Source organism: Acinetobacter bereziniae LMG 1003 = CIP 70.12 (genome assembly GCF_000368925.1).
Taxonomy (GTDB): domain Bacteria; phylum Pseudomonadota; class Gammaproteobacteria; order Pseudomonadales; family Moraxellaceae; genus Acinetobacter; species Acinetobacter bereziniae.
Window position 1 is genome coordinate 1,405,433 of record NZ_KB849756.1, and the last position, 57,671, is coordinate 1,463,103.

49 protein-coding genes (1 of these 49 cut by a window edge) are annotated in these 57,671 nt (G+C 39.2%); 22 read left to right on the plus strand and 27 right to left on the minus strand.

Annotated elements, in window-relative coordinates; genetic code table 11:
- The 3 genes from F938_RS16360 to F938_RS16370 all read left to right on the plus strand — a co-directional run.
- Positions 1-1,154, plus strand: a 1,154-nt coding sequence (locus tag F938_RS16360) for a TolC family protein (protein ID WP_005033556.1), incomplete at its 5' end; no start/stop codon positions are given.
- Complete coding sequence (locus tag F938_RS16365; RefSeq protein WP_005033558.1) at positions 1,151-3,286, plus strand: type I secretion system permease/ATPase; 2,136 nt, start codon at positions 1,151-1,153, stop codon at positions 3,284-3,286. The genes F938_RS16360 and F938_RS16365, both read left to right, overlap by 4 nt.
- A complete protein-coding gene (locus F938_RS16370; protein ID WP_005033560.1) occupies positions 3,283-4,545 on the plus strand; it encodes an HlyD family type I secretion periplasmic adaptor subunit in 1,263 nt (420 codons plus the stop codon). The genes F938_RS16365 and F938_RS16370 overlap by 4 nt, the downstream gene beginning before the upstream one ends.
- Positions 4,546-4,860: 315 nt before the next feature.
- On the opposite strand, the gene F938_RS16375 is transcribed toward F938_RS16370, so the two are convergent.
- From F938_RS16375 to F938_RS16390, 4 genes are all read right to left on the minus strand, one after another.
- Positions 4,861-6,186, minus strand: a complete 1,326-nt coding sequence (locus F938_RS16375; protein WP_005033562.1) for an alginate export family protein — start codon at positions 6,184-6,186, stop codon at positions 4,861-4,863.
- Positions 6,187-6,211: 25 nt separating this feature from the next.
- On the minus strand, positions 6,212-7,603 hold the full coding sequence (locus F938_RS16380; RefSeq protein WP_005033564.1) for a purine-cytosine permease family protein: 1,392 nt from the start codon (positions 7,601-7,603) through the stop codon (positions 6,212-6,214).
- A gap of 138 nt (positions 7,604-7,741) precedes the next feature.
- Positions 7,742-8,746 carry a CobW family GTP-binding protein gene (locus F938_RS16385; protein WP_005033566.1) on the minus strand — a complete coding sequence of 335 codons (1,005 nt, stop codon included), beginning with the start codon at positions 8,744-8,746 and terminating at the stop codon, positions 7,742-7,744.
- Between the two features lie 43 nt (positions 8,747-8,789).
- Positions 8,790-10,364, minus strand: coding sequence for an amidohydrolase (locus tag F938_RS16390; protein ID WP_005033568.1), 1,575 nt, complete (start codon positions 10,362-10,364; stop codon positions 8,790-8,792).
- A gap of 468 nt (positions 10,365-10,832) precedes the next feature.
- On the opposite strand from F938_RS16390, the gene F938_RS16395 reads away from it, so the two are divergent.
- Positions 10,833-11,159 carry a hypothetical protein gene (locus F938_RS16395; RefSeq protein ID WP_005033570.1) on the plus strand — a complete coding sequence of 109 codons (327 nt, stop codon included), beginning with the start codon at positions 10,833-10,835 and terminating at the stop codon, positions 11,157-11,159.
- 97 nt (positions 11,160-11,256) lie between these two features.
- On the opposite strand, the gene F938_RS16400 is transcribed toward F938_RS16395, so the two are convergent.
- Positions 11,257-11,895, minus strand: a complete 639-nt coding sequence (locus F938_RS16400; protein WP_005033572.1) for a 1-acyl-sn-glycerol-3-phosphate acyltransferase — start codon at positions 11,893-11,895, stop codon at positions 11,257-11,259.
- A gap of 129 nt (positions 11,896-12,024) precedes the next feature.
- Positions 12,025-12,516, minus strand: coding sequence for a hypothetical protein (locus F938_RS16405; protein WP_227567290.1), 492 nt, complete (start codon positions 12,514-12,516; stop codon positions 12,025-12,027).
- A 78-nt stretch (positions 12,517-12,594) separates the two neighbouring features.
- Between F938_RS16405 and F938_RS16410 the strand changes: the two genes are divergently transcribed.
- A complete protein-coding gene (locus F938_RS16410; RefSeq protein ID WP_005033576.1) occupies positions 12,595-13,086 on the plus strand; it encodes a copper resistance protein NlpE in 492 nt (163 codons plus the stop codon).
- 82 nt (positions 13,087-13,168) lie between these two features.
- Here the strand turns inward: F938_RS16410 and F938_RS16415 are convergent, their stop codons facing one another.
- The 4 genes from F938_RS16415 to F938_RS16430 form a co-directional block, all read right to left on the minus strand.
- Positions 13,169-14,014, minus strand: a complete 846-nt coding sequence (locus F938_RS16415) for an IS3 family transposase (protein ID WP_010591792.1) — start codon at positions 14,012-14,014, stop codon at positions 13,169-13,171.
- Positions 14,011-14,523: a helix-turn-helix domain-containing protein gene (locus tag F938_RS16420; RefSeq protein ID WP_005029281.1), complete on the minus strand. Its 513-nt coding sequence runs from the start codon at positions 14,521-14,523 to the stop codon at positions 14,011-14,013. Before F938_RS16420 ends, F938_RS16415 begins: the two co-directional genes overlap by 4 nt.
- 76 nt (positions 14,524-14,599) lie before the next feature.
- Complete coding sequence (gene rhtC, locus F938_RS16425; RefSeq protein ID WP_005033578.1) at positions 14,600-15,220, minus strand: threonine export protein RhtC; 621 nt, start codon at positions 15,218-15,220, stop codon at positions 14,600-14,602.
- A 155-nt stretch (positions 15,221-15,375) separates the two neighbouring features.
- Positions 15,376-18,498 carry a DNA translocase FtsK gene (locus F938_RS16430; RefSeq protein ID WP_005033581.1) on the minus strand — a complete coding sequence of 1,041 codons (3,123 nt, stop codon included), beginning with the start codon at positions 18,496-18,498 and terminating at the stop codon, positions 15,376-15,378.
- 311 nt (positions 18,499-18,809) lie between these two features.
- Between F938_RS16430 and trxB the strand changes: the two genes are divergently transcribed.
- The 4 genes from trxB to F938_RS16450 all read left to right on the plus strand — a co-directional run bounded on the left by trxB (position 18,810) and on the right by F938_RS16450 (position 23,062).
- Positions 18,810-19,763 carry a thioredoxin-disulfide reductase gene (trxB, locus tag F938_RS16435; RefSeq protein ID WP_005033583.1) on the plus strand — a complete coding sequence of 318 codons (954 nt, stop codon included), beginning with the start codon at positions 18,810-18,812 and terminating at the stop codon, positions 19,761-19,763.
- Positions 19,764-19,872: 109 nt separating this feature from the next.
- On the plus strand, positions 19,873-21,423 hold the full coding sequence (locus tag F938_RS16440) for a class I SAM-dependent methyltransferase (protein ID WP_005033585.1): 1,551 nt from the start codon (positions 19,873-19,875) through the stop codon (positions 21,421-21,423).
- 69 nt (positions 21,424-21,492) lie between these two features.
- Positions 21,493-22,224 (plus strand): leucyl/phenylalanyl-tRNA--protein transferase, encoded by a 732-nt coding sequence (aat, locus tag F938_RS16445; protein WP_005033587.1) that lies wholly within the window; start codon positions 21,493-21,495, stop codon positions 22,222-22,224.
- Between the two features lie 22 nt (positions 22,225-22,246).
- The gene (locus F938_RS16450; RefSeq protein ID WP_005033589.1) at positions 22,247-23,062 is read left to right on the plus strand and encodes an arginyltransferase; all 816 of its coding nucleotides are present in this window, start codon (positions 22,247-22,249) and stop codon (positions 23,060-23,062) included.
- 41 nt (positions 23,063-23,103) lie between these two features.
- On the opposite strand, the gene rimI is transcribed toward F938_RS16450, so the two are convergent.
- The 7 genes from rimI to F938_RS16485 form a co-directional block, all read right to left on the minus strand.
- Positions 23,104-23,562, minus strand: a complete 459-nt coding sequence (gene rimI / locus F938_RS16455) for a ribosomal protein S18-alanine N-acetyltransferase (RefSeq protein ID WP_005033592.1) — start codon at positions 23,560-23,562, stop codon at positions 23,104-23,106.
- Between the two features lie 108 nt (positions 23,563-23,670).
- Complete coding sequence (locus tag F938_RS16460) at positions 23,671-24,552, minus strand: metal-dependent hydrolase (protein WP_005033594.1); 882 nt, start codon at positions 24,550-24,552, stop codon at positions 23,671-23,673.
- 220 nt (positions 24,553-24,772) lie between these two features.
- A complete protein-coding gene (tuf, locus tag F938_RS16465) occupies positions 24,773-25,963 on the minus strand; it encodes an elongation factor Tu (protein ID WP_004718491.1) in 1,191 nt (396 codons plus the stop codon).
- A gap of 93 nt (positions 25,964-26,056) precedes the next feature.
- Complete coding sequence (fusA, locus tag F938_RS16470; RefSeq protein WP_005033597.1) at positions 26,057-28,192, minus strand: elongation factor G; 2,136 nt, start codon at positions 28,190-28,192, stop codon at positions 26,057-26,059.
- A 187-nt stretch (positions 28,193-28,379) separates the two neighbouring features.
- Positions 28,380-28,850 (minus strand): 30S ribosomal protein S7, encoded by a 471-nt coding sequence (rpsG, locus tag F938_RS16475; protein WP_004655203.1) that lies wholly within the window; start codon positions 28,848-28,850, stop codon positions 28,380-28,382.
- Between the two features lie 178 nt (positions 28,851-29,028).
- Positions 29,029-29,403, minus strand: coding sequence for a 30S ribosomal protein S12 (rpsL, locus tag F938_RS16480; RefSeq protein ID WP_002050319.1), 375 nt, complete (start codon positions 29,401-29,403; stop codon positions 29,029-29,031).
- 147 nt (positions 29,404-29,550) lie between these two features.
- On the minus strand, positions 29,551-31,017 hold the full coding sequence (locus F938_RS16485; protein WP_005033599.1) for an EcsC family protein: 1,467 nt from the start codon (positions 31,015-31,017) through the stop codon (positions 29,551-29,553).
- Positions 31,018-31,365: 348 nt separating this feature from the next.
- Here F938_RS16485 and F938_RS16490 point away from each other — a divergent pair, with 348 nt between their 5' ends.
- The 7 genes from F938_RS16490 (at position 31,366) to F938_RS16520 (ending at position 44,343) form a co-directional block, all read left to right on the plus strand.
- Entirely contained in the window at positions 31,366-32,457 is a 1,092-nt protein-coding gene (locus F938_RS16490; RefSeq protein WP_005033601.1) for an ATP-binding protein, read from the plus strand.
- Positions 32,457-35,027: a DUF5682 family protein gene (locus F938_RS16495; protein ID WP_005033603.1), complete on the plus strand. Its 2,571-nt coding sequence runs from the start codon at positions 32,457-32,459 to the stop codon at positions 35,025-35,027. Before F938_RS16490 ends, F938_RS16495 begins: the two co-directional genes overlap by 1 nt.
- Positions 35,024-36,208: a VWA domain-containing protein gene (locus F938_RS16500; RefSeq protein WP_005033606.1), complete on the plus strand. Its 1,185-nt coding sequence runs from the start codon at positions 35,024-35,026 to the stop codon at positions 36,206-36,208. The genes F938_RS16495 and F938_RS16500 overlap by 4 nt, the downstream gene beginning before the upstream one ends.
- On the plus strand, positions 36,205-38,337 hold the full coding sequence (locus F938_RS16505; RefSeq protein WP_005033608.1) for a hypothetical protein: 2,133 nt from the start codon (positions 36,205-36,207) through the stop codon (positions 38,335-38,337). The genes F938_RS16500 and F938_RS16505 overlap by 4 nt, the downstream gene beginning before the upstream one ends.
- Before the next feature lie 114 nt (positions 38,338-38,451).
- Positions 38,452-42,291 carry a DUF4132 domain-containing protein gene (locus F938_RS16510; RefSeq protein WP_005033610.1) on the plus strand — a complete coding sequence of 1,280 codons (3,840 nt, stop codon included), beginning with the start codon at positions 38,452-38,454 and terminating at the stop codon, positions 42,289-42,291.
- A gap of 284 nt (positions 42,292-42,575) precedes the next feature.
- Entirely contained in the window at positions 42,576-43,808 is a 1,233-nt protein-coding gene (locus F938_RS16515; protein ID WP_005033612.1) for a beta-ketoacyl synthase N-terminal-like domain-containing protein, read from the plus strand.
- An 82-nt stretch (positions 43,809-43,890) separates the two neighbouring features.
- Positions 43,891-44,343, plus strand: a complete 453-nt coding sequence (locus F938_RS16520; protein ID WP_004830008.1) for a CopD family protein — start codon at positions 43,891-43,893, stop codon at positions 44,341-44,343.
- A gap of 481 nt (positions 44,344-44,824) precedes the next feature.
- Here F938_RS16520 and F938_RS16525 read toward each other — a convergent pair whose 3' ends face one another.
- The 5 genes from F938_RS16525 to F938_RS16545 form a co-directional block, all read right to left on the minus strand.
- Positions 44,825-45,928 (minus strand): acyltransferase family protein, encoded by a 1,104-nt coding sequence (locus F938_RS16525; RefSeq protein WP_005033614.1) that lies wholly within the window; start codon positions 45,926-45,928, stop codon positions 44,825-44,827.
- A gap of 243 nt (positions 45,929-46,171) precedes the next feature.
- Positions 46,172-47,605, minus strand: coding sequence for an amino acid permease (locus F938_RS16530; protein WP_005033615.1), 1,434 nt, complete (start codon positions 47,603-47,605; stop codon positions 46,172-46,174).
- Positions 47,606-47,786: 181 nt separating this feature from the next.
- Entirely contained in the window at positions 47,787-48,158 is a 372-nt protein-coding gene (locus F938_RS16535) for a RidA family protein (protein WP_004830021.1), read from the minus strand.
- 10 nt (positions 48,159-48,168) lie between these two features.
- On the minus strand, positions 48,169-49,284 hold the full coding sequence (gene alr, locus F938_RS16540) for an alanine racemase (protein WP_005033617.1): 1,116 nt from the start codon (positions 49,282-49,284) through the stop codon (positions 48,169-48,171).
- A gap of 89 nt (positions 49,285-49,373) precedes the next feature.
- On the minus strand, positions 49,374-50,633 hold the full coding sequence (locus F938_RS16545) for a D-amino acid dehydrogenase (RefSeq protein WP_004830025.1): 1,260 nt from the start codon (positions 50,631-50,633) through the stop codon (positions 49,374-49,376).
- Between the two features lie 138 nt (positions 50,634-50,771).
- Between F938_RS16545 and F938_RS16550 the strand changes: the two genes are divergently transcribed.
- Positions 50,772-51,236 (plus strand): Lrp/AsnC ligand binding domain-containing protein, encoded by a 465-nt coding sequence (locus F938_RS16550; protein WP_004830027.1) that lies wholly within the window; start codon positions 50,772-50,774, stop codon positions 51,234-51,236.
- Between the two features lie 60 nt (positions 51,237-51,296).
- On the opposite strand, the gene F938_RS16555 is transcribed toward F938_RS16550, so the two are convergent.
- Positions 51,297-51,941, minus strand: a complete 645-nt coding sequence (locus F938_RS16555) for an HAD-IA family hydrolase (protein ID WP_004830031.1) — start codon at positions 51,939-51,941, stop codon at positions 51,297-51,299.
- Between the two features lie 105 nt (positions 51,942-52,046).
- On the opposite strand from F938_RS16555, the gene F938_RS16560 reads away from it, so the two are divergent.
- The 4 genes from F938_RS16560 to F938_RS16575 all read left to right on the plus strand — a co-directional run bounded on the left by F938_RS16560 (position 52,047) and on the right by F938_RS16575 (position 55,125).
- Positions 52,047-52,814 (plus strand): hydroxymethylpyrimidine/phosphomethylpyrimidine kinase, encoded by a 768-nt coding sequence (locus F938_RS16560; RefSeq protein ID WP_005033620.1) that lies wholly within the window; start codon positions 52,047-52,049, stop codon positions 52,812-52,814.
- Between the two features lie 95 nt (positions 52,815-52,909).
- Positions 52,910-53,455, plus strand: a complete 546-nt coding sequence (locus F938_RS16565) for an FG-GAP repeat protein (RefSeq protein WP_005033622.1) — start codon at positions 52,910-52,912, stop codon at positions 53,453-53,455.
- Between the two features lie 162 nt (positions 53,456-53,617).
- Positions 53,618-54,424: a helix-turn-helix transcriptional regulator gene (locus tag F938_RS16570; RefSeq protein ID WP_005033624.1), complete on the plus strand. Its 807-nt coding sequence runs from the start codon at positions 53,618-53,620 to the stop codon at positions 54,422-54,424.
- A gap of 86 nt (positions 54,425-54,510) precedes the next feature.
- On the plus strand, positions 54,511-55,125 hold the full coding sequence (locus F938_RS16575; protein ID WP_026040317.1) for a LysE family translocator: 615 nt from the start codon (positions 54,511-54,513) through the stop codon (positions 55,123-55,125).
- A gap of 139 nt (positions 55,126-55,264) precedes the next feature.
- On the opposite strand, the gene F938_RS16580 is transcribed toward F938_RS16575, so the two are convergent.
- The 3 genes from F938_RS16580 to sugE (F938_RS16590) form a co-directional block, all read right to left on the minus strand.
- Complete coding sequence (locus tag F938_RS16580; protein WP_005033628.1) at positions 55,265-55,744, minus strand: methylated-DNA--[protein]-cysteine S-methyltransferase; 480 nt, start codon at positions 55,742-55,744, stop codon at positions 55,265-55,267.
- A 42-nt stretch (positions 55,745-55,786) separates the two neighbouring features.
- Complete coding sequence (gene sugE / locus F938_RS16585; RefSeq protein WP_004830040.1) at positions 55,787-56,104, minus strand: quaternary ammonium compound efflux SMR transporter SugE; 318 nt, start codon at positions 56,102-56,104, stop codon at positions 55,787-55,789.
- A gap of 90 nt (positions 56,105-56,194) precedes the next feature.
- Positions 56,195-56,512 carry a quaternary ammonium compound efflux SMR transporter SugE gene (sugE, locus tag F938_RS16590; protein ID WP_005033630.1) on the minus strand — a complete coding sequence of 106 codons (318 nt, stop codon included), beginning with the start codon at positions 56,510-56,512 and terminating at the stop codon, positions 56,195-56,197.
- 217 nt (positions 56,513-56,729) lie between these two features.
- On the opposite strand from sugE (F938_RS16590), the gene F938_RS16595 reads away from it, so the two are divergent.
- Positions 56,730-57,221: a DUF6985 domain-containing protein gene (locus F938_RS16595; RefSeq protein ID WP_005033632.1), complete on the plus strand. Its 492-nt coding sequence runs from the start codon at positions 56,730-56,732 to the stop codon at positions 57,219-57,221.
- A 50-nt stretch (positions 57,222-57,271) separates the two neighbouring features.
- On the opposite strand, the gene F938_RS16600 is transcribed toward F938_RS16595, so the two are convergent.
- Positions 57,272-57,671, minus strand: partial view of a copper resistance protein B gene (locus F938_RS16600; RefSeq protein WP_005033635.1) — the 3' end only. The gene runs 533 nt beyond the window's last position; 400 of the gene's 933 nt are visible here — the last part of the coding sequence; the start codon falls outside the window, past its right edge — the gene reads right to left on this strand; the stop codon is at positions 57,272-57,274.

Below are 57,671 nucleotides of genomic sequence, written 5' to 3' on the forward strand. Positions count from 1 at the left end.
TGGCTTCCCAAAACGCCAATATTGATGTCGCCAAGGCACAATACTATCCACAATTAAAAGCTGGCATGAATACTGGTGACTTCACCTCAAATGATAAAGGGCGGCAGTTATATTCTGTTGAAGCCAATCAATTGCTCTATGATTTTGGCAAAGTCAAAAGCAGTGTCACCACACAACAAAATAAATTGGCGGTTGAACAAGCCAATGTCTTGATCAGTATTGATGAAATCTCTACCCAGACGGCTCGAGATATTTTAGGTTTATTGAGATATCGTAATATTATAAAAATCGCCCAAGATCAATTTAATGGGGTCAGTCGCTTACATGAGATTGCACGTTTAAGAGCAGAAGCGGGCATCAGCAGTCATGCAGACCCTGTGCAAGCGCAAAGTTATGTTGAATATTCTCGTTCCTACCTGATTACCCAGCAGAATTTTCTTAAACAGCAAGAACAAAAGTTACGCACCTTATTGGGTTTTGATGTCAGTCAAATTGAGTTCAATATTCCTGATGAATTCGTCAAGCAATCAGGGCTATATGACGACCCCGAAGTCAATACCATCCCCAGTATGATTGCCGCAAAGGCTGAAATTGATGTGGCACAAAGCCAAAAGAAACAAACTCAACTCAGTGTCTATCCGACCATTTCTTTGGTGGGTGCGGTGACCAAAGCATTGAATGGTCAAAATCCCAATACTGGAATTGAGAATGATACCGACAGTTCGATTGGGGTACAGATGTCGAGTAATTTCTATCAAGGCGGTGCAGTGGGTTCACAGGTTAAAGCAGCAAATTATGCTGAACAAGCGGCACGTGCCAAGCTGAATGCCACCTATCTCAATATTATGGATCAAGCCCAAATTGCCCGTGAAAGTATTGAAAACACCGATAAACAAATTTGGGTATTGATGGACCGAGAACGCTCAACCGCCAAAACCCGAGAGCTGTATGAAGAACAATACAAACTCGGCAAACGTTCGATTTTAGATTTACTCAGTTCAGAACAATCGTACCAAAGTTCAAGGATTGAAAGAGAAGCAGCACGATTTGATATCTATGACACGATTGCATTATTTATCAATGTAACCGGAAAGAGTAGACATGCTTATCATTTAAATAATATTCAAATTCAGGGGTTTGAAGTTCAGCCATGAATAATAATAGATTAAATTATCAACCCTGGTTACAAGCCATTATCGCGGTTGCACAACATTATCGTATTCAACCCTCAGAAGAACAAATTCGTCTGCAACTGGATTGGAATAAATATCACAATCTTGATGACATGCTGGCACTGATTACCCGTCAAGTTGGCTTAAATATACGTCAAGCTGACTTTAGCACGGATGTTCTCAATCCATGGCGCTTGCCGGTGGTGGTTGAGCTGAATGATGGTCAGGTGGCGGTGATTGAGAAAGTAGATGCTGCTGGAAATGTCAGCCTACAACTCAGTGGTGATCAAGGGCTGTCACAAAGCTTCAGTGTGCAGCAACTACAAGCCCATGCCAAGCGCGTCTATATATTTAGACCTGAAACCTCTGTACCGGATGCGCGTGTTGATGAATACATTAAGCCTTATGAAAAAAGCTGGTTCTGGGACATTGTTTTAAAAGACTGGAAACGCTATACCGACATCATGGTAGCTTCAATGATTGCCAATATTTTGGCATTGGCGACCATTATCTTCTCCATGCAAGTTTACGACCGTGTGGTGCCGTCTCAATCCATTCCGACCTTGTGGGTGCTTGCAGGTGGCGTACTGATCGCTGCAATCTTTGAATTTGTTCTGCGAATTGCACGGGTCTATTTATCCGATATTATCGGTAAACGTGCCGACTTAAAGATTTCAGATCGGGTATTTGGTCATGCACTGCGCATTCGCAATAAAGACCGAGCACGTTCAACAGGCTCTTTTATTTCGCAGATTCGCGAACTAGAAGGGGTCCGTGAATTGGTCACCTCAACCACCATCAGTGCAATTGCCGACCTTCCTTTTTTCTTCCTGTTCTTGGTGATTTTTTGGATGATTGGAGGCAACATTTTCTGGGTGATGTTGCTGGTGGTGCCGCTGATGATTGTTCCGGGCTTTTTGGTACAAAAGAAATTGGCACAATTGGCAACTGAAGGTATGCGTGAATCGGCAATTCGTAATGCGATTTTGGTTGAAGCGGTGCAAGGCATCGAAGATATCAAACTACTGCGTGCTGAAGCCCGATTCCAAAATCAATGGAATCACATGAATGAAGTCTCAGCAGATGTCAGCATGCGTCAACGAAAAATTGTCGGTTGGTTAAATGCATGGACACAGAAGATCCAGGGCTTGACCTATGCCATTGTGGTGTTGGTCGGTTGTTTTGCAGTGATGAAAGGTGACATGACCACGGGTGCATTGGTGGCGTGTTCGATTCTCTCTTCACGGATGCTGGCACCCATTTCTCAAGTGACGGGTGTGCTTGGGCGTTGGCAACAAGCCAAAGTAGCAAAGAATGGTTTAGATGAGTTGATGCAAAAACCGGTTGACCGCCCTGAGCGTGCTCAATTGATTCAGCGTAAAGTGCTGTTAGGGGATTATGATTTTAAAGGGGTGGTGTTTAAATACACTGAAGATGACCCACGTCCGACCTTGGTCATACCGCAACTCAAAATTGCGGTCGGAGAAAAGGTGGCGATTCTGGGACGCAATGGTGCAGGAAAATCGAGCCTTTTACAATTACTTGCTGGGATGCAACTGCCTGTACAGGGCAAAATTAGTCTGGATGGTGTCGATCAATCCTTGCTTGATCCTGATGATATTCGCCGAGATATGGCACTGCTCAATCAAAATGCCCATTTATTCTTTGGGACCATCCGAGAAAACTTAACCTTGGGTGCGCCCTTGGCAACCGATGAAGAAATCGTGCGTGCTTTGCAAATCACCAATGCACTGGAAATCGTAGAGCAGAAAAAAGAAGGCTTGGACCATACCATTCTTGAGGGAGGTGTGGGCTTTTCAGGTGGACAAAAACAAGCGCTATTGCTGACCCGGTTGCTGTTGAGAAACCCGAATATTGTGTTGTTGGATGAACCCACTGCCTCGATTGATGATGTCTCTGAAAAAGTCTTGATTCAACATCTTAAACAATGGCTGGGTCATCGCACTTTGGTGGTGGCCACCCATCGCCCTGCAGTATTACAACTGGTGGATCGGATTATTGTGGTACATGAAGGAAAGATCATTAAAGATGGACCAAGAGATGCCATTTTAAATCCTCAACATCAACCGAATGCGGGAGGTGCTTCAGCATGAGCCAAGAACAAAATCCGCAAAAGATTGAACTGCAAAGCACGACAGCTGTTGACTCCGATGATCGTGAGACGAGCGATCTACTCAAGCGTCCTAGTAATCCCTCAGCACTCAAGTTTTCAGAACCACCCTTGCCTAAATCCAGTTTTATTATTTGGATCGTGGCAGTGGGCTTATTGGCATTCTTGATTTGGGCATGCGTTTTTAAATTGGAAGAAGTTTCAACGGGCACAGGTAAAGTAATTCCTTCGTCCAAAGAGCAAATTATTCAATCCTTAGATGGTGGGGTGCTCACCAGTTTGGATGTCAAAGAAGGTGATATTGTACAAAAAGGACAAACTCTTGCTCAGATTGACCCCACTCGATTTGAGTCACAAGTCGGAGAAAGCCAGACTAAATTACTGGCAACCCAAGCCACCGCTGCACGTTTAGAGGCGGAAGTGAACGGTACACCGCTACGCTTCCCTAAAGATGTATTGGCAGTACCAGCCTTGGTTCGAGAGGAAACGGCACTGTATACCTCTCGTCGTGCCAATTTGGATGAGTCCATCACGGGGTTAAAACATGCCTTGGCTTTGGTGCAAAATGAATTGCAAATGACTCAACCATTGGTCGCCAAAGGTGCGGCATCCGAGGTTGAAGTATTACGTCTAAAACGAGATATCAATAACTTTGAAAATCAGATCAATGACAAGCGTAATGACTACTATGTAAAGTCACGCGAAGAGTTGGCGAAAGCCAATGCAGATATTCAATCGTTACAGCAAATCGTGGCAGGTCGAAATGACTCAGTCAAACGTTCCACCTTTAAAGCGCCTGTCCGTGGTGTGGTCAAAGAAATTGCCGTGACCACGATTGGTGGGGTGGTACCGCAAAATGGCAAGTTGATGACCATTGTTCCGATTGATGAGCAGTTATTGATTGAAGCACGAATTTCCCCACGAGATATTGCATTTATTCATCCGGGGCAGCCGGCTTTAGTGAAAATCACGGCCTATGACTACTCTATTTATGGTGGTTTGGAAGGTAAAGTGACGGTGATTTCACCGGATACTATCCGTGATGAGGTAAAACAAGATCAGTTTTACTATCGCGTCTATATTCGAACCAATAAAGATAAACTGGTGAATAAGGCAGGTAAATCTTTTTCGATTACGCCGGGTATGGTGGCTACTGTTGATATTCGCACAGGTCAGAAAACCATTATTGAATACTTGTTGAAACCATTCAATAAAGCCAAAGAAGCATTAAGAGAGCGTTGAGTTTTAGATCATCAAGCATGGGTTGAAATACATCAATGGAAATAAAAAACCAATCTACGGATTGGTTTTTTATTGGGGTCTATTCTTATCTATAAGTCTTGCAATGTTAAAATAATACTATCTTGAACCTCATCCTACTGATGAAAACATAGACGACAAATATGATTTTAACGCTGTGAATAGGAGCAACGAATGAGCTAACCATTCGACACATTTATAACGAATCATTGATGATTAAGATGACTTATTTGCTCAAACGACATGAGCGAAAATACGACAATTTAGTCACACCATAACAGCTTTATTTTTTGAACGTTAGAGACGATATTTTAAATAAATTCCAAATGCGGAAAAGTTTTTATGATCTCCAAACGCCTCTTTGGCTGCACTTTTAGGGTTAAGCCAACTATAGGATAAAGATGTGTACAGTTTAGTTGTAGGTACCCACTCTAAATAAATACTGTACTCATCCGCAAAACGACGATTATGAACAGGTGTTCCAAAATAATTGGCTTTATCCAACGCCAACTGATAATAAATTGTTCCGAATGTAAGTTGATCATTCAATTGGGATTTAATCGAAAATTGCTGAACTTTTTCATTGCTATTGTACAAAGCATAATTTCCCGCAACATCACCCAATAACCAAGTTCCCCACCCAATATAACCTTTACTTAACGCATTCCAACTACGGCGTTGCTTATCTTGTAAATTATCATCTCCAGAAAAAAAAGAATATCGATAGCCTAATGTAGGTTGAAATGGCAAACCGTCAAAAACATAGTCAGCTTGGGTATACCAGGCATTTGCCTGATAACTCACACCATCCCCACGACCGCGTTGAATTGCATATTCACCGTTCAAAGTTAAGGCTGGAATCAGTGCTGATTTAGCATTTAATGCCCTTAAATTATAAACTTGCATTCCATCTTTAGGGGCAGCATCGGAAGAAGGAGCTTTAACTTTAAATGCAGTTAAACCCAAAGTAAGATTTTCGTTCCAATCATAATCTAGATTCGCACCATTCATTTTAAAACTGCCCAAATCATAATCTGTACCTAACGTAAACAGCTGTGCTTTTAAATTTTGCTGTTCCCATGCAAGCACTGCGGAATTGCGAAATGCAGAACGTGGAGCAATATAATAGGTTCCATCTTGATATTGATCCAAATTACCATCCATGATGATAAAACCTGTCGCAATCGAATAATTTTGCCGTCCAGCCGTCAACTTCCAGTCACCATATCCAATACCCGCATAAAGCTCCTCAACACTGGTTCGACCATCTGAACGTCGGGTGTAGCCACCGGCATCACCATCTCCAAAAGTTTGTGAAGCAACGATTGATGTACCAAGTATTAAATTTATATCTGAATCTAGCTTATAGTTCAGGTTTAAATTGGGTTTTAAATAAGCTTCTTGCCAAGTTGCTTGTTGACCTGTCATTGTCTGATCACGTAAATCGATTCGCCCACTACCAAAATTAATATGATCTGCATACAGATTGGCAGCAGTTATGGTTAATCCCAATTCTCCAGTAAGATTTCCTGATTTTATTTCATACTCAGCAACAGCTGCTAAAGGCACAAAGGAAAGTACAACAACACAGAACATAGAATGAAAATAAGATGATTTTTCCATAATCAATATCTCCTTGAAATTATTTTTAGTTTTTGCTTTTGGATGGATACTCTTGAACTCCGCAGAGTTTGATGGCAACAAGATAAAAAATAGAAGTTAGAATTAACCCCACAACCCATGAAATATCAGCACCATTCAATACATGGGCAATAGAACCTGTATACAACTCTGTGGCAATAAATGGGATTTGAACAACAACCCCAAAGATGTATGCCGAGACAGCCAAAATGTTAAATTTTCCATACTTCCCTCCATCTTGTAGAAAAAATGATTTCACATCATATTCACCATGCCGAACCCAGTAATAGTCCACCAAATTTACTGCTGTCCAAGGAATAAGGACGTAAATCAGTAAGAAGATAAAGTTGGTAAACATCGGCAAGAAATTACTGGATGCCTTAATCCCAATCCACAATGCGATACCAATAAAAACAAAAGAAATCAGTACCCTACCCTTCGCTGTTGGAATAAATGATGGAATAAGGGTTTGAATAAAAGAGATTAAGGTCAATACACCGCAATATAAATTCATTGAATTTATGGCTGCGATTGCGATGACAAGGATAAAAATAATTCCACTACCTATTTCTGGTACATAGTTGATCAATCCAGAAATAACATCACCATTGGGTGTCAACAATCCGATTGTGATCCCCAAGGACATGGGGATAATCGTCCCCAAAGAGCATCCCCAATAAGTTGCCCAAGATGCGGAATGAGCTCCTGTTTCTTTAGGCAGATAACGACTTGCATCAGAGACATAAGGTGCATACGCTATTTGCCATAAAGCGGCTATCGAAAGTGAGGCAAGAAAACCTGTTGCAGAAAAAGAGTTTCTTTCAAAAAAGTCTAGCGGTAATCCATAAATAATGAATACCCATATATATGCCAAAACAAACCCGATCCCACAAATGACAAAGATAATTTTGGTAAAGAGGTGAATCAACCTATAGCCAACGATGGCACCTGTCACAGCGACAATACCTGCCAGTAAAATCCCGAAAGATTGACTAAATGAGGGAATAAGCAAGTTGATCGCCTGTCCTGCCAAAGTTATATTGGAGGCAAGAAAACCAACATACATGATCACCACAATTCCTAAAATCGGCAATGCGCCAAGAGATCCAAACTGTCCCTTGGTTTGAATCATTTGCGGTACACCAAGTTGAGGACCTTGAGCTGCATGTAAGGCTGCAAAAATAGCACCAATCAATGTTCCCAAAATCGTACTGAGAATCGCGGATATAAAAGATTGCTGAAAAATAATGACAGAAAGTGATCCTGTCACAAAGGTCAATAACATCAAATTTCCACCAAACCATAAGGTAAAGAGGTCCAAAGGTCGACCATGCCGTTCATTGAGTGGAATTTGCTGAATGGTATGTTGTTCAATCGAATGAACAGGTTGTTCTTGCATGATATAGCTCCTTATATAAAGGAAGATTTAAAATTTAGATTTCTTGTTTAAATTGCTTTTTTAGAGATATAAACTCCCCTGCGTCTCAAGTACGCATTTGAAAAATATTGAAGTGAGTGGGTGAAAAAAGTTGTGCTATCAGTGCATCGGTTCAAGCACAATGTCATCAAACAAGGCTTGTATATTCTGCTGAATTGCACCTTCAAAAATGATCACAATTCTTGTTTTTGGGTCATCATCTGACCATGTATCGAGGTAAGACTCTGGAAATAAATAATGCTGTACACCATGTATTACAACAGGTCTCAAAGACTCCCTAATATGAATCAAACCTTTGATTCGGAGTAAATTCTCTCCATGCAGGCGAGCGAGTTTCTGAAGAAACAGGGTTATACTCCGCCAAGCTAATGGTTGATCAGCATATAAACATAAATTACTCATACCTTGGTGCAGTGATTGACCCAACTTGTTTCTCAGATGACTATTTTGTTTAAACCATTGGATCTGCGGTAAATCACGTACAATTGGATACTGTTCGCGATCAAAAATTAATGAAGCAACAGCTTCTACATCTGAAGAATCAATGATTTCAGCAGCATCATTTAAAGCCGCTATCCCTTCAACGAAATTATAAAAGGCATGAGATAAATCGGTTTTCGTCAAAATAATCTTGTCCGCAACCGCAATTTGCCGCAATCGTTCTATATGTTGCTTGGGGAGGTCGAGAGGTAATAAGCTATCCACGGTCGTAATCACTGTTTGCACACTAAATAGCACGGCTACACTTTCATCAACCAACAACTGTTTAAGCACTGGAATAGGATCAGCCATTCCCGTTGTTTCAACAATGACCCGATCAAATATAGGTATTATTTCTGCCTGTGCACGTTGATAAAGTAATTTGAGCGTCTCTGAAAATTCAGTTTTAACACTACAACACACGCAACCACTTTTGAGTAAAACCATATCTTGATCAATCTGACCAACCAGCAGATGATCTAAACCAATCTCTCCGATTTCGTTAATGATGACAGCTGTGCGCTTCATTCGTTCATCAGCCAACAAGTTTCGGAGTAAAGTTGTTTTACCACTCCCTAGAAACCCTGTCAGTAATGTCACAGGGATACGTTTTACTGCATTCATCTCTGTTCTCCCTAAGCGAAACAAACAATATTTTTAAACGGTATTAACTGGTCCGCTGAAATACATGCTGACCTTGCAATACAGTGGTGATGACTTGAGTCGCTGCAATTTCTTCTACTGTTGACTCAAAAATATTGCGATCCAAAACAATAAAAGTTGCATCTTTACCCATTTCTAAGCTTCCAGTGCGATGGCGATGACCTATGGCAATTGCACCATTCAAAGTCATCATTTGTAGCGCCACCTCCAATGGCACACTTTCATCACCGTGTTGCAAAATGCCAGCTAAAGCTGGGAATAAATTAGGGGTTGGGGGTAAGAGCCAATCCGTTCCCACCGTCATGATTGCACCAGCTTCATACAAACTTCGAAAGTCGTAAGCTTTACCTAGCGCTTGCTGATATTCAGGGATATGCCAAATTGCTGGAGACATCTCAGCAATAATGCCGAGTTCTCCAAAACGGGGACGATCTTTTAAAGACACATAATGAGCATGTGCAATATCATGAAAATGTCCTGCTTTTCGCTCGATATAATTTGCATTTTCATAATTATTCAGCGCAATACGCACGGAGCCATACCCCGTACAATGTGCCTTAACAATCAAATCTGCCTTGGTCCATTCACGGATTTTTTCAGTAAGTTCATTTGAATCAAGAAGTAAGTTATAGGTTATTGGCTGATCTGTGACTGGGTCTAGAGGTACATGACTAAAAGTAGGCGCCATAGACGTACCATCCAACATGACTTTAATACCGTTGACCATGACACGTTTTGAAGCATATTGTTCGCGCTGTGCAATGACCTGTTCATCTTCCTCACGATCACTTAGGGACACCACTTCCGCTCGCCAAGGCAGATGACAAAACAAATCCAGTGTAAGTTCCTGCGCTTCATCCAAAGTTTGCGCCGCAATCAAGAACGGACGTGTTGCTGAGGCTTCCTGCGTTGAAGTTATGCCATATTGGTTACAAATACTTGCCGCCATCTTAAGCGCTTGCTTATTCTGTTCTGCACTCTCAGTAGGCGCAGCCATATATAATTTAACCCAAGCCCCTTCACGTAAGATTCCTGTGGGTTCACCAGTTAAAGGATCTTTTCCGATTTTTGCTCGTATTGTGCTGGGTGTATCACGGGTAATGCCAGCAAGCTCTAAGGCGAGACTATTCGCCATAACGTTATGAAATGAAAAATCATGTATGACAATTGGTACATGGGGAATCACTTGATCTAACCATTCACGTGTCAATATGTCTGCCGTGAAAATTAAAGGATTGTAGAGACCTGCAAAAATCCATGTTCTTTCTGAAGCATATTTTGCCCAGTATGTTTTTAGTTGTTGTGCCAGTTCATCTAAGGTTTGGGGATCATTTAATTCGCAAGAATATTCCAACCGACGCAATGCTGCTTTTAAAAGATGAGTATGCGCATCATGTATACCCGGCATAACCATTTTTCCTGCTAAATCATAGTGCTCTGCACCCTCAGCCAAAGCCAAGAGTTCATCTTGATCACCTATTGCTAAAATTTTACCCGCCTTGACCCACATGGCTTCCGCCCAAGGTTGTGATTCATTCACGGTATAAATTTTTGTATTGTAGTAAACAATATTACTCATTGTTTTATCCCTGCTTACGCTCAATGAATATTCAGCTCAAATTTCTGAAAAAGTCATAAATACATATTCATCAAAAAGCTTTTCCGTTTTTCACAGCTAATCTTTTATGTGTATTGCTTATTTTTTATACTCCACGGCAACCATATAAGTAATTCTTAAAAATTGATGTAGATGTTCTGAATTTTCAAAGTAACTCATCAATCATGTTTTGCTGAGTCAAAATCTGTACTTAATCGGATGTGATATAAAATGCAAAAATTAGCCGATAGATGCCTGTTTCTCTTCATCCATTTCAAAGTGGTATTGTTGACAATGATGCATTGAATAATTACTTAAACTATCGCGCCAAGCTGCCTGTCGTTTTATTCACCAATTACCCATCCAATTCCGACGATTGTTCAATTTCAATCTATTTTTAATTAGGGATTCATCTTAAAATTTCGCATCTCTTTTTGTTATATATCTACAATGAAAGCCTTTTTATTATTCAGTGTCATTATTCTCTTGGCTGGATGTGCACTGGGTACATCTCGTGAAATAAAAACGGCTGAAAAAATTCTCAACCAATTTCAATGTAACAATATAGAAACCGCTGAACTCAATCATAGTGCAATTAATCTTTATCACGAGCATTCACTTGCTGTGAGTAAAGAAAAAGCCACAGATTACATTGAACGTTATAAGTCAGGAGAGGAATTATTTAAAATTCCTTTAGATGAAGTGGTTCAACAGCAATATGATATTTATAAGACTGCATGTGAATCACTTGGTGGTGTGCAAACGGAAAAGCACTAATTATTTGGGACAAACAAAAATAGGGAATAAGCAAAACGCTTATTCCCATGAAATCACGTCCAACAGATTGTATTTATTATTTTAGCTAAGTTGTCGATTAAAACTCAGCTTCTTGCATAAATCTCGTATCCACACTAAATAAATCTGGATGTTTGGGATTAATCTGCGCATAAAATGCCATGATTTCAGCCATATCCTGCTGATAGTCTCCTGTCGGATATACAATTTTACCAATACCCGTTTTTTTGTTTGCATAATCCATATATGCCAATGCAATTGGCACACCTGCATTCATCGCCACATGATAGAAGCCAGTTTTCCACTGTTCCTGTTTAGAACGTGTTCCCTCTGGCGTGACTAGCATCACCAATTTAGAATGGCTTTTAAATAAATCGCTCATCAACTGAACCATACTTGGACGAGCTTCACCATCTTTCTTAGGACGGCGATCAATACCAATTCCGCCCATTGCGCGGACAAAAGGTCCAAAAGGCAATTTCATATAGCTATCTTTGATGGTAATACGAACATGAACACCCAATGCTTTGAGTGCTAAACGTGCATAGAGTGCATCCCAATTGCTGGTATGTGGAGCAGCGATCATAACGCATTGATCAATGTTTAAATCCCAATGGTTATCGATTTGCCACCCCATCCATCCCAAACTTCGCTCAGCTAATTTTTCAAACACCCTACGCCCCAACAGATAAAATTTGCGCAGGATTGTAGCAATCATCATCCTAGATAAAAATGCAAATCGCCTATAAAACAAACGATTAATATATAAATGTATAAAAATAATTAAAAGCTAAACTTGTCAGTAAATCATCCAAATTAAATCAATTTTGCAAAGAATTTGCATATATCAATTTTTAACTGAATTAAAATACTGAATCCAATGTAATTCACGACAATGATTATCAAAATGAATTTTTTGCGGATGAATATTTTTATTTGATTGGTGAATGACTTGATACTCGGTCCAACTTTCCAAACATGCTTCCACTTCAAAAAGCTGATTGTCCTGTTCTATGGTCTGTTTTATTTGAGTTCCATCAATAAAGGTATAGATTTTAGTGGTCTGAGTAAATGTTATATCATTCAAACGCGTTTGTTCAGACTGTTCAACCACATGTTGTATTTTGAGGTGGTCATTACGTGTTTCTTGATTACTTTGCATATCATAAATACAAGCAACATATTCAGCCAAATGAGTCATAACTTTAAATAACACCACCACAACAGAACCAACATAGTAGCTCAACTTGAGTAAACAGACTACATTGCACTGCATTTCCTTACATAATTCACATTTCTTATCAGTGAGATAGCTTATATTCTTAGGATCTGTTGACATTTCAACCATGCATTGCGTTATTGGTTCAAATGACATAAACAAAACATGATATAAAAACTTATCTATTTAGGTGATACGATGAAAAAAACACTCTTGGTTATTTCACTATTAGGGTTAACTTTAAGTGCTTGTTCTAAACCGACTCATCAAGCATCTGAAGATATTCAAACAACTGCACAAACTCAAGCTGCTGCATCTCATGAAGCAGCAACACCAACTATTGACTCTGAACACAATGCACAAAATAGTTTGGACTGGGCGGGCGAATATACTGGCTTACTACCATGTGCTGATTGCTCAGGAATTAAAACCAAACTGATTCTCAAATCAGATCATACTTACGAACTGATTGAAGAATATGAAGGGGTTAAAGGTGAAGGCAAACCATTTAAAACTCAAGGCAGTTTTAGCTTTGATGAGTCAGGATCGATTATCGGTCTAGATAAAAATGCCGATGGACGTAAATACTTCGTGGGTGAAAATATACTGGAAGCACGTCGTTTTGATACAGGCGAAAAAATTGAAGGTCCAAATGCCGAGCTATATCAGTTAAGCAAAACAGCTGAATAACCAATCAATCGCTGAAGATGTATTCTGTGAACACTGAATAAAAAAACCTGCTGAATGGACTGAACCCCAAATCTTGGACAGTTTAGTTAACGCTGGATTGAGTTCTGAATTGAACAGGGCTCAATCCTTTTAGTTTAATTTGTATTCTCTCATGATTATAGTAATGGATGTAGTCATGAATTTGTTGCTCTAAGACTTCAATGCTTTCTGGTTTCTCTAGATAAATCGTCTCTGATTTTAATGTACCAAAGAAACTCTCCATCAAAGCATTGTCCCAACAATTCCCTTTTCTACTCATACTTTGCTTAATCTTATTCGCTTTAAGCGTACTCCTAAATTGGCTCATTTGATAATGCCAGCCTTGATCTGAATGAAGCATAAGCTTGTGTTTTCGTGAGTTTGGTAAATGACTTATGGCTTGATCAAGCATATCTTTAACAAGTTGAAATACTGGGCGTCTTGAAAGTGTATAGCTCACAATCTCATTGTTATAGCAGTCTAAAATCGGAGATAAATATAACTTCGTATCAGCAACTTTAAATTCGGTTATATCTGTCAGCCAACGCTTATTGGGTCGCTTCGCTTCAAAGTTACGTTTGAGTTTATTTTTGACTATTTTATTGGATGTACCTTTGTAGGCATTGTACTTTTTACGCCGAATCAATGAAATTAAACCAAAGCCTCTCATCAACCTAGCAATCAATTTATGGTTATGATGAAGACCTTGTTGCTTCAAGGCTAAAGTGATTCGTCTATAACCATATCTACCTTTATGCTGATCATAAATTTGGCAAATTCGTTGCTTGAGCTCTGCATATTTATCTACGGCATTTAGCTTGGCTTTATGATAGTAGAAACTACTCCTCGATAACTCAGCAATATCTAAAAGCAATGGCAAAGCAAACTCAGTACTCATCTGATCAATCAACCTTGCTTGTTGTCCTTTTTGGGTGGATTCAGCAAGGCGTCGAGCTTTTTTAAGTAAGCATTCTCAGCGCGTAAATAGAGTAGTTCATGCTGAAGCTCAGCAGTTGTTTTTTCATGATCAGGTTTATCAACAATATATTTATGTTTATTTTTAGACATGGGTGCTCTTCCTTTAGACTTTGGTTCTAGTCCAAGCATACCATCGGTTTGATAGATTTTACGCCATACACTGATCAAACTCGGGGAAGAAATACCAAAACGAAGAGCTGTATCAGATAAACTTAATCGCTCATCCTGCATAGTTGTTAATACTTTATATTTAAATTCAGCTGTATAAATTGTCTTATTCTGTTTTGGTTTTATTGCATCAATTCCACCTAAGTTGAATTGAGCCAACCATTTAGAGACATCCTTATCACTAATCGAAAAATGCTTGGCTGTTGATAAACTAGAATGGCCTTGAGCATAATAAGCAATGACTGCTTGTTTAAACTTTAAATTGTATTTCATAAAAATACCCTATAAGTTGTGTCCAACTTATAGGGTTCAGTTCAGAAGCAGGTTTTTTTATTTATGCAAGACAAGATCAATGATTGCCTATCAAATAAATCCCAAACAATGTAAAGATTCCACCAGACACACCATCAATCCATTTTGCGGCACTTTGATAAGCTGCTTTAAAGCTTGGCAATGAAAAGACAAAAGCCACAAAGCTGAACCAAATTAAAGTCTCAATTGACACAATGACAAATAATAATGAATGTAATCCATCTAAATTTGGATTTGCTAAAAAGATAGAAAAAACACTACCAAAATAAATCACCGCTTTAGGATTAGATAAATTGGTTAAAAAACCTTTGAGAAAAAAGCGGAAGTTGCTTTGCGGCAACTCAAAATGATGTTGAGTTGTCATCACTTTTTTACTCAATGCAGATTTCAACATTTGATAGCCAAGCCAACACAAATAAATTCCACCCACCACCAAAATGACATGTCGAAGCCAAGCCATTTTTTCAAAAATAATATTCAACCCCATCAGTGCGAAGAATGCCCAGAACATCACGCCTGCGGTGATTCCAAGCACGACAAAGATAGATTGCTTTCTTGAACGACTTATTGCTGTTTGAGAAACGAGGAAAAAATCTGGACCTGGGGTGATGAGTGCACAAAAATGAATAAAGATTAAAGTGCTTAATGCAATCAACATTTGCTAAATTCCATTTAAAGATGGCTGTTTTATATTAGTGTGAAAATTCATGTTTTACCACACATGTATTTCAGCTTTTTATGCGAAGTATAATTGAAATTTTTTATATAATAGTGAAGTTGCAATCGGTCGAAACCCATTGCAACTTGATCGAGTTAGACCAGAATATCCCGTTTACCGTTAGGTCCTTGTTCGCTGACAATGCCCTGCTCTTGCATTTGATCGACAATACGTGCAGCACGGTTATAACCTAAGCTAAACTTACGTTGTAACGATGATACTGATACCTTGCGGGTTTCCAATACAAAGGAAACACATTGGTCATACAGTGCATCACGGTTTGGATCACCATCCCCGTCCTCAAAACCACGTGAGGTCGGTTCCTCATCAAATGGGGTAAGAATTTCATCGATATAATTTGGCTCACCACGTTCACGCCACGCATCACAAATGCGGTTTACTTCATCATCGGAAATAAATGCACCATGCACACGTTCGGGATCAATTTTACCCGGCCCGAGGAAGAGCATGTCACCGTGACCGAGCAAATCTTCTGCACCACCACCATCAAGAATTGTGCGTGAATCAATTTTACTGTTTACGCGTAATGCTACACGGGTTGGAATGTTGGCTTTAATTAAGCCTGTAATTACGTCTACAGACGGACGTTGTGTCGCTAGCAGTAAATGAATACCAGCCGCACGTGACTTTTGCGCCAGACGTGTGATCATCTCTTCTGCCTTTTTGCCCACCTGCATGATCATGTCTGCAAATTCATCCGCCACAATCACAATAGATGGGAGAGGTTGCAAACGTGGTGCGCGTTCCTGCGTAGCAGAATCACTGGCTTTCCACGTTGGGTCAATCAAGTCCTCGCCATTGGCAATAGCTTCTTCAACTTTACGGTTATAGTCCGCCAGTTTACGAATCTTCAAGAATGACATCAGTTTATAACGACGTTCCATCTCATTTACACACCAGTTCAAAGCACTTACAGCATCTTTCATGTCTGTAACAACAGGGGTCAATAAATGAGGAATATCATTATAATTTGCCAATTCTAATTGCTTAGGGTCAATTAAAATCAAACGTAATTGGTCTGGCGTATATTTCAATAACATCGATAAAATCATCGAGTTAACTGCAACCGACTTACCCGAACCCGTTGTCCCTGCAACCAGCATATGGGGGGCTTTACCTAAATCAGTAATCACTGGATTACCTGAAATATCTTTACCCATTGCCATTGAAAGCAAACCGTTTGGATCTCTAAAAGCAGGAGTTTCAAGCAACTCAATCAAACGCACCATTTCACGGCTGCTATTGGGCACTTCAATGCCGATATACGGTTTACCTGGAATAACTTCAACAACACGCACCGAAGCCATAGACATTGAACGTGCTAAATCTCGTGAAATATTGGTGACTTTGGAAGCTTTAACGCCTGGTGCAAGATCCAACTCAAAACGTGTTACTACAGGTCCAGGTTGTGCTTCAATGACTTTTGCTTTGACATTGAATTCTTGTAGTTTAATTTCTAGCAATTCAGATAAACGTGAAAGTTGTTCAGCTGTAAAGTTAACCTTTTTATTTGGATCAACTTTATCCAGTAACTCAAAGCCTGGCAAAGTAGGTAAATCACGACGCTTTTGGGCAACCTGCATTGCTCGTGACATTGGTCGACCAAAAGCGTCTGTAAGCGGTGCATCTAAGTCGAAGTCATCTTCAAGTTCTGCAAACTCAGTCTGCAATTCATCTTGAGGTTTACCTGCTGTTTCTTGCCACGCCTCCCTAAACGCATCTTTATCGGAAGAAATCAGAGATTTCTCTTCTTCGCTCACCAAAGTTGATGCTGCTAAATGAGTTTGAATATTGGCACGGGTAAACGGCGAAGATTGGGCATAACTACTGGTGGTTCTTGCCTCAGCCGTTGTTCTAGGCTCAATGGAAGACTGCTCTGAATGCGTTATATCATGTGCTTCAGCAAATGGATCATCAGCAAGTGAAGCAAGTTCATCCAGTTCATGGGCTAAACCTGATGTTGTCACAACAGTCGGTGCAGTCGCTCCAGCAACATTGGCAAAACTCGTGGTGGGCTGAATTGTATCTGTAGATTCAACTTGCGTATGTGCTGTATTGGCATTGAATGGTGTATGAATATCTGTTGCAGTTTGCCCATTCGGAACAACAGATAATAATTCATCAAAAACTTGATCATCATCCCAGTCAAGTGATGATTTTTGTTTTGTCTCCACATGACTTACTGATGTATGTGCATGCGGTAAATGATCAGGATATTTATTTTCAGTTTGATCTTCTGAAGCTCTTAATAATGCATCTATATCACGATTGTGATCTTGATCTTGATTCAGTGCTTTCCATACTTCACCAGATGAAACCGTACGTTGACTGTCTTGTTCTAAACGATGCGCCTTTTCTAAAGTGCGTTCCAAGGTTTCATCATCGATATCATCTCGATCAAAGTGAGTCTCTTGATGAGCTTTATGTTCTTGTTCAATCATGTCATCAAACAAACGCTCAGCCGTTTGATTATGTTTAGTATTTTTAACAATTAAATGTTCTTTAGGCTGTTGCTCTTGATCAGCTTCAGTAAATTCTGCCTGTGCTGTAATCGGCTCAGCTTTATGCGAATGCACTTTATTCTTTTGTGGTGAAGTTAAATCATAGGCTGACTCACTTTCAGGCACATTTTTATAAAATAAATCTTGTAAATATGCAGGTGTGGCTTTCAACATTGCCCATGTTTTATTCCATTGGATTCCAAAAGCCAAAGTAAATAACACAATGAGTAAAATCAGGATAAAAATTACAGCACCATAGATGGTCATCAGTTGAGATAGACTTTCACCTAATTCATAGCCAATAATCCCACCCGAGGCATTTGCCAATGTATCTGCAGGCACATTCCATAACAAATACAATAAACTCGATGTCGCCAGCAAAATGAAAAATTGAGCAGCATAACGAAATGGACGACTCACAAAGCTTCGTGGCCACCATACTTGTATGGCTTCAATAAACATAAATACAGGGATAAGTAGACTTGCCCAACCTAAGAAACCAAACAATAAATCAGCAATCCAAGCACCTGCAACACCACTGGCATTTGAAACCTGTTGTGTATCACTGGAAATATGCATCCAACCTGGATCAAATGGGGTATAAGTCACTGTTGCAAGGAACAGATAGATCCCAAATGAAATCAAGAATATTGTTGTTAAAAAGCGCTGTGCATAAACATTTGACACCGCAGTCATATACGATCCTGTAACCAATTATTCAAATTACTCTTTTCTGAAGCTTTTAAGCTTTTCTTGAGAGAAGAAATTTTTATATTATGCACCTGTTCTTAAAAAAAAGATGCACTATTATTTACTTGTGTTGTAAAGCATTGTTAGAAATTTAAAGTTTTATTTGCATGAAAATGCTCAACAAACTTATTTCGTCTTTCTATATAGCTCAATTCGATTTAGATGATCAATATTATCGACATTGAAGCCACACAACTTTGACCAAGTTTCACGTATAATTCGAGCAATTGCTATATTTTTTATAAAAAGGATGACTTATGAGCGCTCGTCACTCTCGGTTGATTATTCTCGGTTCTGGTCCTGCGGGTTATAGTGCGGCAGTATATGCAGCACGCGCCAACTTAAAGCCAACATTGATTGCCGGTATGCAGTTGGGTGGTCAATTAACCACGACGACTGATGTTGAAAACTGGCCGGGCGATGCTGAAGGTTTAACAGGTCCTGCATTGATGGAACGTATGCAAGCCCATGCTGAACGTTTTGGTACTGAAATACTCTACGATCACATCAATGAAGTTGATTTGAAAGTGCGTCCATTCGTTCTCAAAGGCGACATGGATGAATACACCTGTGATGCTTTAATTATTGCGACTGGTGCAACAGCACAATACTTAGGTTTAGAGTCAGAACAAGCCTATATGGGTCAAGGTGTCAGTGCATGTGCAACTTGTGATGGTTTCTTTTACAAAAACCAAAAAGTCATGGTTGTGGGTGGCGGTAATACTGCGGTCGAAGAAGCATTATATCTTTCCAACATCGCATCACATGTAACGCTTGTACACCGTCGTGACAAATTGCGCTCAGAAAAAATTCTTCAAGATCATCTCAATGAGAAAGTTAAAGAAGGAAAAATTTCGATCATCTGGAACCATCAGGTTGAAGAAGTTCTCGGTGACAGCAACTCAGGCGTAACTTCTGTACGTCTTAAATCAACCCAAGATGACTCATTACAAGACGTTGATGTTTCAGGTCTGTTTGTTGCGATTGGTCATAAACCAAATACTGCGATGTTTGAAGATCAACTTGAATTGCGTAATGGCTATATCCAAGTCCGCAGTGGTACAGCAGGTAATGCAACAGCAACATCTGTTGCAGGTGTATTTGCTGCAGGTGATGTGGCTGATGATGTGTATCGTCAAGCAATTACTTCGGCAGGTTCAGGCTGTATGGCTGCACTTGACGCAGACCGTTATTTAGATGGCTTAGAATAATTTCATTATTTTTGTAAAAACAAACCGCCTACATGGCGGTTTGTCTATTTTTGATTTATAAATAAACAAGATCAATGATTTTAAATAAATATCAATTATAGGAAAAAAGATGACAACAACGTGGACCGATGGCTACCAGACTGAAGTAAATTACACCTATGGCTACTACAAAGATCTTAGCCCCAATTATCAGAAATTTTGTTTACTACTCAATGGTGTAGATTGCCCACCTGCAAAAGATGATCATAAACATTGTGAACTCGGTTTTGGACAAGGGGTCAGTCTGAATATCCATGCCACTTCTAGTTTCGGCTTATTTTTTGGTACTGACTTCAACCCTGCACATGCAGCACATGCCAATGTTTTGGCTGAACAAACGCAAGTTCCGCACCATTTTTATGATGCCAGTTTTGAAGAATTATTGAATAAAGATCTACCGATGTTTGACTCCATCAGCCTGCATGGTATTTGGAGTTGGATCAGTCATGAAAACCAACATATTATTTTACAGTTCATCCGAAAATTTTTAAGCCCAAACGGGATTGTCTATATCAGTTATAATTGCTTAACGGGTTGGGCAGCCAATATGCCGATTCGAGAGTTATTTCATAGTCATTTTAAATTTAACAGCACCAGCACCAACCCACTGCAAAAAGTAAATGACTCACTTGAGTTCAGTGAAGCCTTACTCACTCAAAATCCGTTATTTGCACAACGAAATCCCAATGCACTCAATAAAGTTCAAGACCTCAAAAAACAAAATCCCAATTATTTGGTTCATGAATATCTCAATCAAGATTGGCAATGTTTTTCATTTCAACAAGTGGTACGAATCCTAGAAGAAATTAAACTGACCTATGCAGGTTCAACTGATTTAAATACCCATTTAGATAATATTAATTTTAGTGATCAACACCAGCAGTTTTTAAATACCATTGAGCATCCGATCTTTAAAGAACAATGTAGAGATTACTTTGCCAACACTCAATTTAGAAAAGATCTTTTTATTCGTGGTAAAAATACCCTCACCCCACTCGAAATTCAACATCGTCTGAGAAATACAGCTTTTGTGCTATTGATTGCACCTGAAAAGCTACCTACCACTATTGCTGGCTACTTAGGTGAATTTGATTTGCTCCAAGAAGTTTACCAACCTTTAGGCGCACACTTTAAAAATTCTGACTATCAGCCACAAACCCTTGCTCAACTCGAACAAGTCATGCCTGATATTACCTATGCCAAACTGTTAAATGCGCTGGTGATCTTGTGTCACTTAGGTTTAGCTCAGCCATGTCAGCACCAATTATCTGACGAAACAATACAACAAGCACAAAAGTTAAATCACTACTTCCTCGAACAAGCCAGTTATCATACCAATTATCAGGTTTTGGCATGCCCACTAACTGGAATTGGTATCCCAAGTGATCAGTTTACTCAACTTTTCTATCGTGCCCATTTTGTTGATGGTTTAAATTCTGCATCAGAGTTTGCTCAATATGTTTGGGATGTCCTCACACAATTAAGATGGTTGGTCTTGGATAAACAAGGGCAGCCTGTTTCTGACACTGAAACCAGCCTGAAAATTATTGAAGAAAAAGCACAGTTCTTTTTAGACAGCGATAAACTCAAAATTGCTCAACAATTGAAACTTTTTGCATAGCTTCTATTTAGACATCTCTATTCAAGATCAGCTAAGATAAAGCTGATCTTTTTTTATTGATGATATTCCGTGAACTCATTAGCACCTTCACAATTTATTTTCCCCGATCCAATAGAAGCTGATCCAGACGAACAAGGTTTAATTTGTATTGGCGCAGATTTAGATCCATCAACACTCTACGAAGCCTATACCCATGGTTTGTTTCCGTGGTTTTCTGAAGGTGAGCCGATTTGCTGGTGGAGCCCTGAACCAAGATGTATTATTCGTCCTCAAGACTATAAGCCCAGCAAATCACTGCTGCGCAACATGAAAAAGTTTGATTATCAAATCACCATTAATCATGCTTTTGAACAGGTCATTCGTTCGTGTTCACTGCCCCGTCAATATGCCGATGAAACCTGGATTTCTGAAGAAATTATTCAAGGTTACTGTCAGCTTTTTCAGGCGGGTTATGCGTATAGTGTTGAAGTTTGGGACCAAGACAAAATTGTTGGTGGGCTTTATGGGGTCAGTATTGGGCACGGTTGTTTTGGTGAGTCCATGTTCAGCACACAAACGGATGTCTCTAAAATGGCGTTTTATACACTGATGCTCTTAGGTCGCGAAAATGATTTGCCATGGATTGACTGTCAGCTAGTCAATGATCACTTAATCAGCTTAGGTGCTTGCACACTTTCTCGCCATGAATATCTTAAATCGTTACAAGATGTAATAAAACAGCCCCCTATAGATTGGAAAAGTTATCAAGAGCGTGTATTTTCAAGTAAAACAATAGCGAATTTTTCGCGCTTAATGGAATGACAATAAAAGGAGGGGCTGATTTATGAATTCTTATCATCCTAAGTCCCTATTGAACGACTTACAGTACTATATTACTCCACCCCATGATTGCAGCTATCTAGAAAATAAATCTGCACGTATGGTTTTTCTCGATCCTGTACATCGCATTGATGTGGTCACGCTTTCTGAATTATCACGCGTGGGTTTTAGACGCAGTGGTGACTTTGTTTATCGCCCTGAATGCCATCTGTGTCGTCAATGTTTATCTTGCCGCGTCCCCGTTGCTGAATTTCAAATGAACAGTGCGCAAAAAAAAGCATGGAAACGCAATCAAGATCTCACAGTAAAAATTATTTCCACCCAAGAGGCGAGGCAAATACATTATCAGCTTTATGAACGTTATATTATTGAACGGCATGCTGATGGTGATATGTTCCCTCCGAGCTATGATCAATTTGAAAAATTCTTGATCCACAGCTGTACCAATAGTTTCTTTCTTGAACTGTGGAAAGATGATCGTTTAATCAGTGTGTCTACCTGTGATCAATTGGATGATGGTGTCTCTGCGGTCTATACCTTCTTTGATCCAAGTGAAAGCAAACGCTCACTTGGCGTTTTTGCGATACTAAAGCAAATCGAATATGTTAAATCGTTGAGCTTGGATTATGTCTATTTAGGCTATTGGGTTCCACATGCCAACAAAATGAATTACAAATCCCAATATGCCCCATTTGAATTGTTACTAGACGGACAATGGCGTCGTATCAATCGACATTTGGACGCCAAAGAAATTCAAGAGTTAGGCGATATGTTAATGACCACACTCCCTTCTGAGTGGAACGAGCCAATTATTAAATAATCGGCTTGAGCTGTTATTTAAACTATTTTTGTTAAATCATTTTATTTAAATAACTTCGAAAAATCATCACTACATGTTTTGACCATAATGATGGCATGCTCACGGCTACCATCTTTATTGGGATAGTAGTTTTTGCGCAAATCAATCTGATGAAAGCCAGATTTTTCGTACAATGCGATTGCTGCTTGATTTGACTCACGAACTTCAAGAAAGATTTGTACAGGATTATTTTTTAACAAGGTTATCGATTCCTCTAACAGTTGATAACCTAACCCTCTCCCCTGCTGACTTGGATGAATAGCCATGAGTAATAGATTTGCCTCATCTAGCACAGGTTGCAAAATACAAAAACCAACAACTTGATGGTTCTGTTCAATTACCGTGCTCACATAGCTTGTGATGGACTCCTCGAATTGACTTATTTTCCAAGGATGGCTTTGTACTTGATTTTCAATTTCAGCCACAACATGTAAATCTGAAGCTTGCATTAAACGAATCATCTTCGTTCATTAACTCAATATAAAAAATGAATTATATGTAATTTATACAATTAGTCGAATAAAAAAGAGCAACAAATGTTGCTCTTAGATAATGCTCTCAATGAAACATTAAAGCCCTAATTTTGCTTTCCATGTTTCAAGCAAACTAACTGTATCTAAATCATTTGGATGAAATCCAGGTTTAAAGTAAGCCAACATCTCTTTGGTCATGCCTGTAATAATGCCTTTTGAGGGGCTATAAGCATATTTATAAATGATGCCGAGCTCTTTTAGATTAAGCTTTCCATCCTCTTTTAATAGACGTACAACAAATGAAGATTGCGCCATAAAGATCAGTACCATTGAAACCACCAAGGCTGTTGTACGTAATCCATAAGCTTTAATGCCTTTACCAAAGACCGCTTCATACACATCAAAAGCCACCGCTTTATGCTCATTTTCCTCTACCGCATGCCAATACCACATATATGACATGGTTGGATCGGTCATGAGCTTTTGAATATGTTCATTTATCAATAGTTGAGAGGCTATCGTGGCAGTAAAGTGTTCTAATGCTGTTGTCGCAGTCAAATCAACCATTTCTTGAGTCATGCCAAATGGTTTAACAACTCTTGCAAACCATTTTCGTGCACCTTGAATAAGCGCACCTGTTTCACGTTCATACTTCTCAACATCGTGTCCAAATCGTTTTGCGGATGCATTAAAGTTTTCATGCTCTTTGGTGTGCATGGCTTCTTGACCAATAAAAGCACTGATTTCTTTTTGCAATGCTTGATTGTCTTTAATTGCTGGGTGATAACGCACTGCGCGTACAGAATCAATAAATAACTTTTCACCATCTGGGAACAAAGCAGATAATGCCGTCATGAAATGTGTAATACCTGCAGAGTCATTTGCCCAGTATTCAGGTACATCGTCAAAATTAAAATCCATACGACGTACAGGGAAGGTTGCACCAGCACGGTTTGAAATATTCACTTTTGCATTCATTGCAGTTACTCCTATTAAGCGAGATATCACTTAAATTCTTTATGTTTGTTTTTCTCTTTCTTTATCTTACTTTTTTATAATTTTTGGATAATTGCAGATTAGGTCACACAAATATCAGTTAAGGACAGCTTTAGACTGTAATTGTCTGACAATTTATAGGTTTTGTTTTAGCCATAAAAAAAGCGCCCCATAGGAGCGCTTTTTTATACACAATCAGCGATTATGCAGTTACTTTAGCAACTACACCAGCACCAACTGTACGACCACCTTCACGGATCGCAAAACGTAGACCTGGGTCCATTGCGATTGGGTGGATCAATTCTACTGACATTTCAACGTTGTCGCCTGGCATTACCATTTCAACACCGTCTTGTAATTGGATTGCACCAGTTACGTCAGTTGTACGGAAGTAGAACTGTGGACGGTAACCGTTAAGGAACGGAGTATGACGACCACCTTCTTCTTTAGAAAGTACATATACTTCTGCGTCGAATTTAGTGTGCGGCTTGATTGTACCTGGTTTAGCAAGTACTTGACCACGTTGTACGTCTTCACGCTTAGTACCACGTAAAAGTACACCACAGTTCTCGCCAGCACGACCTTCGTCTAGAAGTTTACGGAACATTTCTACGCCAGTTACAGTTGTTTTAACTGTATCTTTAATACCAACGATTTCAACTTCTTCGCCTACTTTAACGATACCAGATTCTACACGACCTGTTACCACTGTACCACGACCAGAGATTGAGAATACGTCTTCGATTGGCATCAAGAATGCTTTGTCGATTGCACGCTCTGGTTCTGGGATATAAGAGTCAAGCGCTTCAACAAGTGCAAGAACTGCAGATTCGCCATACTGACCAGCATCACCATTAAGTGCAGCAAGTGCTGAACCACGGATGATTGGAGTGTCATCACCTGGGAAGTCATAAGTAGAAAGAAGTTCACGAACTTCCATTTCTACTAATTCAAGTAATTCTTCATCATCAACAAGGTCACACTTGTTAAGGAATACAAGAATATAAGGTACACCTACTTGGCGAGAAAGAAGGATGTGTTCACGAGTTTGTGGCATTGGACCATCAGTCGCAGCACATACAAGGATCGCACCGTCCATCTGAGCAGCACCAGTGATCATGTTTTTAACATAATCGGCGTGTCCTGGGCAGTCTACGTGAGCGTAGTGACGGATTGGAGAATCGTATTCTACGTGTGAAGTATTAATTGTAATACCACGTGCTTTTTCTTCTGGTGCAGAGTCGATTGCTGCGTAGTCTTTAGCTTCACCGCCGTAAGTTTTTGCACAGATAGTTGCAATTGCAGCAGTTAAAGTTGTTTTACCATGGTCAACGTGACCAATTGTACCCACGTTTACGTGTGGCTTATTACGTTCAAACTTAGCCTTAGCCATGAGAGCTTCCTTTTTTAACTACTCATGCAGGGTCACTGCATGAGCACTTGGTTTTTAACTATGAATTAGTTTGGGCTTATAGTAATCGAAAGATTACTCGTCGTCACCTTTTTTACCGCCAGACTGGAATTTAGAAATGATGCCTTCAGCCACGTTACGTGGAGTTTCAGCATATTTAGCAAATTCCATAGAGTATGTCGCACGACCTTGAGACATAGAACGCATTTGAGTCGCGTAACCAAACATCTCAGCAAGTGGAACTTCAGCACGAATTGCTTTAGTACCGCCAGGTAAGTCATCCATACCTTGAACCATACCACGACGACGGTTTAAGTCACCCATGATATCGCCCATGTAGTCTTCTGGAGTTTCTACTTCAACTTTCATGATCGGTTCAAGCAAAATCGGATCTGCTTTCATGAAACCATCACGGAATGCGTAAGAACCTGCCATTTTGAACGATAATTCGTCAGAGTCGACATCGTGGTAAGAACCGTCAAATAATGTCGCTTTGATACCCACAACAGGGTAACCAGCCAAGACACCATTCTTCATACGTTCTTGAATACCTTTGTCAACTGCACCGAAGAATTCTTTAGGTACAACACCACCAACAACTTCTTCAGCAAATTCGTATTCTTTACCAGCTTCAGGATCAAGCGGTTCTAAACGTACGTATACGTGACCGAACTTACCTTTACCACCAGTTTGACGAACGAATTTACCTTCTTGTTCAACAGACTTTTTGATTGTCTCACGGTAAGCAACCATTGGTTTACCAATGTTCGCTTCAACACCGAATTCACGTTTCATACGGTCAACGATGATGTCAAGGTGAAGCTCACCCATACCCGCAATAATTGTTTGACCAGATTCTTCGTCAGTGCGAACACGGAACGATGGATCTTCTTTCGCCAAACGACCTAAAGCAATCGACATTTTTTCTTGGTCAGCTTTAGTTTTTGGCTCAACTGCAAGTGCAATTACTGGCTCAGGGAATTCCATACGCTCAAGTGTGATGACATTTTTCTCATCACAAAGTGTATCACCTGTAGTTACGTCTTTAAGACCTACACACGCAGCGATATCACCCGCACGGATTTCTTCAACGTCTTGACGATCGTTTGCGTGCATTTGCACGATACGACCAATACGTTCACGTTTAGATTTCACTGGGTTATAAACAGAATCACCTTGTTTAAGAACACCAGAGTAAACACGTACGAATGTCAAGTTACCTACGAACTTGTCGTTCATGATTTTGAACGCCAACGCAGAGAATGGAGCTTCGTCAGATGCTTCACGAACAGCTTTAGTTTCAGCTTTATCGTCAAGTACACCTTCAATCGCTTTCACTTCTGTAGGTGATGGCAAGAATTCAATTACAGCATCCAACATACGTTGAACACCTTTGTTTTTGAACGCTGTACCACAAAGCATTGGTTGAATTTGACAAGCTAATGTTTGAACACGTAAACCAGAAACGATGTCTTCTTTATCAAGATCACCATTTTCAAGGTATTTGTCCATTAACTCTTCAGAAGCTTCAGCAGCAGCTTCAACCATGTTTGTACGCCATTCTTCAGCAGTCGCTTGAAGATCAGCTGGAATATCGCCGTATTCGAACTTCATACCTTGAGAAGCTTCGTCCCAAATGATCGCTTTCATTTCGATCAGGTCGATAACACCTTGGAAGTTTTCTTCAGCACCAACTGGAATCACAACTGGTACAGGATGTGCACCAAGACGTGTTTTCATTTGTTCAACAACACGGAAGAAGTTTGCACCTGTACGGTCCATCTTGTTCACGAATGCTAAACGAGGTACTTGGTACTTGTTCGCTTGACGCCATACAGTTTCAGACTGAGGTTGTACACCACCTACAGCACAGTAAACCATACAAGCACCGTCAAGAACACGCATAGAACGTTCAACTTCGATTGTGAAGTCTACGTGTCCCGGTGTATCAATTACGTTGATACGGTGTTCAGGGAACTGTTTACTCATACCTGACCAGAATGTAGTCGTAGCAGCTGAAGTGATTGTAATACCACGTTCTTGCTCTTGTTCCATCCAGTCCATTGTTGCTGCACCATCATGTACTTCACCGATTTTGTGAGATACACCTGTGTAGAACAAAATACGTTCTGTAGTCGTGGTTTTACCAGCATCAATGTGCGCAGAAATACCAATGTTACGATAACGAGAAATTGGGGTTTGACGAGCCATGATTTCTTGCATTCCTAAATTTTGTTGTTTAAAACAGGACGCATCAATGAAGCATTGATGCGTACGGATACTCAATACGTAATGGGCAACTTAAATACCCGCAAATCCCCCACTTTGGTAGAGGGCGATGTTAAATCGAGCTGCAATACGCATGAGTATTCTCCTGATAAGGGACTGTTTTAGCCGCTTAGAAGCGGTAGTGAGAGAAGGCTTTGTTAGCTTCAGCCATACGGTGCACATCTTCACGTTTTTTGATCGCTGCGCCTTTACCTTCAGCTGCATCAAGCAACTCACCAGCAAGACGTAACGCCATAGTTTTTTCAGAACGCTTAGCAGCAGCATCTACTAACCAACGCATAGCCAAGGCAGTACGACGGGATGGGCGTACTTCCATAGGTACTTGATAAGTAGCACCACCAACACGGCGTGCTTTTACTTCGACCATAGGACGAACTTTTTCAAGAGTAGTCTCAAAAAATTCAACTGGGTCAACTTTGTTTTTTTCTTGAACGCGGTCTAAAGCACCGTAAACGATACTTTCAGCAATAGACTTTTTACCATCTTGCATTACGTGGTTCATGAATTTAGCGATTGTTTGGCTACTGAACTTAGGATCCGGAAGGATTTCACGAGCAGCAACTACGCGACGTCTTGGCATTTTAATCTACCTATAAATATGACACTTCAGGTTTATCCAGCATCAGCACAAAGTGTCATGTGCTATTCGCTGGCCTTACTACACGTCGCTTGAATTTCACAAAATTAATGCAGAAATCAGACAAGCGAGACGATAAAGGATTGTGGTTCTATCGGCTTAAGAAGCGAATCTCGAAAGATTATTTCTTAGGACGTTTAGTACCGTATTTTGAACGAGACTGGTTACGATCTTTAACACCAGCACAGTCCAAAGAACCACGAACGGTATGGTAACGTACACCTGGTAAGTCTTTAACACGACCACCACGGATAAGAACAACACTGTGCTCTTGTAGGTTATGACCTTCACCACCGATATAGCTAGAAACTTCAAAACCTGAAGTTAAGCGAACACGGCAAACTTTACGCATTGCTGAGTTAGGTTTTTTAGGTGTAGTTGTATAAACACGTGTACAAACACCACGACGTTGTGGACAAGCCTTCAACGCAGGAACTTTTGATTTTTCAACCAAAGTTGTACGACCCTTACGGATCAACTGATTTGTTGTTGCCATATGGCAATTCTCCCGTTAATAAAAAGCCTCAAAAAATTACCACTTTTTGAGGGCATGCAATTGTAAGCCAAGATGTAAAAATGGTCAATATTCAACGTACTGTCAAATATTGACCATTTCGAACTTTGCAGATAAAACCAAGCAAACTTATTCCGGCTTATTTTCTGATTTTTTATCAGTAGCTTCTGCGTTTTTTCCAGTGCCTTTTACTGCATTTTCAGCATTAACTTTCGGTTTGGCTGGTGTACGTTTTTTTGTTACAGTTTTTGCGGCTGTCGTTGCCTTTACCGCAGAAGTTGAAGTAGCTGTAGCTGGCTTTTTCTGTACATTGCGGCGAGGTTTTGCCGGGATCGATTTTTCATCCAACTGTTCAGACGTGTTTTTTCCAATATGCGTATCAGCTAATTTCTGAATACCCTGCTCAACTTTTTCTACAGGATTTGAAACAACATCTTTCTCATTGGGTTTTTCTTTCACTTCAACTTGAGTAATGGTTTTGTTCTCAATTTGTGTGTCTGTTTTCTCTGGATTACTCTTTTGCGATGAATCCACTAAAAGTAATGGATTGGCATCAGACAGCAACTGAGTAAACTGCTCATAAGCCTCTAAAGTATCGATTGTTTGATCAGGGTGCTGAAGCAAATATTGACGTGCTCCTGAAAAAACGATTTGAGCTTGCGCTGTGGCATCATCCACCAATTTCCAACTATATACAGCGCTGATTCCCATCGTGGCTAAAGGTGTTAAACGCGTCAACAGATTAAACTGTGGAAGATTATTCATCCATGATAATTTAAATGAACCATCTTCATTGGCAATCCATTTTTTTAACAGCTCAGCATCATTTGCTGAACCTAATAATTGCTGGAGTTGATTGACATTATGGGTTTGCAAAACACCCGCAAATGTTCGAATTGCCGCAATTAATGCCTGCTTTTCAGCGACAGTCCCAAGGTCAATCTGTTTAAAAATATATTCTACAACGGTATGGTCTTTAGCCTGTAACTCAAAACCATATGCTCGCCCAGTATGGTAAACACTGCGTAGCGCCAGAGCCAAGGAAGTTGGTACATCAATAATCGCACCAACGCCTCCAACCGCACCTGTCAATGTCCCCTGAATTGCGGCAATAATCTTATTTTGATTCGCTAATGCAGTACTGATCCGTCGTGAACGTTCAGTATCTTGACTAAGTTCTGCTAGATTTTTTGCACCAACCTCTTTTAATACGGACTCAGCAGAGGTCAACTCAGAGACAAAATCATTGAGTTTATCGAAAAGGAAATCTGACAGTTTTTCATTTAAGTCTGGGGAAATAAATGAAGCAACATGATTGATTTTTTTTGAATGTTTTCCCAACAGTTTGCCAGTTACATTGGGTAAATGCTCACGCATCATTTGCTGAGGATTTTCATATTTTTTTCGCTCAAAAGCATTTTTTTCTTGGGCTGTACCTTGAACAACTGAGTCTGCTTGAGGGCTTTGTGTAAGCTTACTGACTGTTCCTGGCGCGACATGCTGAAGCACATTTAAACCCGTTTCACTGAGTTTTTTTGCTACACCAAAAGCATTTGAAATAAGTCCGCTTGAATGTTTTTTATTGGAATTTACCATCTGCATCCTCTGTAACTATGTTTATATTACTAATACTAAGACATATACCCTGAGTCTGCTGACAAATCATCTACGATGGAATCAGCAACACCCCCTGTACATTAATGTACCGAATCATTCACCAATACAATTACTATTTCATAAAATTTCAGTACAGATCAGTATACGATACAATTATAAACAATCTGAACGCTACTCGATGGCGATAAATCAATATATTTTCTTATAAACAATAAGATTAACAAATAGATGTCACAATTTGTCGCGAACAACAATTGAACGGGTGGTGATCTTGGCTTTTGCCAGTTATGATAGTTTTATTCCTTCAAATATATTTACTCAATGATTATGAAACAGAATTTACAGAGTCAAATTAAATACAGTTCAGAACAAAAATATCAAGCAGAACTTGAGCGTTTAAAAGAACAGGATCAACACAGAAAACCAGCAGGTTGGCAACTTTCAGCGTATGCGGTTCGTTCATTTATTTTAGGTGATCACAAACTTGATATTCAAAAAAAGTTTTATGGCGATGATGCACTTGTTGACCGTGCCTTAGTCACATTGATGGGAAATCAAGGGCTGATGCTGGTAGGTGAACCGGGGACGGCTAAATCCATGCTTTCAGAACTGTTCAGTGCAGCCATCTCTGGAAACTCTCATCTCACTATACAAGGAACTGCGGGTACAACCGAAGACCACATTAAATACTCATGGAACTATGCCCTGCTATTGTCAGAAGGTCCTACTGAAAAATCACTGATTCCATCCCCCTTATTTCACGCCATGAAAAATGGTCAAATTGCACGGTTTGAAGAAATCACCCGTTGCCCACCAGAAATTCAAGATGTTTTGGTGTCATTACTTTCAGAAAAACAAATGATGATTCCAGAAATGGGACAAGATTTTAACTTAGCTGCAACTCAGGGTTTTAATATCATTGCCACAGCCAACTTACGTGATCGTGGTGTACATGAGATGTCAGCTGCATTAAAACGCCGCTTTAATTTTGAAACCGTCAAAGCGATTCGTGACCGAAAGTTTGAAATTGAGCTGGTTGGATTGCAGCTGAAACAGCAGCTTGCAGAACTTTATCAAGAAATTCAAATACGCCCACAAATCATTGAGCTATTAGTCACTATTTTCAATGAATTAAGAACAGGGCAAAGTCTACAAGGTGCAAGCTTAAAAACACCTGATGCGGTCATGTCTACAGCCGAAGCTGTAAATATCGCCCATGCCGCAGGACTTCAAGCCATCTATCTGAGTGACGGTATTTTAAAAGCAGAGCATATTGCACAACAGTTGGTTGGGGTTGTCTTTAAAGATAATCCAGATGATGCCAAACGCTTGCGTTATTATCTGGACACAGTAGTAAAAGAACGGGCACGTAAAGATGCCGATTGGAAAAGTTTTTATGAAGCCAGTCGAGAGTTTTAATGATGCAACTACTGGACCCAATCACAGTCATTGATGAAATGCCCGCTCGATTAAAACAAGCATTTCACCTTAAACAACAATTGGCACAGCAAAATGTATTCTTTGCACCTATTCGCCATCATAGTCCAGCCTGTGCTTTTGCTTTAAAACAATACATCAATGAAATCAAACCCACACATATATTGATTGAAGCGCCAACCAGTTTTGAGTTCTTGATTCAAAGCTTACAAGACCAAGCCACCGAGCCTCCGATTGCGATCTTCGCGCAAGCACAATCTCATCACAACGGTTCCCCGTCTCGCGCACAACAGGATGAACAACATCAAGCCAATCAATCTCAACCTGAGTTTTTTTCTGCCTATTTCCCCTTTTGTGAATATTCACCAGAATGGGTGGCGATTCAAGCGGCAAAACAGCAGCATGCAGAAGTTAAGTTTATTGACTTGGATTGGACTCAGCAAAGCATTTTAAAAAGTCAGCAAAAGGATGCTGACTGGCAACAAAAAAGTTTGATGTCTGAACGATATTTTGCACATAGCCAATATATTCAAAAACTTGCTGAAAGCATGCATTGTCGAAATCATGACGAACTATGGGATCATTTATTTGAACTACAAAACGCCAGTCAACTACAACAGGCGCAACGTTTTTTTGATGATGTGTTTGTGTGGTGCTCATTGGCGCGTTTGGATTATGAACGAGAGGTACTTTTACGAGAAGCCTCTTTACACCGTGAAGACGTGATGTGGAATTGTATCCAAAAGGTGATGAATCCCGAACACAAAGTTTTAGTGGTGACAGGCGGGTTCCATAGTATTGCCTTAATTGAAAATTTGAGTGATACCGCTCAGGCTGAACGCTTTATTGTTCAAGACTCAACTCAAAAGTGGCAAGAACAAGCATGGCTGATTCGTTATAGTTTTGATCGTCTTGATGCTCTGAATGGTTATGCTTCTGGAATGCCATCACCAGCCTACTATCAATACCACTGGCAAAACTTAAATACTCAGAACACCCCAACACCAGCAGATCAACAACAAGTTTTTTTTCAGTATTTAAATGAATTGTGCCATTTTTTAAATCAACAAAATGCGCTTGATATCACCCCATATATTGCACTTAAAAATACTGCGGAAATCGCATGGCAATTGGCGGTACTGCGCGGACACAATCAACCTAGCCGTTATGATCTACTCGATGCATTACAATCTGCACTGATCAAAGGTGAAATGGATGATGGGCAACAACACTTATTTACCCATATCTTTCAATTTTTAAGTGGACAACGACTTGGTAAAGTTGCACAGAATCAACATAGTCCAGCCTTACTTCAAAATACCTATCAACAAATTAAGACTTACCGTTTTAATCTCAATGACACTATTTTACGTCATCGAAAACTCGATATTTATCGTAAACCATTGCATCAAGAAATCAGTCAATACTTACATTTATTGGAATTTATCGGCTGTCATTTTGCACAACGTATTTCAGGACCTGATTTTGTGCAAGGGGCAAGCTTGGACCTTCTATTCGAGGAATGGCGTTATGCATGGACCCCTAGTGTTGAGGCACGCTTAATTGAACTAGCTGAAATGGGCAATCAGCTTGAACAGATTGCTTTGATTAAAATGTGCAAGTTGCAGCAAGAAAATGAAAAACAGGGTATGGGGCAATCTGCATTTGAAACTGCTAAGTTATTGGCTCTCGCCTGCCGTTTGAGATTGAAACAGCATTTAAAACTGTTGAATCAGCAACTCGATGGATATCTTGAAAGCGATCAAAACTTGGCTTCAGTAATTGGCGCAGCACAACAACTCTACTATTTATGGCATGGTAGCAAACTACTCAAGCTTCCAGAACAAATGCTATTAAAAAGTTTAAGCTTTGCAGTCTATCAAGCCTGTTTTTTACTTGATCAACTTTATGATACCCATGAAGAAAAAGTTGAACAAAATCTGAAAAACCTAAAAAGTTTACATGAACTGATTTTAAACATCCAACAACAGAAGATGCCGCTTGAACATCATGTATTTAAAACGCAAGACTTCGATTTATTGAGTTTGATGTATGAACAGATTGATCTAACAAAACTGGATGAGTTCCATCTCAATGCATTGAAAGGTGCACTGCATACTTTACAGTTTTTAGATCATCAAATCGAGCAACAGCAGCTTCAACAATACTTACAACTGGCGTTTGCCGCAGGCAGTTCTCCTGAAGATTCGGTGCAGTATTTACATGGCATGTTTTTTATTGCACCAGAAATCTTTGTACAATCAAAAGTAGCAATTGATGCATTACATCAATTGGTCAGCCATTGGACTGAAGATACCTTTATTCAGATTTTGCCTGATTTACGTTATATCTTTAGTCAACTCACGCCTAAACAAAGTACACAAGTGTCTAAACTTATCGCCCAAATCACAGGGCTTGGAAATGACACCATTCTGGATCAGGTATTGAGTCATATCAGTGAGCAAGATGTATTACAAGGCGTTCAACTGAATCAGCAACTTTATAAAATATTTGCATATGACCATTTAGAACACTGGGGAGCAAACTCATGAGCCAATTGCCTCCTGAACAAAATCAACATGACAACTCAGACAGCCATGTTTCGCTTGATGCAATGGATCAAGCACGTCGCTGGCGTCTGATGTTGGGTCGTTACGCGGATCAAAATTTATCTGCTGCTACGCTCTCTGGCGAGCAATTGAAGCTTGAACGCAATCTCGATTATCTCTATCAAAATGAATATAAACATCGTGGAATCCAACAAGGTAAAAATCGTCATGGTGGTTTAGAAGCATCCCAATTAAATGCAATTAATTGGCTGAATCAAAGTCGCAAACTTTTCCCAAAATCGACTTTTGAACGCATGCAAAAACAAGCGATTGAACGATATGAATTAACCGAGTTATTTAAAAATCCTGAACATGTTCGACAACTTGAACCCAATCCAGCTGTAGCCAAAGCCTTACTGAGTATGCGTGGTCGTTTAAACAATGAGATGAAAGCGGCTATTCGAGAGCTGATTCAAAAGGTGGTTGAGGAATTACTACAAAAAATTCGTACACAATTTTTACAAGCCTTTCAGGGGCGTCGTAATCGTTTTAAACGTTCGCAGCTAAAACAGGCACAGAATTTTGACTGGAAACGTACCATTCAGTCCAATCTGAAAAACTACCAGCCTGACTTACAAAAACTGATTATTCAAACGCCTTATTTTAATGCCCGTGTCCAAAAGCATTTGCCTTGGGAAATTGTCCTCTGCGTGGATCAAAGTGGTTCAATGATGGACTCGATCATGTATGCTGCGATTTGTGCCAGTATTTTAGCTGCACTGCCTGCAGTAAACATCAGTCTGGTACTGTTTGATACTCAAATTGTTGATCTCAGTCATTTGGCGCATGACCCTGTTGAAGTTCTACTCACCATGCAACTTGGAGGAGGAACAAATATTGGGCAGGCTTTACAATATTGTCAAAAGAAAATCAAACAGCCTCATCGCAGTATTTTAGTTTTGATCAGCGATTTTGAAGAAGGAGCATCTGTTCAACAGATGCTCAATACCACCAGTCAACTCAACCAACAAGGTTGTAAATTACTTGGACTTGCAGCACTCGATCAAGCTGCCAATCCCGTTTATGACAGTAATATGGCACAAAAACTCCAAGAACGTGGCATGCAAATCGCCGCAATGACACCTGAACATTTAGCGACTTGGTTTGCAGAGGTAATGCAATGAGTTGGCAGATATATACCCTATACGATGAAGATAGCCTCATTATGCACAGTAATGCAGGCTTATTAAGACGTGCACGAAAAGCGCTCAATGACGTTGAATTACTTCAACACAGTGATGAACAACTACTTTTTAAAGTTGAAGAATGTGAGGTTCTATTACCGATAAAAGGAATCACTCAGGCGCAATGTAATTGCCCTGCTCAAGGTTGTTGCAAACATATTTTAACCAGTATTTTATGGGTTCAAGAAAACGTCGCTCAATTTTCAACAAATCAGCTTGTATTGGAAAATACGACTGAAAGTACAACTCTGCAACAAAGCTCCAATACATCCGTTACCTCTGAGCACGCCACAGCATCTGCAAAAGAACAACTCTTGGACTTTGATCCAAGCAAAATTCAAAAGCAGGCAGGTAAAGCCAATATTCGTTTAGCTTATGAATTTATTCAAAATTGGTTAGCACAACCCGAACAATGTCAGATTGACATTCAAACCAATAAAATTTCTTTTCAAACAGATTTAAGCCCTGATCCTGTTCTACTCTACCCTGCAACTGGATTTGAAGGCATCTTGTCAGAAATCAATCACAAACAAAAAATTGCGGGGCATTTAGCATGCGTCGCTTATTTCTTTTTGCAATATGCACCAGAAAAATGGCAATGGTCGATTGAGTTAAACGAACAACAAAACAATCCAAACCAACAACTTGCTTTGGATGATCGTGAGTTCATCGAAGAACTTAAAACAATTTGTCAGAACTTTATTCAACACGGTTTATCTCATCTTGCCAAAGAAAGCGTTATGTCACTGCATATTTTAAATATGCAGGCACGCGCCCAAAACCTTCCTCGCCTAGGCAGTTTATTACGTACACTACATGGCACTATGCGGCAATTTTTAGAGGACGATATACAGGTTGATGAACAACAGATTTATAATCAATTGGCACATCTATATGCTTATTTGACTGCACTTTCAGAAATTGAGTCTTTAAACCCAGAGTTTCAAACAGAAGCTTTAGCCAAGCTTCGCGGTGTGATACAACGTGATTATCAAAATGAAACGATTGCTCATTTGATTCCACTGGGTTGTGAATGGTGGAGTACCGACAGCGGTGCGCATGGTTTAACGGTGTGTTTTTGGGATGTTTCTGAACAACAAATCAAAGAAGTCACTCAAGCTAGAGCCAATCATTTAGACCGCACTTTTGATATGCATAGTGCAGCTAACACAGGAATTTGGGGAAGCTCTTTAAACTTTTTACTTCAACACCAACTTGAACTGACCCATGCAAAATCAAGTTCAGATACTCAGCTCAGTGCAAGCACAGATACCCGTTTTTTACAGAAAGGTTCATTCAATGAGTTGAACATTTCTGACTTAGACCAGATGAATATCGGCGTATCTGAATGGCAAACTTTACAAAAGATGTTTGTCCCACATTCAAGTCTAGAACAACTCAAATCACGTTATGTTCTGTTGCGCCATCGCAGTATCAATGCACCTGAACTTAACGAGCTTGAACAATATTTTGAATATCGCGTGACAGACCAACAAGACATTGCGTTGAAATTAGTGATTCCAATCGAAGCAGAATATCTTGTTCGAATTAAGCATCTTACCCATCTTATCCAAAATGAAAAAATCCTTGCAACCTTGGTGCGTGTTAAAACAACACAACAACAGTTGCAATTCATTCCATGTAGTGTGATTTGGCAATCCTCCAAAGGATTAAAAATTTTTAGTCTTGACTATGACCATCCAATACAAAAGAAAAGTAGTTTGGCTGAACTCATCACAGGACGAATTGAAAAGCTTCTGGAACAGAAAAAACAATGGCAAAAGCAACAACATCTGTCTGCTTTAGAGGTGTTGGTTTTAGAAACACAAACATTGCTTGAGTTTTATGCCAATACAGGTCGTTCTCAATTTGATCGTGATGATCAAGATAAACTCAATGAGCTTGCCCAACAATTTGCAGACTTAGGTTTAAGTTTTATTCGCAACACATTACAAATGGGTTCTACTCAAGACGCTCTTGCAACGCAACTTTTAAAATGGCGACATGTTTTATTACAACTACAACGTTTAAATCAAAGAATCGTTTTAGAAGGACAAGTTACGTCGTGATAAATTAGTCCTGGTATTTAAATTGATGATATTTTTCTATAATTTTGCTGAACAACCTAGCGAAGTATTAAAGACTATAGAAAAGCAACACGCAGTTGCTCAAAAGGAATGTATATGTTAAATCAACTTTTTTCAAAAATAGAGTCTATGTTTTCGAAGCCTGAAGATAAAAGCATTCAAGCACAACAGGCAAACTCATCCCCAGCTGAAGATATTGACAAATATAATGAGAACCTCAAAAGTAAAGTAGAAAAGCTTTATCATATTTTTAGCCCTTTGGCTGTCATTGAAGAACAACTTGATCAGCATGTAGTTTTATTTATTTTGGAAGGTGAAAACCCAGAAATTCTCATCAAACTACAACAGTACACCGATGAAAAAGCGTTACTTTTATTGGGCAAGCCTGGCACTTATAGCTGGTATTGGCCTCAAAATAGTCAAGCACTAGATAAAAAACAAAACAAGCTTGCTGATGCAGCATTAAAACTACGCCGTCGTTATTATGGCGAGATTTTTGATGAATTAAACGCTGATCAAATTACCCGTTTTGCCAAAGTGCTCGAAGCCGCCACCAAGCAAAAAAATTTCACCAATATTTATGAAAAGGTACCTTCTTGGTTTATCTACCTCACCGTAGATGCATTTATCACTGCTTTTGACAGCCAGCATTTTAGTGAAACTGATCCAAATAAATTATTAAAGCAAAATTGGACACAACAAAAACTGGTCGATTTACTTGAAAATGAACAGCAAGGTTTAGGGCAAGAGCTGTTAGCTTATTTATTTGAACGTCAAAATATAGACAGTTACCATGCCAATAAATTAGAAAAATTATTGCTCTTAAAAGACACCAAAGAATTTATTATTGAACGCCTAGAACAATTAAAAAACATTATTCCCAATCTAAGCATTATCGGACAGGAAAACTTTTTAGATTATATTGTTAAACAACCTTCTCTAATCAAACAGGTACCTGACTTAATTGTAAAACTCGCGATAGGTAAGTCTAAAACGATCCGTACCAAGGCAACCAGTTTGCTGAGCAATCTCAATGCTGAAGATAGTCAAAAATATTTACAGCACAGTTTACTGGAAGGTTCTAGCCAAGAACGTGGCTTTTCAGCAGATTTATTGGCGCGTTTAGGTGCAGACAATCTTGCTGTTTTAGAACAAGCTTTTGAGCAAGAAAAGCAAAAGTCCGTACAACAAATCCTACAAATGGCAATTCAACGCTTAAGATCCGTTGACAGTGCACAACTTCAAGAAAATATTGAAACCCCTGAATTTAAGCCCTTTATCGAACAAAAAATTCCACAGAGTTTTTCAGAGGTTATTTTAGAAAATTATCAGCAAATTTTAGCAAAAGCTGAACAAAATGCGCTTGATGAGATTGAAGAAAATAAAACTGCCAACTACAAGCGCAACTGGGCACAAGACCATTTAAAACAATTGAAGAAGATCAGTCGAGAGAGTTTATTGGCACTTGTGGATCAATTAAATGGTGATGCACCATTTAAAAATTTTCACAATGTTGAAAATATTATTACCTATAAAAACAAATATAAAAAATATCCTGAGTTTTCGATAATCCACGCTGCTCGAATTGTTTCTACACGAAATCGAGACTGGATCTATTGGCCAAACTTATTTGAAATGCTACGTCCAGAGGAATATGCTCAATATGAGTTGCGTCACATTGTCCAAGCTTTAGAGGCAGCTAAATTTTTCAGTCCTCAACGTAAAGTTGCTAAAGGTATTTTATCGTCATCATCTTATTATGAAAGTTTGCAGGATTATATTTACGACGCAGATAAAATTTGGCCATTCTTTGCTGAGAATCAACAATACTTAACAGAAGCTTTAGGGCTTTCCCCATCACTCGAAAAAAATGAATATCAAAGCTTTACCCCATCTGATGCAATTTTTGTGTTGAAATGCTTCCCGTCATTGCCAACTCAATTTATTCCACGTTTATTGGAATTTGCCTTAGGTGAAAACAAACGACTACGTTATGAAGCTCAAGAAACCTTGCAACACCTTCCTGATATCCATCAGCGTGCGATTGAAGCGCTAGACTCAGGTAAACAAGAGATTCGAATCACAGCAATTGAATGGCTCGCACGATTACAAAATCAAGATGCAGTCAAGCCACTAAACGCTTTATTGAAAAAAGAGAAAAAAGAAATTGTACGTGCTGCACTATTAACCGCTCTAGAAAAATTAGGGCAAGATATTAGCGCCTATCTCAAACCAGAAGTATTACTCAAAGAAGCAGAAGACGGACTCAAAGGAAAACTATCGGCAAGTTTTACTTGGTTTGATTTTGAAACACTGCCAAAAGTGAAATGGAAAAATGGCAAAGCTGTCGATCCTAAGATCATCAAATGGTGGGTGATTTTGGCTGAAAAACTGAAAGAACCAAAAGCCAATGAATTATTACAGCGGTACATGGGCTTAGTTGATGAAAAAGACCAAGTTCAACTGGCAAACCATTTATTACACAGTTTTATTCATCAAGATACTTTGCAAACACCACTTGATGAAGCAACACAATACGCAACCAAAGAAGCGCCTAGTCGCTTAAGCTCTTATCGCGATGCCTATAAACGCTACGGTGAGAAATATCCTGAGTATTATGCCAAATACGCGACCATCACTTTAGAAGAGGTGATTGAAGAAATTAAGCGTGAACGTTTAGGGCTCTATCTTGGTTCTGCAATCAAGAGTAAAGGTATGCTTTCACTCACCGCTAATGCACAAGGAAGTTTTGCAGTCAAACAACTCCAAAACTATATGAAACAGCACTACCCGCGTCGCTCGCAAATTGAAGCAATGATCAGTGCATTGTCCATCAGCAATGATCCTTTGATTATCCAGCTATTGCTTGCACTTTCTCGCCGTTATCGTACTGCTTCAGTACAATCCCTTGCGAATGCTTTAGTCGCCGAGATCGCAGAACGCAATCAATGGACCAGCGATGAACTTGCTGATCGCACCATTCCAACTGCCGGCTTAGACGAAAATGGTGTATTACAACTACAATATGGCTCACGTAACTTTACTGCCATTGTGGATGATAAAGACAAATTCATTTTAAAGAATGAAGAAGGAAAAGAAGTTAAAGCCTTGCCTGCTGCACGGCAAAATGATGATGAAAGCTTAATCAAAGAGGCTAAATCACTATTCAGCACCAGTAAAAAAGAATTTAAACAAGTGGTTGATATGCAAACAGGTCGTTTGTATGAGGCGATGTGCAGTGAACGTCAGTGGAATGTTGCTGAATGGCAAGAATACATCTTTGAACATCCAATTATGCGTCGCTTGATTCAACGTCTGACTTGGCTTGAAATTAAAAGCAACGGTGATAAAGTCAGTTTTAGACCGAGTGATGACGGTGCACTGTTGAATTTGGACGATGATGAAATTGAACTCAGTCCTGACAGTAAGATTCAAATTTCACATGCGGTTTTAGTTGGTAAAGAAGAAGCCCAAGCTTGGATTGCACACTTCAAAGACTATAAAGTGAAGTTTTTATTTGAACAAATGACTCATCATTTACCTCAATTTGAAGATGATAATGTCACAGAGATCAGTGATCATAAAGGTTGGCTAACCGATACATTTACCTTGCGTGGTGTAGTGACCAAGTTGGGATATCAGCGTGCCAGCATTGAAGATGGTGGCTCATTTGACCGATATACCAAGCCTTATAAACAACTGGGAATCGATGTCGAAATTACATTCAGTGGCAGTTATGTTCCTGAAGAGAACATTCCAGCAGTGCTATATGAATTGGCATTTAGTAAAAAAGCCAGCCGCTCTTGGAACAATAATGAACTCCCAATCAAAGAGATCCCACCTATTTTACTGGCAGAAAGCTACGCGGATTATTTAAAAGTCGCTGCAGCAACATCTGGTTTTGATCCAGAGTGGGAAAAGAAAACTCCGTGGTAAGCCATATTTCTTTAAAGTTGATTTAAGAAACCACCAATCAAAACCATCTATAATGACTTGTTGTTATGGATGGTTTTGCCTAATTGATGTAAATTCTCATGATTCATTAAAATGCTAAACCACGCCATAAAATCTTGGGTTTTCAATCAATTAAACAACATTTAATCCTTGAAGTTAATCGTGTAAATGATGCCTGAGAATCAGTATCTTTCGCCATTGAACTGAAAAACTAAACGCGTTTAAATGTGACCATTCATTCTGTATTCTAAAATAAAGGACTTTGCATGAACCGTCGTGTTGTGATCACTGGTATGGGTATTAACTCATGTATCGGTAATACATTGGAAGCTGTTAAGCATTCTTTGGAAAATGGTATTTCAGGAACACGTCATAATTCAACCTACGAAGAACTTAATTTTAAAAGTCATGTCAGTGCTGCGGCTGAACAAGATTTTGATGCTATTGACCGTAAGCTGAAACGCTTTATGGGTGTTTGTGCCATGTATGCGTATAATTCAGCGCTTGCAGCTGTTGAACATGCAGGTTTAACTCCTGAACAAATCGGTGGTAATCCTCGTTATGGTATTGCAGGAGGCTCAGGTGGTAACTCAACTGCTTCTGTCGCAGAAATGGTTAAGCTTTTAGAAGAAAAAGGTGCACGTAAAATCGGACCTTTCTTTGTACCGCGCAATATGTCAAACACAATCACCGCCAATGTCGGTGTTGCATTCAAACTACAAGGTGTTGCACATTCCATTACCAGCGCTTGTGCAACTTCTGCTGATGCCATTGGTTATGCTTACAACCTGATCCAATTGGGTAAACAAGATTTAATGCTTGCTGGTGGTGGTGAAGAAGATCACTGGTCACAAAGTTTATTGTTTGATGCAATGGGCGCACTTTGTTCTAAATACAATGAAACGCCTGAAACAGCCTCTCGTCCATACTCAGCTGACCGTGATGGTTTTGTTATCGCTGGCGGTGGTGGTTTCGTTGTACTTGAATCACTTGAACATGCCCAAGCTCGTGGTGCAAATATCCTTGCTGAAGTTGTTGCTTATGCGGCGAACTCTGACGGCGCGGATATGGTTGCACCATCAGGTGAAGGTGCAACACGTTGTATCCTTATGGCACTTGAAGAAGCTAAACAACATGGTGTAGACAAGATTGACTATGTCAATACTCATGGTACTTCCACTCCTGCTGGTGATGTAACAGAATTATTGGCTATGGGACGTGCGTTCGGTGAAGGCAATGTACCTCCACTCAGCTCAACCAAATCTATGACAGGTCATAGCTTAGGTGCTGCTGGTGTTCAAGAAGCAATTTACTCTGTATTGATGATGCAAAACGATTTTATCGCACCAAACATCAATGTGACTGAACTTGATGAAGGTGCAAAAGGTTATGACATCGTACTTGAAAAACGTGACGCAAAATTGAATACTGTGATGAGTAACAGTTTCGGTTTTGGCGGTGTAAATGCTTGTCTCATTTTCAAAAAATGGGAAGGCTAATTTAAGCAATTCTGATCATTCATGGTTTATCTATACTGTGAATGATCAAGTTTTCGCACACTGCCCTTAAAAGGGTAAATTGATGGATGCTCCTTCTGAAGCTTTCCTTTGGGTTAAAGCTTTACATATCATAGCAGTCGTGTGCTGGTTTGCTGCATTGTTCTACCTTCCCCGCTTATACGTTTACCATGCAATGAGTGAGGATACGGTCAGTCATCAACGTTTCGAAATTATGGAACGTAAGTTGTATCGTGGCATCATGTGGCCATCAATGATTGCAACACTAATTACTGCGCATTTTTTAGTGGATTGGGGTGATGCCACACGCCACTACCATGAAGCATTATGGTTTTATCTCAAAGTTGGCTTGGTTGGTCTGTTGGTGATTTACCACTTTGTTTGTGGTTATTACCGTAAAAAACTGATTGGCAATGCCCATTATAAATCACACAAGTTTTGGCGTTTTTTTAATGAGATGCCGACATTAATTTTATTTGCTGTGATTATTTTGGTGGTGGTTAAACCTACGTTTTAACTAAAAAATTCAAGCCTCATGCTATAAAAGCACACTCAAAGTTAGACATTTCGTCCAATTTAAAGTGTGCTTTCTATTTGAATAAGTTTATGCTGAGTGAAATCAGTATCTTTAAACTAAATATTCAATCAATAATTTCTTAAAATTTCATTGTCAACATCATTGATAAAAATAGTTTTTTTGGAATTTCAACGATCTCATGAGTATTTTTTCTTCAAAAATACTTTGTGCATATTTGTCCAGCCATAAACAAAAATATCTTTTTTGGCAATATCGATAGAATCATCCATTTTGAGTAAGTTCGTTAGCATCAATTCAAAGTCAGAAAAATATCGAATGAATTTATTTTAGAGTTTAATGCTTGTAAATGAATGAATGTACAATCGGCAATACAAAATGCCACAATCAAGCCAGATTAAATCAATTCCTTCATACTCCTTACTTTGTTTAATTTTCATGAGTATGCATCTAACTTTAAATTCTACTTAATCAACCAACGTCTAATTTTCAAATTCAAAGGTGCTGAATAATACTTTTCGATTGCCCAACTCAATATAAAAACACCTATAAAATAAATGGGCAATAGCATCAATTTTTCGGCGGGTAGAGTTTCTTTGGGAAGATAAAAAACTTTAAACATACCTAGAATAATCAGATGAAATAAATACATCTCATAACTACGCTGCCCTACCCACTCCATAGCTTTGGAGAGCATAGAGGATGATTCAGCTTGCGGATGTTGAGCAAAACAGAAAATTAAAATCGCAGACAATAGCGCAAAAATAGACACTCCCCATGTACTGACATCTTTAATTGGGGCATAAAAGTACAACATAATCATCAAAATACAAACCACAGGCACGATGATTTTTGGAATATCAAGCTTTGTCCCCACCTTTTGAGCAATTAATGCGGTCAAACACCCCATTGCAATGCCATCGAAACTCGAAAAATAGTGATATAAATATGCCCCACTTTCTTCAGCAAAATGTAAAGAACGAAAGTAAGGTGCATAACAAATAACCACCAACAACAATGCAATAAAACCTTTCCCTCGCCCTAAAGCCAAACAGAGTATTGGAAAGGCTAAATAAAACACCTCTTCAACCGACAATGACCATAAGACACCAAGTGCATAATTCACCCAACCATTCTCAATGATCAATATATTCATCCAAAAGGTAAAAGCAGAAAATACAGTGAGCCCATAAGAGACTTCAATGTCATTGGGTGCTTGATTCATAAATGGTTTAAGTCCCATCGCACCAAATATCGTGACCAAAGCAACAAGCAGGACTAAACAAGGTATAATTCGTGCAATACGGCGAACATAAAAGTCTTTTACTCTGATATGTCCTAACGATCCACTTCTTTGTAAAGTGTGCTGGGTAATCAGAAAGCCTGAAATGACGAAAAACATCGTCACCCCATAGTTGCCATTACGCGCAATCAAATTATTAAGACTTTCTCCAAAAATTTGTACACCTAAAAATGTGTCGTGTAATTTATAAGGAATATTAAAATGATGAATCAGCACCAATAAAATTGAAATGCCTCGTAATAAATCAATCTTGTTATTGCGCATAGATATTTTTGTTTACCTAAAGTGGTGCTATTAAACGTGTTTTTTATTTTTATTTCAGTATTTTATTTTGAACAATTTGTTAATAAATTGATGTAGCCTATGGATTGCGAATCTAAAAATAATGCCAATCAAGACATCGTGAACTATATAAAATTTATAACGAAATCAATTTAATTAGAAAAAATATACAGGAGATGACCTAAAACCATCTCCTGATCAGTTAAAAGTTGACGATATTCAACATTAGTCTTGTTGATGACTACGTTTTCTCATACGCGGTTTATACATGAACTGATAAGTGACCGCCAAAATAATCGCCCACAACGGACTGATGATGAGTGCCTTTAAAGTATCAGGCTCCAAGCTGAGAATCACCAATGTAAACGCAAGGAAGACCAATACAATATATGACATCCATACGCCACCTGGCATTTTAAAGTTTGATTTTGCATGCAGTTCTGGGCGTAATTTACGATAGCGTATATAACATACCATGATGATACTCCAGATGCTGATGAACAAAATCACGCACAGAGAACTTGCCAGCGTAAATGCTTCAACAGTATTCGGTACAAAATACTGTAAGGCTGCACCAGCCATAATGAAACCACAAGAGAACAACAACCCTTTTGCAGGAACAGCACGCTTTGATAGCTCAGCTAGCTTTTCAGGCGCTTGACCTTCTTTGGCTAAACCAAAGAGCATACGACTGGTTGAAAACACACCACTGTTCATTGATGACATCACAGAAGATAACACCACCAGATTCATAATAATGGCAGCACCACCAATACCTGCATGCATAAATAACGATACAAAAGGACTTTGGTCAGCTGGAATTTCTGTCCAAGGTGTTACAGACATTACAATAAACAATGCCAATACATAGAACAAAATAATCCGTGTAGGAATTGCATTGACCGCTTTAGGCAAGTTCTTTTCTGGATCTTTGGTTTCAGCCGCCATCGTACCAATCAGCTCAACCCCCACAAAGGCAAATAAGGCAATTTGGAAGCCTGCTAAAAAGCCAGTTCCGCCTTTCGGAAACATTCCCCCATATGACCACACATTGCTAAAGCTGGCAACGGAGCCACTTGGCGCTTGAAAGTGGCTAAATACCATATACCCACCAATCAAAATCAAGCCCAGAATGGCTAGAATCTTAATCAATGCAAACCAAAATTCAATTTCACCGAACAATTTTACGGTAAGCAGGTTAATCCCGAGGACCAAAAGCACGCAGCCTGCACTAATCAGGGCTTGCCCCATGGGCGTAAAAGCAACGCCATCGGGTAACCAAAAATTCAAATAATTAATAATTGCAGCTAAATCAGCAATACCAACCAAAATCCAACCCAGCCAATAAGACCAGCCGATGTAGTAACCTGCACCAGGACCAATCAAGTCATGTGCCATGTCGATAAATGATTTGTAATGCAAATTGGAAAGTAGAATTTCCCCTAATGCACGCATTAAGAAGAAAAACATGGCACCAATAATCATATAAATGATTAAAATCGAGGGACCTGCTAGAGAAATTGTTTTCCCTGATCCCATAAATAAACCTGTACCAATCGCACCGCCTATGGCAATTAATTGCAAATGACGATTTGATAGTTTCCGTTGCAGCTCATGTGGCGACGATGGTGCGTCATCTGTATGGCTTGAAGTTGTCATAAAAATATCCTTTTTGACAATTTTTCTGGAGGTAAAACTTGCTTGTGGCAACAGAACATTCCCGTTCTATTTTGTTTTACCCAACTTGAGCGAAAGCACATGGTTTACATGTGCTTTGGCTTTGTTTCTAAATAAGTACGATTTAAGTCATGCAGTGATCAATGCGTAGACATTAAAAAGCTTATTTCTGTGCTGCAGTGACTGCAATTTCAATCAACCAATCTGGATTCACCATATCTGCTTGAATTGTGGCACGAGAAGGGGCAACACAACCTTTTAACCAATCCACCCAAACAGCATTGAATGCTGGAAAGTCTGATAAATTTTTTATGTAAACATTTGCAGACAATAAACGTGATTTATCAGTATCGGCTTCAAGCAATAGTTGATCGATGGTTGCCAAGATATCTTTGGTTTGACCCACAACATCAAGTTGCGTATTTTTAGGTACTTGACCAGATAAATAAACCACTTTATTAAAAATTGTGACTGCACTCATCACTTCATTGCTATTCAGTTTCTGAATATCAGCATGTTGAAGATTATTTGACATCTTTATTTCCTTATTTCGAAATTTTGAAATTAACGCGTGCAGTGACACCACACATGAGTTCATAACCAACTGTGCCTGAACTTACAGCAACATCATCGATCGGCAGTACAGCACCGTCAGAAGATTGTCCCCACAACACCACTTCACTGCCAATGTCAGCATCCGTAATATGAGTTAAATCAACTGCGAGCATATCCATACTGACTCGACCAATGGTTTTAGTCAGTACAGAATTGACCAACACTGGCGCATCCATAGAAATACGCTGATAACCATCAGCATAACCACATGCAACAATACCGATTTTCATCGCATGGGGTGCTGTGAACTTTGAACCATACCCCACTGTTTCATTTGCCTGTAAATCTTGAACTGCAATGATTTCACTGCGCAAACTCATGCTTGGTTTAAGATTCCAGTCTTGGATTGAATGGGTAGGATAATCAGGTGAGCTACCGTAAAGCATAATGCCGCTACGAATATAATCTGAATGTAAATCTTGTGAATGTCTCAGGATGGCAGCGCTATTTGAGACCGAGCGGTCACCCGCTAAATCGTGAATCGTCTCATCAAAAACACGTTGTTGATATTCAATCCCAGATTTTCCCAAACGCTCTCCATCTGCATCTGAAAAATGCATCATATGGGTGATGGACTTGACCGCAGCACACTGTTTCAATCGTTGCCACATTGTACGATAAACCTCTGGTTTAAAACCCAGACGATTCATGCCCGTATTCATTTTTAAAAATACGTCGAATTGGGTCTGTGATCGAGCATGTTGTGTTTGGAACTGCTCTAACCAAGTAATTTGTGCTGTGTGATGCAAACTAAAGCTCAATTGGTACTTTTCACAATCCATTAGATCTTCTGCGGAGAAGATACCTTCTAAAAGCAAGATTGGACCTGTCCAACCTAATTTTCTTAATCTTTTTGCTTCATCAATATCCAATAAAGCAAAACCATCTGCGGATTTAAACGCTTCATAAACACGCTCAATTCCATGCCCATATGCATTGGCTTTGACCACTGCAAAAACCTTACTTTGAGGCATAAATTGACGAGCAACATTTAAATTATGCTGTAATGCATCATGATGAATGACAGCAGTAATTGGTCTAGGCATGTTATTCGTCCCTGAATACGAATCTGCAATTAAAGCGTTTATCTCTAAACGCCTTAATACAATGTGAATAATAAAAATGAATGCAGTTTTTAAGCTGCGTGAGGATAACGCTGAATAGATAGACCTTCTGTACTAATATCTGTTTGATGATTCAATACAAGATCACTGATCAATTTTCCTGAACCACATGCCATCGTCCAACCTAATGTGCCATGACCTGTATTTAAGAATAAGTTTTTAAAACGTGTCGCACCAATAATCGGTGTACTGTCTGGTGTCATTGGACGAAGACCTGTCCAGAACGATGCTTGTGCCAAATCACCACCTGGGAATAAATCTTGAGTAACCATTTCTAAAGTGCCACGACGGTCAGCATTTAAACCATGGTTAAAACCACTCAGCTCAGCCATTCCACCCACACGGATACGTTGATCAAAACGCGTGATTGCAATTTTATACGTCTCATCTAAAACTGTAGACTGTGGTGCAAATGTTGGATCAACAATCGGAATGGTTAATGAATAACCTTTTACAGGATAGACTGGTAAATTTAACTCAAGAGGTTTTAAGAAATCCCGTGAATAGCTACCAAATGCCAATACATAACGATCAGCTGTCAATACTTGACCATTGACCAGAACCCCCTTGATTTCATCACCTTCAACCACAAGTTTTTCAACATTTTGGTTAAATTTAAAATCTACGCCCAAATCTTTGGCTAAGTTGGCTAAGGCATTGGTAAATAAATAACAATCGCCTGTTTCATCATTTGGAAGATGCAAACCACCCACCAATTTATCTTTCGCATGTTCGAGTGCTGGCTCAACCTTAGCAAGATCATCTTTAAGCAATAGCTCATGAGGAACGCCACACTCTTTCAGTACAGCAATATCACGTTGAACCATCTCTAATTGTGCTTCATTACGGAAGACTTGCAGGGTACCTTTTGAACGGTTTTCGTATTGAATACCTGTATCTTTACGAAGCTCTCTTAAACAGTCACGGCTATATTCAGCAACACGTGTCATACGTTCTTTATTGATGGCATAACTTTCTGAATTACAGTTTTTAAGCATTTGCGCCATCCACTGTAATTGCCACATGCTTCCATCGATATTGATTGCCAGCGGTGCATGGTGTTGAAACATCCACTTCACAGCTTTGAATGGGATACCGGGTGCAGCCCACGGCGTTGAATATCCTGGGGAGATTTGACCTGCGTTACCAAAGCTGGTTTCTTCAGCAGGACCTGCTTGACGATCTAAAACTGTAACTTGTGCTCCTTGCTGCGCGAGGTAATATGCACTTGCTACACCAATCACACCACTACCTAATACGATTACACGCATTTCTTATCCTTTACGCATTTACTAGTTTATTTAACTAGTATATTTTTGGTTCAATAGTTTATTTCACTATTTTTAATGTTAAAATTTAGGTGTTTTAATTTTTTGTCGTGAAAATTCACCAAAAAAAGGAAATTATTGATGCGTAAATTAGACCGTATAGATCGAATGATTTTAGAAATTCTTCAGAATGAAGGTCGCATTGCCATCAGTGAATTGGCTTCGCGAGTTAGTTTATCAACAACACCTTGTTCTGAGCGAGTTAAGCGTTTGGAACGTGATGGCATCATTATGGGCTATCATGCGCGCCTCAATCCAAAACACCTCGATCGTAACTTATTGGTTTTTCTTGAAATTAGTCTCTCTGCAAAATCTGGTGACGTTTTTGAACAAGTCGCGAAAGATTTAATGGAAATACCAGAAGTACAAGAGTGCCACCTCATTTCAGGGGACTTTGATTATCTGGTCAAAGCCCGATTAAAAGAAATGAGTGCTTACCGTCGTTTACTGGGTGACTTACTTAAAAAACTTCCCTCTTCCGCATCTTCACATAGTTATATTGTGATGGAAGAAATTAAAGAATCACTGTACCTTGATGTCAAATAAATAAATTATTTTAACAACTTACAACAATTCACTTAATTTAGCTCATCAACATGGATCGTATCAAACAAAATTGAGCAGTTCAGCAAAGCTTTTGATCCGAGCCTTTGGCTGAGCAAGATCTAACTCCTGCTGACTTCCATAACCATATTCAACTGCAATTGTTTCAATGCCATTTTTGCGAGCACCGAAAATATCATGCTCTCGGTCTCCGACCATAAGACATTGTTCTGGATTGAGCTGTTCTTTATCTAAAATATAGGCAATCAATTCGGCTTTGTTGGTTCGTTCACCATTGAGTTCACTTCCATAAGGATAGTCAAAATAACTCAATAAATCGAAATGATCTAGAATTTGACGCGCATAGACTTCAGGTTTTGCTGTTGCTAAAAACAGTCGATAACCTTTATTTTTCAGTGCAGCTAAGGTCTGCGCAACATCCTCAAATACATGATTTTCAAATAGCCCAGTAACAGCAAAACGCTCTCGATAACCCAATAAAGCTTGCTCAGCCAATACATCATTTACATCAATATTCAACAATTTTGCTAAAGATGCTTTTAGCGGTGGACCAATGATCCAATCAATATTTTCAGACTCAGGAATAGGATGTCCTACTTTTGCAAGACCGTATCGTGCAGATGTGGTAATCCCTACCTTTGGGTCAGTGAGTGTTCCATCCAAATCAATTAAAATATTCTTTATCATGGTCCAATCCTTTAAATCTGCGTTTCAAACAATTATCAAATTACTATCGAGTGTTCTCTCAAAGTTGCCTATACTAACGCAAATTTGAGAATTAAGGACATCATCGTGCGCCCTACTGTACTTTGTTTTTCAGGTCTAGACCCTTCAGGTGGAGCTGGCTTACAAGCTGATATTGAAGCAATTGGTCAAAGTGGTGCGCATGCGGCAATTGCTTGTACAGCATTAACCATTCAAAACTCTCAACAAGTCTTTGGTTTTGAAGCGACCTCAAAACAACTCTTACTTGCTCAAGCCAATGCTGTTGTTGGCGACTTACCGATTAAAGCGGTGAAGTCTGGGATGCTGGGAACTACAGATAACATTGCCGCTTTGGCTGATTTTTTAAGAGAACATCCAGACTATCTCTATGTGCTTGATCCAGTTTTAGTGGCGAATAGTGGTGGTTCTCTAGGTAATCAAGAGACCTTAGTTAAAGCCTTTGTTGAACTGATTCCGTTAGCAACTGTCATTACCCCAAACACAGTTGAGTTACGTGCCTTAACAGGTGAAGATAATATAGAACAGGCAACCCAGAAACTCTTTGAAATGGGTGCTCAAGCCGTTTTAGTTAAAGGTGGACATGAAGATACACCTGACTATATTCGCAATGCTTTATATGTAAATGGTGAAATGATCACTGAATCGAAATGTCCGCGTTTAGCAGGTGAATATCATGGCTCAGGTTGTTCACTTGCGAGCTTTATTGCTGGGCGCTTGGCACTGGGTGATCAACTTAAAATTGCGGTACAACACGCCGAAACATGGTTATTTGGTGTATTGAAAAATGCAGAAACACCCATCGAAGGTGGGCAAAAAATTCCAAAACGTTTTTAAACCTAATGATCCTAAACAAACTAATGTCCAAAATTTTATCCATTCATTTATAGGTAAGGTTTTGGACAATTGATCAAACATAACAGAGAACAACAATGATTAAAAAAAGCTCAATCATCTTGGCTTGTGTTTTTTCCCTCAGTCCACTCACTTTTGCCTTCCCCCAACAACAAACTGTTACAGGGAATTTAAACTACACTGTAAATGGACAAAAAACTCAATTTTTATTTAAAAATGGCGATGAAGAGTTAGGGCAGCTCACCATTAAAACTGCATCAAAACGGCAAACATTCCCACTGCAAGAATTGCCTTATCAACGCTCCTACCAGATCTATTTTAATGATTATAATTTTGATGGATATACCGATATTGCAGTGTCTGCTCCAGATATGGGTATGGGGGTTTATGCTGTCTTTGATATTTTTCTTTACCAACCCAAAAGCAAAGATTATCAAGTATTAGATCAAAGTAAGATTGATTTTAGCCATGCCCAATGTTCTATATTGGCAGATCTCAAATTGATTCCTCAGAAAAAACAAATGACCAGTTCATGTCGAGGTGGCGCAAGATGGTGGGTTGATACCTTTGAATTTAAACATGGGCAATGGAAATGGTTAAAATCTAAGGCAGAGGATGAATGATTCAACAATTTTATGATCAGCGCGTCTTAAAAAATCAGCACAATAAATAGCAAGGACCAAAAACTTTACCCACCCCATATAAAAGCGTAAATTAATAACTTGAAATGGTGATCATGCTTTTTCAATGAAATTAATCATTATAACAAAATGAGAAGATAACGATTGTCCAAACGTATTCATCAAATCACCCCATTAAGCCTTCCTATTGCTGGCACAGAAGCAATATCGTTGTTGACGGAGCACTCTTTTCCTCGGCATTCACATGATTACTTTGGTATAGGTATTATTACACGGGGAGCACAACGTTCTTGGAGTTTAATTGGTCAAGTGGAAGCAGCATCTGGTGATGTCATTATCGTAAATCCCGGTGAAATTCATGATGGTATTCCTATTGATGGACCACGTTGTTGGCAAATGATTTATTTTCAACCAGAACTATTGCAACAAGAATTGCTTGCTGAAGGACGCTGTGCAGATGCCATATTGCATCCACTCATACATGATCAGTTATTGAGTCAGCATTTATCTCAACTTTTTAAACATATGTCTCAACCTGACATTGAAAGTGTTGCATTAGAAGAAATGCTTTTGTTTAGTTTAATGCATACAAGTCGTCATCACATACTCTCGAAAAAACATCGACCCACGCAACACTTTTCTGTAAAGCGTGCTAAAGAATATCTTGACGAGATGTCTGGATATACAGTTACTCTGAGTGAGCTCGCTGATTTATGCGATATCAGTCGATTTCAACTACTCAGAAGTTTTTCGCATGAATTTGGCATTACACCACATGCTTACTTAATGCAACGACGTGTTTGCCAAGCGAGAAACTACCTATTACAAGGAAAAACTTTAGTTGAAGCTGCTTTATTTGCAGGCTTTGCCGATCAGAGTCATATGACAAGAGCCTTTGCACGTCAATTTGCAATGACGCCAAGTCGCTATCAAAAATATTATTTGTGTTAAAAGTATCCTGCAATTTTATTCAAGACTTTAATTTTATATCTTTAAGATAATCAAGCTTCATTTATATTTGGAGCAGGCTCATGTACATGAGTTTCGAATTTTTAATTACATCACTTATTGTTGTTATTTCACCGGGTACAGGTGCCATTTATACCATAGCCACAGGGATATCACGTGGTACAAAAGCCAGTTTGATTGCTGCAATTGCATGTACATTAGGGATTATTCCCCATATATTCATAGCAATCCTCGGACTGGCGTTCGTGTTTACCATGAGTAGCTCAGTATTTATGATTTTAAAGTTTCTAGGTGTGACTTATTTACTATATATGGCTTGGTCAACACTCCAAGAGAAAGGCTCCTTTCAATTTGAACAAAATGAGACTAAGCACTCCTCTCTTAAAATTATCAAACACGCAATATTTATTAATTTATTCAATCCAAAACTTCCCTTGTTTTTTTTAGCTTTTTTACCTCAGTTTATTTCTAGCCATACCGCTCAACCTATATTGGACATGCTCGGCTTAAGTCTAATATTTATGCTGCTTACATTAGTTGTTTTTATTTTCTATGGGTGTTTCGCTGCAATGATGCGCCGATATGTGTTAGGAAAACCGAGTGTACTAAAATGGCTTAGGCGCATATTTTCTATGAGTTTTGTTGGTTTAAGTATGAAACTCTTATTTAGTTCAAAATCATGAAAGTTTTACTCTCTTTCTAAGTGTCTAAATCATATATACGATTTGATCAAAGTGAAGAATTGAAAAGCTATTTATAGCATTGCTCAAATTTAATTTCGTTTTGACGGAGATTAAGTCAAAAAATTAATTCAAATTTGAGCTAAATTTTCTCCAACTTTAATAACACATCCTTATTTTCCAAACCTCCGGCAAAACCTACCAATTTACCATTTGCACCCACCACACGATGACATGGTGCAATAATAGAAATTGGATTTTTACCATTCGCAGCGCCGACTGCCCGAACGGCTTTCACGTTGCCAATCTGTTCAGCAATTTGCTTATAACTTCGCGTTTCACCAAATGGAATCGTAAGTAAAGCTTGCCAAACCTTTTGTTGAAACTCTGTTCCAGCAAAATCTAGGGCTAAGTCAAATTGGGTTCGATGTCCTTGAAAATATTCATTCAATTGTTGCTGTGTTTCCAACAAAACAGGATGATTTTTATTTTCAATCAATTGTGCTAAACGAACACGTTTAGGATTTTCATTTTCCCAAAGTACTGCAACCAACGCTTGATCGTGGGCCACTAGTTTTAATGTTCCTACAGGTGAATTCATTTCCATAAATGAAAGCTGCATCAATTGACTCACTGTTGCTGATATCTATTTTCACAGATTAACTTAGCTTGAAGATAATTTCATCAACACTAAACCGGAAATAATCAGCACAGCAGCCAACATCCGCATGGCAGATGCCGGTTCACCTAAAAAGAAGATACCGACAGCAAATGAACCCACAGCGCCAATTCCTGTCCAAACCGTATAGGCAGTACCAAGTGGTAAGCTTTTCATTGCATAAGATAATAAGGCAAAACTTGCGATCATAAAAATAAGGGTTAAAACACTAGGAATCAGTTTACTAAAGCCATCTGAGACCTTCATAAAATATGCCCAAACCACCTCAAATAACCCTGCAACCGCCAATAAAACCCATGCCATTCGATATTCACCATTTTCTATATGTTATTTCTCAATATGATCACACAAAAAAGTGCCATCCCCAATCAGGATGGCACTTCGATATTCCAATTAACTGGATGAAAGCTTCATCAGCACTAGACCGAAAATAATCAGTACAGCTGCCAGCATACGCATTGCTGTTGCAGGTTCACCGAGGATAAAAATCCCCACTAAGAATGAACCAATTGCACCAATTCCTGTCCAAATGGTATAAGCCGTTCCCAATGGCAAGGTACGCATCGCATATGCCAATAGACCAAAACTTAAAATCATAAAAAATAAAGTGATAATGCTCGGTGTGAGCTTAGTAAATCCTTCAGACATTTTCATGGTATATGCCCAAACGATTTCAAAGATACCTGCAAAGACGAGAACAATCCAAGCCATGACCAGCTCCAAAATTAAATTAGAATCAGGTCGTCCTGACGATTTTTCTCAGATTGAGGGAGGTCGTTCCTCCTAAAGAATCCTAATTATATCAACTCATCTGACTAAATTTATTAAAATTTACAAAATTTGACCTTATTTACATTTGAATGGTACTTTTTCATCAGGCTTGCTTTATGATCATTCACAGTCATTATAAAAGCGGAGTAGATACGCCATGAAACATGATTATTGGGGTGAAATTCATCCAAGTTGGGCAGGATTTAGTTCAGAAACTTTTTTTTCACATACATTTTTTAATCAACATGCAGATCGAGAAATTTTTTTGGGAGAAGAGTTCGATGAAGAAGGTAATGAAATAGAACAAGAACCTGATCAAGAACAACTTAATGCATTCGCCAAAACATATCAAAAATTTCTACAAAATTTTGAACAACACCTCAAAACAATACAGCAACATGCTTTCGAACGTTACCAAAAACTTTATGCACACCACTATGAAAATCCTGAAAAGTCAGGAGAAGCGGCTTTAAGTATTCACGATGTTGAGTCACATAATCCTTATATTCAAACCATGTTAAATTTACGACTAAGTTCACCAGACATATTAAGGCTATCCATTCATTATGATTTGGATACTGAGCACGGAATGGAGTTTAAGTTTGTCAATGATCAGCTTGAAACCGTAGCAGGTATCGCTGAAACATAAAAGGTCACCTCCTCAGAAGTGACCTTTTATTTATTTTTGAAAATAAAAAATTAGAATCTTAAACGCAACCCTGCACCATATAACCAACCGTTTTCTGAATCAGTTGCTGTTTGCCATTGGGTTTCTTTATTACCCTTAGAGTAAGTATAGGCAACACTGACATAAGGCATGACTTTTTTGGTGATTTCATAACGTGTTTCTAAACCCGTCGTCATACTGTTTAGACCTGACTTTTTTGCATATCGAGAGTCATCACTAAAGACCACATTGAGATCTAAATATGGCTGCAAAATCAGTTTTTGAGTTAACAGTAAATCACGTGAGGTTTCTAAACTAAACGCCACTCTGCTGTCTTGACCAAAATAAAGATAAGCATCTGTTTCAAAGAAATACTGCGCCAAACCATGCAAACCGAGTGCAGCATCTACACGTTCTTGATCAGTTTCTCGT

What these genes read in the sequence shown, in the direction of transcription:
- rpsG (WP_004655203.1), bottom strand. Translation starts at nt 28,850, where the DNA reads ATGCCAAGACGTCGCGTAGTTGCTGCTCGTGAAATCCTTCCGGATCCT.
- F938_RS16495 (WP_005033603.1), top strand. Translation starts at nt 32,457, where the DNA reads ATGATGCAACTACTGGACCCAATCACAGTCATTGATGAAATGCCCGCT.
- F938_RS16430 (WP_005033581.1), bottom strand. Translation starts at nt 18,498, where the DNA reads ATGACTGCGGTGTCAAATGTTTATGCACAGCGCTTTTTAACAACAATA.
- F938_RS16385 (WP_005033566.1), bottom strand. Translation starts at nt 8,746, where the DNA reads ATGAATGCAGTAAAACGTATCCCTGTGACATTACTGACAGGGTTTCTA.
- trxB (WP_005033583.1), top strand. Translation starts at nt 18,810, where the DNA reads ATGAGCGCTCGTCACTCTCGGTTGATTATTCTCGGTTCTGGTCCTGCG.
- alr (WP_005033617.1), bottom strand. Translation starts at nt 49,284, where the DNA reads ATGCCTAGACCAATTACTGCTGTCATTCATCATGATGCATTACAGCAT.
- sugE (WP_004830040.1), bottom strand. Translation starts at nt 56,104, where the DNA reads ATGGCATGGGTTTTATTGGCGGTTGCAGGGTTATTTGAGGTGGTTTGG.
- F938_RS16395 (WP_005033570.1), top strand. Translation starts at nt 10,833, where the DNA reads ATGAAAGCCTTTTTATTATTCAGTGTCATTATTCTCTTGGCTGGATGT.
- rhtC (WP_005033578.1), bottom strand. Translation starts at nt 15,220, where the DNA reads ATGTTGATTGCATTAAGCACTTTAATCTTTATTCATTTTTGTGCACTC.
- F938_RS16545 (WP_004830025.1), bottom strand. Translation starts at nt 50,633, where the DNA reads ATGCGTGTAATCGTATTAGGTAGTGGTGTGATTGGTGTAGCAAGTGCA.
- F938_RS16490 (WP_005033601.1), top strand. Translation starts at nt 31,366, where the DNA reads ATGAAACAGAATTTACAGAGTCAAATTAAATACAGTTCAGAACAAAAA.
- fusA (WP_005033597.1), bottom strand. Translation starts at nt 28,192, where the DNA reads ATGGCTCGTCAAACCCCAATTTCTCGTTATCGTAACATTGGTATTTCT.
- F938_RS16405 (WP_227567290.1), bottom strand. Translation starts at nt 12,516, where the DNA reads ATGTCAACAGATCCTAAGAATATAAGCTATCTCACTGATAAGAAATGT.
- F938_RS16515 (WP_005033612.1), top strand. Translation starts at nt 42,576, where the DNA reads ATGAACCGTCGTGTTGTGATCACTGGTATGGGTATTAACTCATGTATC.
- F938_RS16530 (WP_005033615.1), bottom strand. Translation starts at nt 47,605, where the DNA reads ATGACAACTTCAAGCCATACAGATGACGCACCATCGTCGCCACATGAG.
- F938_RS16525 (WP_005033614.1), bottom strand. Translation starts at nt 45,928, where the DNA reads ATGCGCAATAACAAGATTGATTTATTACGAGGCATTTCAATTTTATTG.
- F938_RS16510 (WP_005033610.1), top strand. Translation starts at nt 38,452, where the DNA reads ATGTTAAATCAACTTTTTTCAAAAATAGAGTCTATGTTTTCGAAGCCT.
- F938_RS16485 (WP_005033599.1), bottom strand. Translation starts at nt 31,017, where the DNA reads ATGGTAAATTCCAATAAAAAACATTCAAGCGGACTTATTTCAAATGCT.
- F938_RS16380 (WP_005033564.1), bottom strand. Translation starts at nt 7,603, where the DNA reads ATGCAAGAACAACCTGTTCATTCGATTGAACAACATACCATTCAGCAA.
- F938_RS16520 (WP_004830008.1), top strand. Translation starts at nt 43,891, where the DNA reads ATGGATGCTCCTTCTGAAGCTTTCCTTTGGGTTAAAGCTTTACATATC.
- F938_RS16365 (WP_005033558.1), top strand. Translation starts at nt 1,151, where the DNA reads ATGAATAATAATAGATTAAATTATCAACCCTGGTTACAAGCCATTATC.
- F938_RS16550 (WP_004830027.1), top strand. Translation starts at nt 50,772, where the DNA reads ATGCGTAAATTAGACCGTATAGATCGAATGATTTTAGAAATTCTTCAG.
- F938_RS16400 (WP_005033572.1), bottom strand. Translation starts at nt 11,895, where the DNA reads ATGATTGCTACAATCCTGCGCAAATTTTATCTGTTGGGGCGTAGGGTG.
- rpsL (WP_002050319.1), bottom strand. Translation starts at nt 29,403, where the DNA reads ATGGCAACAACAAATCAGTTGATCCGTAAGGGTCGTACAACTTTGGTT.
- F938_RS16450 (WP_005033589.1), top strand. Translation starts at nt 22,247, where the DNA reads ATGAATTCTTATCATCCTAAGTCCCTATTGAACGACTTACAGTACTAT.
- F938_RS16580 (WP_005033628.1), bottom strand. Translation starts at nt 55,744, where the DNA reads ATGCAGCTTTCATTTATGGAAATGAATTCACCTGTAGGAACATTAAAA.
- F938_RS16565 (WP_005033622.1), top strand. Translation starts at nt 52,910, where the DNA reads ATGATTAAAAAAAGCTCAATCATCTTGGCTTGTGTTTTTTCCCTCAGT.
- F938_RS16370 (WP_005033560.1), top strand. Translation starts at nt 3,283, where the DNA reads ATGAGCCAAGAACAAAATCCGCAAAAGATTGAACTGCAAAGCACGACA.
- rimI (WP_005033592.1), bottom strand. Translation starts at nt 23,562, where the DNA reads ATGATTCGTTTAATGCAAGCTTCAGATTTACATGTTGTGGCTGAAATT.
- sugE (WP_005033630.1), bottom strand. Translation starts at nt 56,512, where the DNA reads ATGGCTTGGATTGTTCTCGTCTTTGCAGGTATCTTTGAAATCGTTTGG.
- tuf (WP_004718491.1), bottom strand. Translation starts at nt 25,963, where the DNA reads ATGGCTAAGGCTAAGTTTGAACGTAATAAGCCACACGTAAACGTGGGT.
- F938_RS16555 (WP_004830031.1), bottom strand. Translation starts at nt 51,941, where the DNA reads ATGATAAAGAATATTTTAATTGATTTGGATGGAACACTCACTGACCCA.
- F938_RS16390 (WP_005033568.1), bottom strand. Translation starts at nt 10,364, where the DNA reads ATGAGTAATATTGTTTACTACAATACAAAAATTTATACCGTGAATGAA.
- F938_RS16505 (WP_005033608.1), top strand. Translation starts at nt 36,205, where the DNA reads ATGAGTTGGCAGATATATACCCTATACGATGAAGATAGCCTCATTATG.
- F938_RS16535 (WP_004830021.1), bottom strand. Translation starts at nt 48,158, where the DNA reads ATGTCAAATAATCTTCAACATGCTGATATTCAGAAACTGAATAGCAAT.
- F938_RS16500 (WP_005033606.1), top strand. Translation starts at nt 35,024, where the DNA reads ATGAGCCAATTGCCTCCTGAACAAAATCAACATGACAACTCAGACAGC.
- F938_RS16440 (WP_005033585.1), top strand. Translation starts at nt 19,873, where the DNA reads ATGACAACAACGTGGACCGATGGCTACCAGACTGAAGTAAATTACACC.
- F938_RS16595 (WP_005033632.1), top strand. Translation starts at nt 56,730, where the DNA reads ATGAAACATGATTATTGGGGTGAAATTCATCCAAGTTGGGCAGGATTT.
- F938_RS16460 (WP_005033594.1), bottom strand. Translation starts at nt 24,552, where the DNA reads ATGAATGCAAAAGTGAATATTTCAAACCGTGCTGGTGCAACCTTCCCT.
- F938_RS16420 (WP_005029281.1), bottom strand. Translation starts at nt 14,523, where the DNA reads ATGAAATACAATTTAAAGTTTAAACAAGCAGTCATTGCTTATTATGCT.
- F938_RS16375 (WP_005033562.1), bottom strand. Translation starts at nt 6,186, where the DNA reads ATGGAAAAATCATCTTATTTTCATTCTATGTTCTGTGTTGTTGTACTT.
- F938_RS16410 (WP_005033576.1), top strand. Translation starts at nt 12,595, where the DNA reads ATGAAAAAAACACTCTTGGTTATTTCACTATTAGGGTTAACTTTAAGT.
- F938_RS16575 (WP_026040317.1), top strand. Translation starts at nt 54,511, where the DNA reads ATGAGTTTCGAATTTTTAATTACATCACTTATTGTTGTTATTTCACCG.